Below are 56,930 nucleotides of genomic sequence, written 5' to 3'. Positions count from 1 at the left end.
AACAGATACAAACAGTACCATCTGCACTCAATCTATACTATAAACAAAAAATTAAACGTTACTTTGACCAACTTAATGCAAAATAATATGCCACCAAACAGTGTTGAAGCAGGGGAACTGTACACACTTCAACTTCCGTCAACGTATGAGAGCATCACACTGCTCGAAAATTTGATAGAAGACATTGCTGATAAGTTTAAGATAAGCGAAGATAGCTTTGCTAACATGATGACCTGCCTTAATGAGGCTGCTATCAATGCTATTGTGCATGGTAATAAACTCGATCCTAATAAAAGAGTAATTATTAATGCTGAAGTTGATACCAAACGCGCTGTTTGGACCATTACCGATGAAGGAGATGGTTTTGATTACAATCACCTGCCCGATCCAACCGCCGAAGAAAACCTGGAAAAACTGACCGGAAGGGGCGTATTTATTTTAAAACACCTTGCCGATCAGTGTATTTTCAATTCACGTGGTAACGAAGTAGAACTGCACTTTAAATATTAATGGCCGCAATTCATTTTTTTACTGAAGACACAAACTATAAATTTAAGAACAAACTGCAGCTTAAACGCTGGATAAAGAACGCTATTAAGGCCGAGGGCTACCGCTTAAATGAGCTAAACTATATTTTATGCTCAGATGCATACCTTCTTGAAATCAATAAGCAATATTTAGATCACGATACCTACACCGATATTGTTACCTTTGACAATTCGGAAAAACCCGGCACCATTACCGGCGATATATTTATTTCGGTAGAACGAACCCAGGAAAACGCCGTAACCTTTAATGTTGATGCCGATAATGAGCTTCACCGGGTGATGATCCATGGCGCTTTGCATTTACTGGGATACCCCGATAAAAAACCTGCTGATAAAAAACTGATGACAGCCAAAGAAAATGAGTATCTGGCTATAAAAAGTTTCTGATTAGTAATCCATTAGCTACATTTGCTTCGTATTTTAAATAAACTAAATTAATTATGAAAATATTAGCTTTAATGATGGTATTGCTGTTTACTGCACCCAGTACCATTTACGACTTCAAAGTAAAATCTATTGAAGGAAAAGACTTTAAACTATCAAAGTATAAAGGCAAAAAAGTGCTAATTGTAAACACAGCATCTAAATGCGGTTACACTAAGCAATATGCCGATCTGCAAAAACTTGCCGATCAGTACAAAGATAAGCTTGTGGTTATTGGATTTCCGGCCAATAACTTTAACGGCCAGGAGCCGGGCACTAATGCTGACATTAAAGAGTTTTGCACTAAAAACTTTGGCGTTACTTTTCCACTAACCGAAAAGGTTAGTGTTAAAGGTTTAGATATTGCACCTATATTTCAATACTTAACCACACAGGAAAATCCTGATTTTACCGGCGATATTAAATGGAACTTTGAGAAATTCCTTATAGACGAAAATGGTAAATTAATTCACCGTTATCGTTCGGCTACTACACCGCTATCAACTGAAATAACCAGCCAGTTATAAAACAAAAAGGTGCTGAAGTTAAACTCCAGCACCTTTTTTATTAATTCTTTTCAGCTTCTTCTCTTGCTTTTTTAGCTGCCTTTTCCTGTTGCTTTCTCAGCTTCTCCTGTTCGTCTTTGGCTTTATTAGCAGCTTTGTCACTTTCCTTTTTTATTTTCTCCTGTGCTTTACGCGCCGAGTCTATTTTTCGCTGCTTAGCTTTGTCCTTATTCTTAAAGAAACCCCTTAGCAAGAAATTGCTTTGTGCTGCTTTTAAATCTTCATTTAACGTTACGGTTGTTTTATTGGCATTACCAATGGTTGTTTTTGCCGATGATACTGTTGTGGCCAGATCGCGCGCTATCTGATCATTCTTCAATAATTTACCTAACGATCCTTTGCCCTGGTTAATATCACGTACAATATCGGTAAGGTTACTGGTCAATTCCTCGGCATTATCGGCCACCTTGGTTAACTTATTAATAATTTTATCAACATCTAAAGGGTTCACAGCCACTAACTTATCTCCACCCTCAACCTCAGTACGGCTGGTAGAACCACCCGGGCTTATAACAACCAGTTTATCGCCCATTAACCCGTCGCTTCCTATGCTTACTTTGGCATCTTTTTTAATAAACTTCCTTACGTTATTGTTCAAAGTAAGATCTACCCTAACGGCACTGTCCGATACGATGTTGATGCCTTCTACCACACCTACGTTAATGCCGGCAAAGCGTACATTATTACCCACCATCAGGCCGTTAACGTTTTTAAATACGCCATATACCCCAAAGGTAGAGTTGAACATGCTCTTTTGGCTACCAATAAGAAATATGCCCAAAAATATTACAACCAAGCCTACCAATACGAATATGCCTATCTTTAATTTTTGTCCCGATGTTGTTTTCATAATGTATCTAAAAAGAATGATTTTACAAATTGGTCTTCGGAGTGTTGCAACTCTTCAAACGTCCCTTCTGCTATATATTCGCCATCGTTCATAATTAGCACACGGTCTCCGGTTATGCGGGCGCATTCCATATCGTGTGTAATAATAATCGACGATGTTTTGTATTTTTTCTGCATCTCGAGTATCAGCTCACTAATCTCGCGCGAAGTAATCGGATCCAAACCCGTTGTTGGCTCATCGTAAAGCATAATTTCGGGCTTAACAATCAATGTACGTGCCAACCCAACCCGTTTACGCATACCTCCCGATAGGTCCGACGGCATTTTATCAATTGCTTCGGGAAGGCCAACACCTTCCAGTACTTCCTGTACGCGCTGATCTAACTCCTGTTGGTCGTTAATTTTAAGCACCCGTGTTAATGCAAACTCCAGGTTTTCTTTAACCGTCATAGAATCATATAGCGCTCCGCTCTGAAATAGAAAGCCAACCTTGGTACGAAGATCTTTAAGCTCGTTAGTACTCAACTCAGGTACATCCTTGCTAAATACCTTAACCGACCCTTCATCGGGTGTTAAAAGGCCTACAATGCACTGTATAGTAACCGATTTGCCCTGGCCTGAACGGCCCAGCACTATCAAGTTCTCCCCTTTGTGCAGAGTAAGATTTATATTCTTTAACACTTCTTTGCTGCCAAAACTCTTTTTAAGATTCTTGATCTCCACCATAATCTCATCTGTTTTACCAGACCGATGTTCGGCTTTTAAATCGTGTTGTTTTACATTTTCCATATTAGTAATACAACAAGTTAGTGATTTGTACAGCCAGCATATCAATAAAGAAGACCCACAACGATGCCGTTACCACAGCCGAATTAGCCGCCAGCCCTACGCTTTCGGTACCTTTATTTGAGTTGAAACCTTTATAGCAGCCCACAAAACCTATAGCAAAACCAAAAAAAAGTGTTTTAACAAGCGCGGGCAGGTAATCGCTAAAATCGAGCGATGCAAAACACTTGGTAAAATACAAGGTAAAGCTAACATCATCGGTAAAGTTGAGCGCAAAAAAACCTCCAATTAAGGATATGAAATCGCCCATCATAGTAAGTAAGGGGATCATTAATGTAGTGGCCAATATACGTGTTACCACCAGGTATTGCACCGGGTTTGCGCCCGATACTTCCATCGCATCAATTTGCTCGGTAACCTTCATGCTTCCCAATTCGGCTCCAATGCTGGATGCTATTTTACCTGCACAAATTATGGCAGTAATAATAGGCCCCATTTCTCGTATTATAGATACGGCCAGCGTTTGCGGTAACATACTTGCTGCACCAAATTCAACTAATGTTGGGCGCAGTTGTAAAATAAGTACCAAACCCATAATAAAAGAGGTGATACTAACCAACGTAAGCGATTTGTAGCCGATCTCGTAACACTGGCGAACAAATTCCGACCATTCAAATCCTCCTGAAAAAACATTACGGAAAAAATTTGTTAAAAATGCAGTTTGATCGCCAATGCTTTCTACCCATCTCCGCCAGCCAGAATTTAGAATTTGTTCTGCCATAATATTTTATTTAATGGTATAAAAATACGCGTATAAGTTGTATTATTTGTATAGCTCCATAGCATAATCAACACTAAATCATATTGCTTTTCTGTAAACAGCACATTCATACAAAGAAAGGTATGTTTATGATTGGTAATTAGCCAATAAACTATAGCCTGAACACCATTATAACGCAATTGTTTATACAGGCATCAGAAACATTATTGATAATAAATCTTTTTAGTGTTTAAACATGTAGTTTAAGAGATAAATTAACTTTATGTACCTTTACACACTTATTAAGTTATGGCAAGTAAAGCAATTGTGGCTGGCGCAAGTGGGTTAGTTGGAGGAGAACTATTACAAATATTATTAAAAGAACAATATTACGATGAAGTTTTAATATTGGTGCGTAAAGAATTGCCCTTGCAAAACAAAAAACTGGTGCAATTGGTGGTTGATTTTGAAAAATTAGACGATTTTAAATGCATTATTAAAGGATGTGCCCTATTTTGCTGTTTAGGTTCCACCAAAAGCAAAACACCAAGCCAACGTATGTACCGCAAAGTTGATCATGACTACCCCGTTAAATTGGCACATATTGCTAAAGAAAATCATATTCCCAATTACCAGCTGGTATCTGCGATAGGGGCAGATTTTAGATCCCTTGCTTTTTATAACAAACTCAAAGGGGAAACTGAAAACGATATCCAAGCAATTGATTTGCCAACCTTACATATTTACCGACCATCATTATTAACCGGTAGCCGTAAAGAATACAGGTTAATAGAAAAATTAGCTACCATGGTAATGGCTATAGTTAACCCCATATTGATGGGTGCGTTAAAAAGGTATCAAAGCATACCGGCTGCCACTGTTGCAAAGGCCATGTATAAACAATCATTAAATAAGGAAAAGGGTGTGTTTATACATCCGTCCGATCATATAAAAAAATTAGCGTGAGCACTTATCTATCAGCAGAAAATTTAGGTCATTCATTTCATGACAACTGGTTGTTTCGTAACCTGACTTTAGGAATTAATCGCGGACGTCGCGTGGCCTTAGTAGGGGTTAATGGTGCCGGTAAATCGACATTATTGAAATTATTATCGGGCAAAATCAACCCAACCGAAGGCAAGGTAGTAACCGCAAGAGACCTTCGCCCAGGCTACCTGGAGCAAGATCCCTTGTTTGAAAAAGGTCATACTATCAGCGATTATATTTTTCATAAGGATAACATTCAGCAGCAACTCATTTTAAAATATGAACAGTTGCTGGAAAACGACCCCAATAATGAAAAAGCTATTGAGCAAATTACGGAAGAACTTAGCGCAGTTAACGCTTGGGAATATGAATACCAGATCAAGAATATCTTAGGCCGCCTGGATATTCATCATTTAGATCAGCGGATAGATACCCTATCGGGCGGGCAAAAGAAACGTTTGGCTTTAGCTAAGCTGTTAATTGAAGACCCTGATGTTTATGTATTAGATGAGCCGACCAATCACCTGGACATTGACACCATTGAGTGGCTGGAAAAGTTACTGACCGATGGCTCTAAAACCATATTGATGGTTACGCACGATAGATATTTTTTAGATAACGTATGTAACGAGATTATAGAAATTGAACGCGGCAAGATCTTTAATTATAATGGCAACTACCAGTATTACCTGGAAAAGAAAGCCGAACGTGAAAGCACAAATGAGCTACAGTTTCAAAAGAATTCTAACTTGTTAAAAAAGGAATTAGAGTGGATGCGTCGCCAACCACAGGCGCGTGGTACAAAATCTAAAGCACGTATTGAAGCTTTTTATGACCTGGAAGATAAAACAAAAAACCATGGCCCTAATGGTAAGGTAGAATTAAGTACCAAAACTGCACGCCAGGGTAATAAAATTATGGAGGTGTATCACATCACCAAAACCTTTAGAGACCGTAAGGTAATAGATGACTTTAGCTACGTATTTAAAAAGGGCGACCGAGTAGGTATAGCCGGTAAAAACGGAAGCGGTAAATCAACTTTATTAAACATGTTTACCGGGTTATTACAACCTGATAGCGGCCACTTAGAAAAAGGGGAAACTACCGTGATCGGTTACTTTAACCAGGCAGGTATGACGTTTAAAGATGACGAACGTGTAATTGATGTGGTTAAAAACGTAGCTGAATTTATTACCATGGCCGATGGTAAAACCATATCGGCAGCGCAACTGCTTACTTTGTTTCTTTTTCCTCCTGCTCGTCAATATGGTTATATATCCTTATTAAGTGGTGGCGAAAAAAAACGCTTGCACCTGCTCAATATCCTGATGAAGAATCCGAATTTTTTGATTTTGGATGAGCCTACAAACGATTTGGATATTGATACCTTAAATGTTTTAGAGGAGTTTTTAACCAGCTATACCGGCATCTTGTTAATGGTATCGCACGATAGGTACCTGCTCGATAAGCTAACCGACCAGCTATTTGTTGTTGAAGGTAGCGGCCATGTAGACTTATATAATGGCAACTACTCATCGTACCGTTTAGAGCAGGAAGAAGCTAAGCAAGCTTTAAAAAACAAGCCTATTAACGTAGCTCCTATCCCGGCTGTAGCGGCAGCTAAAAAGAATAAACTATCCTTTAAAGAACAAAAGGAACTGGAAACATTAGAGGCCGATATTGAAAGTATTGAGAAAGAAATAAGTATTATAACAGATCAATTAAGCACAGTTGCCGATCATCAGCAACTGCTTCTGCTCTCTACCGAAATTGAAGATATGAAGATATTGCTTGACGAGAAAAGCTCACGTTGGATGGAATTAGTAGAGCTGAGAGAAGGTATATGAAGACGTCGGATATTATAGCATCTATAGGAGTGATCATATTACTCATTGGCTTTATGCTTAATTTGTTTAAGAAAATCAGTCCCGATAGTAAAGCGTATGCTTTAATGAATTTTGTAGGTGCGGGCATGTGCGGCTATTCATCGTACTTGATTAGCTTTTGGCCATTTGTAATATTAGAGAGCATTTGGGCGTTTGTAGCACTAATATCATTATTTAAAGTTCCACGTGGAACATGATCTAATGGGTAGTAATTTTGTAATTGTTCCACGTGGAACATTGGAGGTTTAAATGTTTAAAAAATACGATGTAATAGTTGCCGGAGCAGGCCATGCTGGCTGTGAAGCGGCGGCGGCGGCGGCCAACCTGGGCTCATCAGTTTTGCTCATAACCATGAATATGGGCACTATTGCACAGATGAGTTGCAACCCGGCAATGGGTGGTGTAGCTAAAGGGCAAATAGTGCGTGAAATAGATGCATTGGGCGGTTACTCCGGTATCATAGCCGACAAAACTACCATACAATTCCGCATGCTTAATTTAAGCAAAGGCCCTGCCATGTGGAGCCCTCGTGCTCAAAATGATCGCATGCGATTTGCCGAGGAGTGGCGGTTAGCTTTAGAACATACCGACAATGTGGACATGTGGCAAGACACCGTAACATCGCTTATAGTAAAGAACGATACTGTTTGTGGCGTACGTACATCTTTAGGTGTGGAGATAGAATGCAATGCTGTAGTGTTAACTAACGGTACCTTTTTAAATGGAGTAATACATATAGGCGAAAAACGTTTTGGCGGTGGCCGCACCGGTGAAAAATCAGCCACGGGTTTAACCGAGCAATTGGTTGAACTAGGCTTTGAAGCAGGCCGAATGAAGACAGGAACCCCGCCCCGTGTTGATGGCCGTAGTTTAAATTATAGCCTCATGGAAGAACAGTGGGGCGATGAAGATCCCGGTCGTTTTTCTTATGCCGATGTGGCACGTCCTACAGAAAAACGCTGCTGCTGGATTACTTATACCAACAACAAAGTACACGAAACCTTAAAAGAAGGCTTTGAAAAATCGCCCATGTTTACCGGTCGTATAAAGGGTTTAGGTCCTCGTTATTGCCCTTCCATAGAAGATAAGATAAACCGGTTTGCCGAACGGGACCGTCACCAGATTTTTGTGGAACCCGAAGGATTTAATACGGTAGAGATTTATGTAAATGGTTTCTCTACTTCGTTGCCTGAAGACGTACAGTACCGCGCCTTAACACAAATTCCAGGTTTTGAGAAAGCCAAAATGTTCCGACCAGGTTATGCTATTGAGTACGATTACTTCCCCCCTACCCAGTTATACCTAACACTGGAAACTAAAAAGATCCGTAACCTTTTCCTTGCCGGACAGATCAATGGTACTACAGGATATGAGGAAGCTGCCTCTCAAGGGTTCATAGCTGGTATTAACGCGCATCAAAAAGTACACGATTTGCATGAGCTGATTATGAAACGTTCGGAATCATATATTGGCGTACTGATAGATGACCTGGTAACTAAGGGTACTGAAGAACCTTACCGCATGTTTACCTCCAGGGCCGAGCATCGCTTACTGTTACGTCAGGATAATGCTGATATACGTCTTTCTCCAATTGGCCATGAATTGGGCTTAATCAGCGACGAGCGTTTAGACATTGTACAACAAAAGGTAAAAAACTCGGATGATATTGTAGCTTACACCCGTACCAAGTCGGTTGATGCTGCTAAGCTGAATTCATTATTGGAAGAATTAGGTACAAGTACCTTGAATCAAAATGTAAAGATGTTTTCCCTTTTAGGTCGCCCGCAGATTGGCTTTAATGATCTAAGAAAAGTTGATCCGTCACTGGATGTACTGCTATCAGCTTACGACAAAGAAACTGTAGAGCAAGCTGAAATAAAAATCAAATACGAGAGTTACTTTGATAAGGAATTGGAAATAGTAGAACGGATGCGAAAGATGGAGGATAAAGAGATCAACCCTGAATTTAATTATCAGCAATTGGTGTCATTATCAAAAGAAGCACGTGAAAAATTGATGCGTATTAAACCACGTACACTTGGACAAGCTTCCCGAATATCGGGTGTGTCTCCATCAGACATTTCTGTTTTAATGGTTCATATCTCCAGATAAAATTATTTAAAAAAATTGGTGATTTCGGGTGAAATATGGCTTTAATAAATATATGTTAAAGCCATTATTTTTTATTTTTAATATACCAGTTCCAAAATCGTTTAAAATTGCTTATAACGCTTAAAAATGCTTTTAAAATTAAGGCCTGGTTTTTTACCTCATGTTATTGCCATATTTTGCTTGTTGTTGATCATTGGATGTGCAAGTATGCAAAGGCCCCAAGGCGGCCCGCGAGATCGTACCCCACCCAAACTTTTAAAAGCTTTTCCTGAAAACAAGACTCGAAGATTTTCATCGAAGCAAATTCAACTCGATTTTGACGAGTACTTTAAATTAAGTAGCCCATATACCGAAGTAAGTATTAGTCCGGCTTTCGAGAAGCAACCCGAATACCTGACCAAAGGACGGAGCCTGTTTATCAAGCTTAATGATAGTCTCCAAAAAAACACAACCTACGTTTTTAATTTTGGTAAAGCTATTGCCGATGTCAATGAATCTAACCTGTTAAAAAACTTTACCTACGTTTTTTCTACAGGTGACCAAATAGACTCATTGAGCATTACTGGTAAAGTGAACAATACAATTACTGCTCAACCCGAAAAGGAAGCCACAGTAATGATCTTCCCGGCGAAGCAAGACTCCGCCCTATTTGGCAAAAAGAAGCCGGCCTATTATACCACTACAGATTCATCAGGAAACTTTGCGCTTAATAATTTGCACGATGGTGACTATACCATTTACGCGTTAAAAGAGCAATCGCCCGATAAAATATATAACAGCGATACCGAACTCATTGCCTTTTTAAAACAACCCGTTAAACTGCAAAATGATGTTACTGGAATTGAACTGAATTTATTTAAGCAAGTACCAGATAAATTTAGGGTTAGTTCAAAAAGATTTGATTCAGATGGTAAGGTTACTTTGATATTCAATAAACCATTGACCAGTCCTTCCATTAAAATCAATTATCCAAGTACATCTGACGAACAAAAATTTGTAGATTTTAGCAAAACTCGAGATACCGCGCTTATTTATTTAAAAAATATGGACTTTGACTCCTTAAGTGTAGCCATAGCCGATCAAAACAAGTTCATTGACACGGTAGCGCTAAGAAAAGGAAAGAACGAAAGTTTTAAACGAAACCTGGGTATAAGCTATAATATTAACATAGATAATAAATTAAGACCAGGAGCTGATCTGTTGCTCACCGCCAATTTTCCACTGGAAACTTTTGATATTAGTAAAATCAAACTATTGGAAGATTCAGTAGCGATTAATAATTTGGCAATTATTAAAGATGCAAATAACCCAAAAAAACTGAGTATTAAACATCGTTGGAAACAAGCTACACGTTACGAATTGTCATTTGCGGAAGACGCACTTACCGATATTTACGGAGATAAAAATAAAGAACTTAATAAACGTTTCCTGATAGATAAGACCGAGAACTATGGGACCCTTACACTGAAAATTACCGTGCCAGATACCAGCAAAAATTATATTGTAGAAATTCAGGACGGTAAAAAAGTGACTCTACAAACTGATGTTATAAAGGGTAATAAGTCCGTTGTTTACAAGAACTTCTTTACGGGCAAGTATAACATCAAAGTAACTTACGATACCAATAAGAACGGCAAAGGCGACAGTGGTAACGTACGTACCAAAGCTTACGCTGAAAAATCATGGTATAGCGACAAAGAAATAACTCTGCGCGCTAATTGGGAGATGGAAGAACCTTTAGTAATACCAAAAGAGGAAGCTACTCCATAAACCAGCTGGCGTATAAGTTATAATTGTGAGGTAATTTTTGAAGTAGTTTCAATTGCTCATCCGTTAACGGCTTAATTTTTTTGGCTGGCGTACCTGCATATAAATAACCCGATTCACAAATAGTTTTTTCCAGTACAACAGAACCAGCCGCTATAATAACGTTCGATTGTACCACAGCGTCGTCCATTACAATAGCACCCATACCTATTAATACGTAATCCTTTAATTTACAGCCATGTATGATAGCATTGTGACCTATAGATACGTAATTGCCAATAGCAGTAGATGCTTTTAAGTAAGTGGCGTGTATGCATACCCCATCTTGTATATTAGTATGGTGACCAATAATGATACTATTTACATCACCCCTGATCACAGCGTTAAACCATACTGAGCAATTGTCGCCCATAGAAACGTCGCCAACTATGGTAGAGTTTGGGGCAAGGAAACAATTTTCGCCCCATTGGGGAATTTTATTTTTTACAGGGAGTATAAGAGGCATGTATAAAAATTAATTTAAATAAACCTTTTAACATTAGCAATAAGTTGCTCGTATGTATTAACAAATGGCTTTAATGGCTTATACTGACGGACTTGAGGGTAACATTTTTTTAAGTAGAATTTTGACGTATCATAATGCAAATAATTAATGCTCCCATTTTTATATTCAATAAGATGATCAGTTCCGGCATCATAAATAGAAAACTGACACTTACCAATAGTGGAGTCTAACTCCTGTTGGCTATAAATAAAAGTTGATTCTGGCTTAATTACATTGATTGCTGAATTTGCTTTTTTGTTTATAATAGGAGACTAATATAATTTTACACGCTTGTTATTCTCCAACATAGATCCATAAACAATAATTTTTATTACATACCATTTTCCAGTTTGACAAACTAATACTTCTATGCTGTTTTCATCCTCGCTCCAGTTAGATGTAGTCCAACAGAATAAAGCATAATCAAACTTATTATTATTTAAAAACTGTTTTACTGAAACCCCATAATCAGCGCTTAACTTTGAAGTAGAATCAATTTTAAGTTGCGAATAACAGTATTGGGGGAAAAAGCAAATATGATAATTAAACAGACGCGATTGAACATATAATTTTATTACATATAAAATTTCCAAACTGAAGGTAGCGAATTAGAACCTGGTTATACCGCTCTAATTAAAAAACCGTATCCTCCAATACATCCGCATGCTCCGGGTAGTCTGTAGTATAATGCAATCCCCTGCTCTCTTTACGAGCCATTGCCGATTTTACAACAATATATGATACCTGGATCAAATTACGTAGTTCACACAATTTAACAGATAACTTCGTTTTCTTATAAAAATCTTCTGTTTCCTCGTACAATAAGTGTAACCGCCGCATGGCACGCTCTAAACGGAAATCGGATCGTACTATACCTACATAATCGTTCATCAGTTTCTGCATTTCGCGGATATTGTGAGTAACCAGGATATCTTCGTTAGAAAGCTGCACCCCTTTTTCGTCCCAATCGGGTATGTTTTCGGGTATAGAGTAAGTGTTAAATTTCGTAATGGCATCTTCATAAATACGGTGCGCAAACACCAATGCTTCCAGTAATGAATTGGAAGCCAAACGGTTAGCACCATGCAAGCCGGTTGAAGCACACTCACCGCATGAGTAAAGCTGTTTAATAGATGATTGGCCAACACGATCTACCAGCACACCGCCACACATATAATGGCAAGCCGGCGAAACCGGGATCATATCCTTGGTCATGTCAATACCAATATCTAAACACTTGGCATATATATTAGGGAAATGATGTAATATATCGGCCTTACTTTTATGGCGTACATCCAGGTACACATAATCTTCTCCCGATTTTTTTATCTCAGCATCAATGGCACGCGCCACAATATCGCGCGGCGCTAATGATTTACGCGGATCATATTCCTGCATGAATTCTTCACCATTGGTACGTTTGAGGATACCGCCAAAACCACGCACCGCTTCAGATATTAAAAAGGATGGATATTCACCAGGATTATATAATGCTGTTGGATGAAACTGTATAAATTCCATATTGCGTACTTTCCCTTTAGCCCGGTACACCATTGCCACGCCATCGCCCGTAGCAATAACCGGGTTGGTAGTTATAGCATATATATGCCCCGCACCACCCGATGCCATTACCGTTACCTTAGAAAGTATGGTTTCTACCTCCTTGGTCTGCGTATTAAATGCATAGATACCATAGCACGTAATGTCATCACTCGATTTATCCACAAACTGGCCTAAATGGTGCTGGGTAATCAGGTCTACCGCAAAATGATGAGTAATGATCTCAATATTCGGGTTGTTATGGATTTGCTCTAACAAAGAACGCTCCATTTCAAAGCCGGTAATATCCTTATAATGCAATACCCGATATTCGGAGTGTCCGCCTTCTTTAGCCAGGTCGTACACGCCTTCATTAGTTTTATCGAAGTTTGTACCGTAATCTATAATCTCACGGATACGCTCCGGGCCTTCCTCTACTACAATACGTACAACTTCTTCATCACAAAGACCGTCGCCGGCTATCAAAGTATCTTCGATATGTTTATCAAACGAGTCTTCTTTTTTATCCACAACTACGGCAACGCCGCCTTGCGCATATTTGGTATTCGATTCGTCTTCACTGGCTTTGGTAACTATCAGTACCTTACCGTGTTTAGCGGCTTTAAGTGCAAAACTTAAACCCGCAATACCCGACCCAATTACCAGGAAATCCACATTTCTTGTCATAAATTCTTTCTAATATGTGTAAAAGTAATACTTGTGTTAACAACACCACCAAAAGATGTTAATTTTGCGTAAGTAAAAAGCTAACAAGTTTATTATTTATATAAAAGTGTGCTAAAAACTAAAGTTACCCCCAAATGGTTACTTACTTTAAGGAGATTTTACAATGGTAATGCACACTCACTAAACAAGCATTTAATTCACACATTTGTTTATTAACATGAGTGTGAATTAAATGCTATTACTGATAATCAATTGTTTAAGGTTTACCACGTGTTAATAACGTGTGGAAACAAGTAGAACAAGTTTGTTTGACAATAAAACAAGCATTCAATTGTTCACACAATTCACATCTTAATAACAATAGGTTTATATATTTAATTTAAATTACTTGTATTTATTGTAATGTTGGGAATGGATATTTTAGAAGAAATTAATATAAAAGGATTTGCAGAGGAAGAGGTAGACCCTACGCTTGACCTGTATGCCGAGATAGAAAAGTTGAAGAAGCAAAAGAACGCCGTGATACTGGCGCACTACTACCAGGAAGGCGAGATACAGGATATAGCCGATTATATTGGCGATAGCCTAGGCCTATCGCAACAAGCGGCAAAAACCGATGCTGATATCATTGTATTTGCCGGTGTTCACTTTATGGCCGAAACTGCAAAGATCCTATCCCCAACCAAAAAGGTATTGCTGCCCGATATTAAAGCCGGATGCTCATTAGCCGACAGCTGCCCGCCACACCTGTTTAAAAAGTTTAAAGAATCGTACCCCGATCATTTGGTGATTACCTATGTGAACTGTACGGCCGAACTGAAAGCCATGAGTGATATTGTATGTACCTCCAGCAATGCAATACAAATTGTGGAAAGCCTGCCTCCCGATCAAAAAATCATATTTGGACCCGACCGTAACCTGGGCGCTTATGTGGCTAAAAAGACTGGTCGCGACCTGGTATTATGGAACGGGGCTTGTATGGTGCACGAGATCTTCAGCCGAGAAAAAATAACTAAGCTGAAAGAGCGGTACCCTAATGCTAAACTGCTGGCTCACCCCGAGTGTGAGGAACATATACTGCAACTGGCAGATTATATTGGATCTACCACCGGTATATTGAAATATGCTACGAATGACAGCGCTACAGAGTTTATTGTGGCTACCGAAGCAGGTATAATACACCAGATGGAAAAGGATAATCCCGGAAAGACCTTTATACCCGCTCCACCGAACAATACTTGCGCCTGCAATGATTGCCCCCACATGAAAAGAAACACGCTGGAAAAGCTTTATTTGTGCCTTAAAAATGAGATGCCGGAAATAAATATACCGGCCGATATAATTACCAAAGCCGTAAAGCCTATTGAAAGGATGCTGGCTATATCGGCGCAATTAGGTTTATAATTTTAGGAATATTACCCGACTGTAAGTCAAAAGAAAAATCCCAGTTACGAGTGTGGCTGGGATTTTTCTTTTGTAAACTCTTATTTTGGTGCAGCTGATAGTGTAGAGTTATTAAATGGTTGGACCACCGCCACCTGGAGGGCCTCCCTGGCCACCACGGCCGAAGCCGCCACGATTGCCACGCTCGTTATTGTTTTGTGCCGGTGCACGGCCTGCAAATTTTTGTAAACGGTAAGTAAATGTTAATAAAAAGTAGCGGGCCAAACGGTTAACCTGTGTTTGGGTTGTACTTAATCCATTTTGGGCGAAAGAAAAACCTGTATTCTGGTTAAATAAATCGAACCCTTGCAAGCGTATGGATGCTGCATTTTGCTTTAGGAAACGGCGCTCAAGATAAACATTAAGAATATTTGGATTTGGAACATCAAAGTTGTAACCATAGTTAACCTGGCGACTAAAGTCATAGCTAAATGTCCAATCCTTTAAAATATAGTTTTTACCGTTTAACCCCAAAGCCAGTGTACGTATGTTAGTATTTGAATTACCGAACTGTGCTGTTTGTAGGGTGTTGGTAGTTTTATTAATAGTGTAGTTAACGCTGGTTTCCAGATCAATTTTGTCTAATATATTTATCCTAAAACGCGTACCTGGTGTAAAGGCCAGATTTTTCGCAACATTTTCGAACAACGGAGATCTCACATTGTCGCGGCTTATACTGTCGGTATATGCAATGTTATTAGTGTAAGTAATATTACCATTAAATATTAAAGTAAACTTACGAGCAGCCCATGGTTTGGCAAATAAAACGTTGGCACTACCCGTATAATAACCCTTAGCATTTAAGTAATTAGTAAAAGTTGTATTTTCAAAAGTAGATAAACCAGGATTTACTGCCAATTGAGTAGGACTAAAGCGAATAGGGTAAATAGTAGTTTTATTTACAATTTTGTTGTTGGTTTGGGTAAAGCTAAAGTTGGTGAAGAAAATATTACCAGTTTCGAAGCTAAATTTATTGTAACGCAGGTTAAAATTGTTTGTAAATTCTGGTTTTAAATCGGGGTTACCTTGTACCGGATATAATGCATTCGAAACGTTAATTACGGGTACCAACTGATTATAGCTGGGCTGGTTGTTGCTGGCATTGTAATTAAAGTTCAGATTTTGGCTCCTCGAAAAGTTGTAAGTAAAACGTGCGGTTGGTGCAAAATTAAATGTATTTTTCTTAGTAACTGGATTTACTTGTGCTTGTTTACCAGCGTCAAACGCTAACCCCGATCCATCCAACTGGCTCGGTAATACCGCCACACCTAACGTGGCATTATATTTATTTTCTACCAGGCGGTAATTTAAACCAACCCTGTGTGATGTAAATGTATAATCATATTTACTTGTACCAACCGGGTAATTGTTAAATAAGTTGTTAGAAAACAAGGTGTCGGTACGATTATCGTTTTTGTTAGTAGTATGGTTAAAAGCATAATTAAGCTCTAAAAACGATACTTTACTCAAAGGTTCAATATATGAAAAACTTAAATTTGATGTAGTGGAGCGATAGTAAGTATTTACTAATTGATTTAGCGGAACTTTTAAACGATTAATGGTTGTAGCATCATAAGCATAAACTGGGTTATCGAAATTAAAATTACGAGAAGAGTTGATACTGGCATTGATGCTCAAGTTGCGGCCGACCCCATTAAAGCGATGATTGTAAAGTAATATAGCGCCATAGTTTGGAGAAGATGCAGTACTGTTAGTGGTAGTGTTGTATGCCAGGTTAGGCGTACCATTACGGGTTGAGGAAAGCATCTCATAGCTGGCTACATCAGAGCTGGTATATGAAAAAGTAGGAGTTAGTTTAAAGTAGTTAACCGTATCGGGCTTGAACTCCATGTTCCAAGTTATACGGTGATTGGTAGAGTTAGTAGTCTCGCTACTTGTTTGGTCGCTGGTAGTGGGTGCCGTTGCGTTATTTTTTTGAAAATTACGGCTATCTGTAAATACAGTTTTGTCTTCAAAGCTATAGCTGCCGTACACAGCCATTTTACCCCATTGATCGCGGAAATTTGTACCAATAGTCCGTACCGTATTTATGCCGTTTTGATTACTTGTTTGACCGCCGCCGCCACGGCCAGCATTACCACGGCCACCGCCGCCGCCGCCAAAACCGCCACCACGATTACCGCCGCCGCCCTGACCGCCGGCTCCACCTGTAGCACTTCCAAAAGAAAACGTGTTTACGTTGGTGTTGTTTAAATTACCTAACACTGCAATTTGCTGGTCATTATTGAATTTAAATATATTTACTAAACCAACATAACGGTTGTTGTTAGATCCCTGATCCTTTGGTAGAGCATCGGTACCATCGCCAGCGGTAACCTGACCAAAATACCCGTAGTTTTTGTCTTTACGTATGGTAATGTTCAGTATTTTATTAGGTTCGCCGGTTTTAATACCAGTAGCATTTGCCTGGTCGCCGTAATCATCCACAATCTGGTAACTGTCTACCAAATCGGCCGGCAGGTTTTTAGTTGCCGTTTGCACATCGCCACCAAAAAAGTCTTTCCCGTTAATACGCACCTTAGTAATTTGCTTTCCCTGTGCGCTTACATTACCCTGTGCATCAACATCTACACCCGGTATTCTTTTAAGCTGATCTTCAACCGGCGAATTGGCTCTAACCTTATATGCACTTGCTCTATACTCTACTGTATCTTCTTTTAATGTTACAGGGTTGGTACCAACTACGGTAACTGCGTTTAACTGCCTGGCTTCAGGTTTAAGTATAATACTGCCCACGTCGGCGGCACTGCCATCATTTTCTAAAGTATAATGTTTAATTAATCCCTCAAAACCTATAGATGTTATGGTTAAGGTAAGCTTAATGCCTTTTACCGCTCCAAATGAAAATTTACCATCGGGGCTGGCGATAGTTGTAGCATTATCATTGAGGTCGGATGTGAGTTTTATAGTACTACCCGGTATGGCTTGTTTAGTTGAATCAACCACAATACCATGTACCTCGCGGGCTGTTTGTGCTTGTGTGTAAGTTGCCAGGCTAAAAAGCAGGGCTAAGAGAGCGTAAAAACGTTTCATATAAAATTGCAGGATTTGTTCAGTGTTAATTACCTATTACAGTATTCGACTACAAAAGTTCAATTTCTTTTAGTTAAATAGTTAACAATCATAGGATTGTTACAAGAATGTATCGTTAAGGTTACGATACAGTTCTTTTTTCATTTATATGATCAGTCTTATTAATCATCACGTGTTAACTCCTGCTTAATTTCATTGCGCCGTGATTTATAGGCTATTTTATAAATTATTGTTTAAAAGTGTAATTTTATACACTGATTGATGATGAATTATTTATTGTAGTTTTTATGGTATAGGTAATTGTACAAAAATGAAAATAATAAACACATAACAAATCCAAAACACTTCACATAACTATGTTATTGATTGCCAATGCGTTTCAAACCTAAAGGGCATCAAAAAAAGTGTGTATTTAATTATAAAACACAAACTACTGTAAGGTTTACCTATCAATTATACTCAAATTAAAAACAACTTATTTTTGAACACAATGCGTGCAAAGATGCACAATTGGATGGATGGAATGGAGTTCAAGCCCAACTCGTCTCAAACTAACCAAAAAGCCAGTAAGGCATTATTTTTTTATATTCGCCGCTTCAGGGTTAAAACAACAGTTTCGAACTTTTTGTCGCGGTATACTTCTACTAATACGTTTCTGTTATTTCGTGATTTAAAAAGGTTATCTATATCAACTATACTCATCTTAGCAACATCCTTAAAGTTAACAGTTATTATTTCATCATCTGTTGTTAAACCTGCTTCATCTGCTGCCGAACCGGGTTCAACCCTGCTTATTAAAATGCGTTTAAGATCATTACCGGTAGCGTAATATTCTATACCGCTCATATCATGTTCAAAGGGTTCTTTAAACCGGTAATTAGGTTTCATATACATCAGGCCGTTTTGATAATCTAATATTAAAAAAAACTTTTTTAATATTCCCATCCCAATATTCCCATCGCGGGATACAAAATAGGAACGGTGGGTATTGGTATCTGGAAAAGAAGTAATAACATTATTAAACGTATATTTACCTATTTTAAATTCGTTAATGCGGCTAATGTATCCGTTAATGGGGCCGGTTATGCCTACACCCAAATTTGCAACAATAGCCTTTTGTGTATCATTTTTGTGTTGCTTTAAATTATCGAGCGACAGCGGGTGCCCTGCACCTAAATCAATAATAAACTTATTTTCAACAGGGCAACCATCGGGGAGAATAATAGTTGTATTAAGATATGGTTTATGTTCTTCTATACTTATGGGCACTTTGATACCTTTTCTAAAAGGTTTAAACTTTCCAGGTCGGGCGGCAATTAATGTACTATCCATAAAATTGATCTTTACCGACAATTGTGAAAAGAATTCATATCCCAGCAAGCCATGTATGGGCATACCGGCGTAGTTTGACAAGCCAAAATGATCTTTTTTGAGTATGGCCGCATGCACCAAGTTGCTTTTTATTCCATCGGCTACTTTAACATCTAATTCTGAAGTTGTGTAGGCTTCAAAACTTTCGGCATTGCCGCTACCATAAATTTTTATAGTGCGCCTGGTAATTAAATCAATTGAATCTACCAATTGAGGATCGGTAATGATCATGAGGCCAACGCCCGTATCGAGCACGAAGTTAAACGGACCCTTTTTATTAATATATACTGGTACCACAATCATATCACGCACCAGGCGGAAATGGAGTTTTACCTGTTTTAATTTATCGTTGATACTAAAATGCTGGGCTTGCGCTAACACAGCCAGGCACAATAACAATAGAGGTAAAAACAGATACTTGCTGCTATGTAGTATGCGGAACAAAGTATGTTTTAATTGGTAGTATAAAGCTACAACAAAACACTGGTATTTAGCACATAACCTTATAGTTGTTAAATATTGGCAGCAAATTAAAAATAATGCATAAAAAAGCAGGTGATAATAGCCTGCTTAAATCTTATCATGCAAATACTTTTTAGCTATCTGTTTTCAACTCCCCTTTTATTTCAGGGTTTTGTGGAGGAAGCTTATCTACTTCTCGCTCGGTTTCAGTTTGCTGCACATGTACGGCATAGTCGGCGGGTTCTATATGACTACAATTAGCCTCGGCATAAACTTGCGTAAATTCGGCGCCTATGTATAAAATAGCGGCAGTGTAATAAATCCATACCAGCAAAACAATAACAGATCCGGCTGCGCCATAAGCCGAACCCTGGGCTGAATATTTTAAATACAGGCTAATTACAAACTGACCTAACATAAATAACATGGCGGTAAAGAAGGCACCAGAGCGAACATCTTTCCATTTGATCTTAACATCGGGCAAAAATTTGAATATTATACCAAACAAGGTAGCAATTACTAAAAACGAAATGCCAAGGTTCACCAGTTCTATCAGGCGTTCGGTAATGGAAGGTAAAAAGTGACTTATTTTGCTGCTTATTGCATTTACAATAATATTAACTAGCAGCGAAACCAGTAATAAGAAACCTAAGCTAACAATTAGCGAAAACGACAAAAACCGGTTTTGTAGCATTTTAAGCCATCCTTTTTTAGGCTTAGCCTTTACCCGCCAAATGGTGTTAAGCGAATCTTGTATCTCCATAAATATACTGCTGGCGCCAATTAATAATGTTGCAATGCCCGATATAAGGGCGATACCGCTCTTGCCAGAAAACTGGAGGTTTTTAATGATATCCTGAATCTGCTTTGCTGCTTCTGATCCAACATACTGGTCAATTTGACTGTATAATTTATTGCTGGCTGAATCGGGGCCTAAAAATATGCCGGCTAACGATAAAATAAGGATGAGTAAGGGGGCAATAGAAAATATAGTGTAGTACGCTAATGAAGCACTCAATTTTAATCCGTTATCGTTGGAGAACCCCGAAAACGTAGCCATCAGAACTTTCCATAAGCTTTTAAAATAATCTTTACTAAATACTTTCATAAAAGAAACCCGTTGTTTGTTTAGATAATTGGTTTTACACGCATTTGTTTTAGCATAAGTATTACCTTTAGGTAAACTTAAATTGCATGGTGAATAAAACGCTCATTATTCTGTTTTTTACTGCTTTTACGCTAAGCAAATTTAATGCCTTAGCACAAAGCACAACTATATATTTGGTAAGGCACGCCGAAAAACTAACCGTAAACCCTGCCGAACGGGATCCGAATTTATCTGATAAAGGTTTTCAAAGAGCAGCTGATTTAGCCAAAGTACTGCAAAAAAAGAAAATTAACACGATATACAGCACTAATTATAAACGTACCTTGGCTACAGCGATGCCATTGGCAACGTATTTACAACTTGCCCCGGTTATTTACAATGTTAAAGACCCAAGTACAATTGCCATTAAAGCCTCACAGGATAACAAAGGAAAGACTGCCTTAATTGTAGGACATTCTAATACGTTAATACCCGTTATTAAAGCGCTGAATTGCAGTGTGCCTTTTGAGGGACTAACAGACGATGATTACGATATGCTTTTTAAGGTAGTTATTGATGAAAATGGTAAGGCAAACCTTACTGTTACCAACTACGGCGAAGTGCATCACACTACCGATTCTAAAAACAAGAAAGTAATGACTGCCCCAATAATGAATTAAGCAGGAAGTTTACCTATTAGCTACAATAAGCAAATCCAGGTCTTTACATGGAATATTAAAACGCTCGCTTAAATATTTGTTAGTCAATTGCCCATGGTATATATATACAGCATTGCGAATACCCGTTTTTTGCCAAATGACATTGTTAATGCCACCTTTTTCGCCAATATCTAACAATATAGGGGTGAAAATATTGGTTAGCGCATAAGTGGCCGTACGGGCTACGCGCGATGCAATGTTGGGTACACAATAATGGATCACCTCATGTTTACGAAAAACTGGGTGGGTATGATTGGTTACTTCGGAAGTTTCAAAACACCCTCCTTGGTCTATACTCACATCTATAATAACAGAGTTAGGTTTCATTCGGCTTACGGTTTCTTCGCTAATTATACAAGGGCTGCGGCCGTCTTCGGTGCGAAGGGCGCCTATCACTACATCGCAGGTAATAACAGCTTTTTCGAGCACAATGGGCTGTATAACCGAGGTAAATACCCGGCTGCCAATGTTGTTTTGCAACCGTCGTAGTTTATAAATGGAAGGATCGAAAACCTTTACATCGGCACCCAATGATATGGCGGTGCGCGCGGCGTATTCACCAACGGTACCTGCCCCTAAAATCACAATTTCGGTAGGAGGCACACCGGTAATACCACCCAGCATCAGTCCTTTGCCACCGAAGGTGTTGCTCAGGTACTCAGCGGCTATGGAAATAGATGTGGCACCAACAATTTCGCTCATGGCACGTACTACACTTAAAACATTGCCTTCGTCACGTAAATGCTCAAATGAAAGTGCGGTTATCCGTTTATTAATGAGCGCATGCAGGCAATCAGCCTTTAGGGTAGAAATTTGCAAGGTTGAAATGAGGATCTGGCCAGGTTTCATCAGTTCAATTTCGGCCATGGTGGGCGGAGCAACCTTGATAATAATATCCGCCTCGTAAACTTTTTTAACATCATATACAATTTGTGCGCCCTGCTCGCTGTAATGATTATCTAAAAAGTTGGCGGCTGTACCAGCATTGGTTTCCAGCAGCACCTCATGACCGTTGTTAACCAGCAATGCTACAGATAGCGGCGTTAAGGTGATCCGGTTTTCCTGGAACGATATTTCGCGCGGAATACCTATATAAAGCGTATTCTTTTTACTTTTCGTTTCCAGCATCGACTCCTGTGGCTGCATCATGGCCTGCTTGGCCACGTCCGAAAATCCACTATATAATCCTGAACCCATATCTTAGTATTTTACGGCTTTACCGGTAGTAGCTGTAAAGGCCAATGAAGATAAGCAAATTTTGTGAATGGATATTTAAATTATTTTAAAGCTAAAATTCCGCGTTTGTTGGTCGGTAACACTTATGGCAATGCTGATGAAATTCGAAGGCAACAGGTTGGGGATGTTTTCGGGCCATTCTATCAGGCAATAGTCACCCGAATAAAAATATTCTTCGTAACCCATATCCAAAGCCTCTTCCTGGTTTTTAAGGCGGTAAAAATCAAAGTGATAAACACGTACATTGGTGCCGGCGTATTCGTTCACAATAGAAAAAGTAGGACTGGTTACCTCGTCGGTAATACCTAACTCCTGGCACAGGGCTTTAATAAATGTAGTTTTACCCGCACCCATATCCCCATAAAACAAAAAGATCTTTTGAATGCCTGCAAAATTGATAAGCGATTGTGCGGTAGCAGGGAGTTCGGCAAGGGAATTGATGGAATGGTTAGATACTGGCGGGGTCATATAATACAATATCTAATTCAGATAATTTCCTAAATCCTTTATCGGCTGTAATAAAAGAAAGGTTTTCAATAAGTGCAGATGCTGCGATAATGCTGTCGGGTAGTTTGAGTTTATAATCGCGTCTTATCTCAATAGTTTTTTTTTTATAGGGATGTTAATATTTACAACATTAACATCCTCTATAAATTCATCAAGTATTTGTTTAGCCAAGGGATTGCGGCTATGATAGGCATACAACTCAATTTCGGTAATGAACGAAATATATATAGAATAACCATCAAGCAAATCAGCCACAACATGGTCATTGTTCAATAAGTAGATACAAATATTGGTATCTACAAAAAGCTTACTCCCATTCATTTCTTAATTGTTGCTGAATCTTCTGTGGGTCTTCGTTGACTTTTAAAGCACCGCAAAATTTGTATGCATCAAACTTTTTTTCTGGCATACGATCGGCAATAGCTTTTTTGGCTTTGCTTACATCTTTTTCGTTTTTAACAACAACTACCATACTCAAATATACACAATTACTTACTACCGTAAGTAATCACTGGTATAATCATCTCCTCTAAAGAAATACCTCCGTGCTGAAACGTTTCGTTATAAAAGTTCATAAAGTGGTTATAGTTGTTAGGGTACACAAAGTAGCTATCGCCTTTGGCAAATACAAAACTGCTGCTTACATGTAGTTTAGGCAGCATGGCATCGTGCGGGTTGCGGATGTGCAAAACGTCTTTGGCATTAAAGTTTAAGTTTTTACCTTGTTTGTAACGCAGGTTGGTATTGGTGTTTTTATCGCCAATGATCTTGCTTGGGTTCTTTACCCGTATGGTACCATGGTCGGTAGTAATGATAACCTTTACCTGCTTGGTAGCCAAAAACTTCAGCAGATCGAATAACGGCGAGTGCTCAAACCACGATAGCGTTAACGAACGGTAAGCGGCATCATCGCTGGCCAGCTCACGAATCATCTGCATATCGGTACGGGCATGCGAGAGCATATCTACAAAGTTATATACCACCACATTCAGCTCGTTCTTCATGAGGTTATTAACCGAATCGTTCAGGGCGCGGCCTTCATCAATATTAAGGATCTTATGGTATGAGAACTTACAGTCTTTACGCAGGCTACGTTTAATGTTATCGGCTAAAAAGGCTTCTTCGTGCAAGTTTTTTCCACCCTCGTCCTCATCGTTCTGCCACATGCCGGGGAAACGTTTTTCCATATCCAGCGGCATTAAACCGGCGAAAATGGAATTACGGGCGTATTGGGTAGCGGTAGGTAAAATACTGTAATAGGTATCTTCTTCTTCCAGTCTGAAATATTCGGAAATGATCGGGTTAATGATCTTAAACTGATCGTACCGTAAATTGTCAATCAAAATAAAAAATACCGGGGTGCTGTCCATACGGTTAAAAACCTTGTTTTTAAATAATTGGTGCGATAATGCTGGCGCTTCTGCGGGGTTTTTCAACCAATCTATATAATTACGTTCTACAAACTTGCAGAATTGAACATTGGCCTCTGCTTTTTGCATGGTAAGTATCTCGTGCATACCAGCATCCTCCAGCTTTTCTAACTCCAATTCCCAGTAAATTAGTTTTTTATAAACATCAACCCATTCCTGGTGACTCAGGTTGTCGTTAAGGGTCATACCTAATTGCCTGAAATCCTGCTGGTAGGCCATGGTGGTTTTTTCGGTAACCAGGCGTTTATTTTCAGTAAGCTTTTTTATGGTAAGCAGTATTTGCTTGGGGTTAACCGGCTTAATCAGGTAATCATCAATTTTCGAACCTATGGCATCTTCCATCATTGGTTCCTCTTCATTTTTAGTAATAAGCACTATAGGTACATCGGCATTAATAGCCTTAATTAGGGTCAGTGTTTCCAGTCCGGTTAAGCCGGGCATGTTCTCATCTAAAAAAACAAGATCGAAATAACCGTTGCGAAACTCTTCCAGGGCATCCGAACCGTTAGTTACTGTTTTAACCTTATAACCTTTTTCGTTTAAAAAAAGCACGTGTGGTCTTAAAAGATCTATCTCGTCGTCGGCCCAAAGTATGGTAGTTTCTTGCATGGTATCTTAAATATGTATATCGGGTATAACTTCTAACCTACCCTTTTGTTGTTGAATTTAGTGTGTGTTTAACAAAAAATAACAAAAATATGCTTTGGGGTATATGTTAAATTAACACTTTTGCACAGAACATAAGTAGTTTGAACAAGAAAAAAATAATTAACGATCCGGTTTACGGATTTATCAGCATACCAACCGAACTGGTTTTCGACCTGATAGAGCACCCGTATTTTCAACGGCTTCGCTATATTAAACAATTGGGCATGACGCACCTGGTATATCCTGGCGCATTACACTCCCGTTTTCATCATGCACTTGGGGCTATGCACCTTATGGGTTTGGCTATAAAAACGCTTTGCGATAAAGGCCAGCAAATAACCCCGCAAGAAGAAGAAGGCGTAATGATAGCCATTTTACTACACGATATCGGCCACGGCCCGTTCTCACACGCACTGGAGAAACATATTGTACAGGGAATAGATCATGAAGATATTTCAACGCTGCTCATGAACCGCTTAAACAGCGTTTTTAACGGCAGCTTAACTATTGCAATTGAAATTTTTAATGACCAGTACCACAAAAAATTTCTTCATCAGTTAGTATCCAGCCAGTTAGATATGGACAGGTTAGATTACCTCAACCGCGATAGCTTTTACACCGGTGTGTCCGAAGGGGTGATCAGTTCTGAGCGTATCATTAAAATGCTTAATGTAGTGGATGATGCCATTGTGGTTGAAGAAAAAGGAATTTATTCGATAGAAAAGTTTTTGGTGGCCCGCCGTTTAATGTATTGGCAGGTATATTTACACAAAACCGTAACCTCGGGCGAGCAAATGTTGGGTAAAATTTTAATGCGTGCCAGGCAGCTATCTTTAAAGGGTGTGCAATTATTTTCTACACCGGCATTAAACCATTTCCTGCAAAACAACATCTCAAAGGAACAGTTCATATACGATGACCATCATATTGAAACGTTTACTTGTTTAGATGATACCGATATTATGGCCGCAGTAAAAGTATGGATAAGACATACCGATAAAGTATTGGCACTATTATGCGAAAACTTTATACAGCGAAAACTTTACCATGTAGATATTACCAACATAAAGCCTGATGCGGTTAAAGTGGAGGAGTTAAGGCAAAAGGCCATGAAAAAATATGACCTTTGTTTCGAAGACGCAGGTTATTTCGTATTTACAGATGTAATAAGCAATAACGCTTACAAAGTTGGCGACGCTAATATTAAGATATTGATGAAAGGCGGCACAGTAAATGATATTACAACTGCAAGTGATAACTCAAATTTGGAAGCACTAGCCAAAACGGTAGAAAAATACATATTTTGTTATACCAAAGATTTATTATAAAGGTTAACACTATGTTTATAATTTGTTGCTTAACTTTTAACCTTTAAATTTGCCCGATGCAATTTACTGCGCATGAAATAAGCTTATTGTTAAATGGAACGGTTGAAGGCGATCTTAACGCTTCCATTAGCACGTTGGCTAAAATCGAAGAAGCCATGGACGGGTCGTTGTCATTTTTGGCAAACCCTAAATATGAGCAGTTTTTGTATCATACCAAAGCCTCTATTGTAATTGTTAATAAAACTTTAATTATTACAGAAAAGATTGACTGTACGCTTATACGGGTTGAAGATGCCTATGGAGCATTTTCGGTACTGCTCGAAAAATACAATACCTTAAAGCTTAACAAAACAGGCATAGAGCAGCCCAGTTATATACACCCATCGGCTATTGTGGGTCAAAATGTTTACCTTGGTGCTTTTGCTTACCTTGGTGCCGAAGCTCAATTAGGAAACAGTTGTAAAATTTACCCGAACTGTTATGTGGGCGATAACGTAACTTTGGGCAATAATGTAACGCTGTTTGCCGGCGTAAAAATTTATGCCGATTGTGTTGTTGGCAACAACGTAATAATACATGCCGGTGCTGTAATTGGCAGCGATGGTTTTGGCTTTGCACCAACCAATAGTGGAAATTACAACAAAATAAGCCAGATTGGTAACGTTGTAATTGAAGATAATGTAGAAATTGGTGCCAATACAACGATAGACAGGGCAACTATGGGTTCAACTGTAATACGAAAAGGTGTAAAGCTGGATAACTTGATACAGATAGCGCATAATGCCGAAGTTGGTGCCAACACAGTTATTGCAGCGCAAAGCGGAATATCTGGCAGTACCAAAATTGGAGAAAATGTGATAATTGGTGGACAGGTTGGTATAGTTGGCCATATCAGCATAGCTAAAGGCTCGCAAATACAGGCACAAACCGGTGTTAATAAGAGTATTGAAGAAGAGGGTAAGAAATGGGGCGGGGTAATACTGCAGCCTTACCAGGGCTTTTTACGATCGCATTTAATTGTACATCAGCTGCCAGAGCTAAAAAAACGAATAGAAGAATTAGAAAAAATAATTGCTGAGCTGCGCAATAAACAGGAAATTATCCACTGATGCAGCTGACCAAGTATATGAATGTAAAGCAAAGAACTATTAAAGCACCAGTAGCTGTATCGGGCACCGGGCTGCATACCGGCGAACGGGTAACCATGACATTTAATCCTGCACCAGAAAACCACGGATTTAAATTTAGAAGGACAGATCTGGAAGGTAGCCCTATTGTTGATGCCGATGTTGACAATGTGACCGATACTTCACGCGGCACCACTATTACGCAAAACGGGGCCAGCGTTAGCACCGTCGAACACGTATTGGCCGCACTGGTAGGCTTAGAGATGGATAATATTCTGATTGACTTGGACGGCCCCGAAACACCCATAATGGATGGTAGTTCTATTTCTTTTGTAGACGCGTTACTTGAGGCGGGTGCGCAAGATCAGGACGCCGACCGCGAGTATTATCACATTCCATACAATATCCACTATTCGGAAACCGACCGTAAGGTAGAAATGGTGGCTATGCCTTTGGATGATGATTACCGCTTTACCTGTATGGTAGATTATAATTCGCCGGTATTAGGTACGCAGCATGCCAGCATATCAACTATTTCGGAGTTTAAAAAGGAAATTGCCAGTTGCCGCACTTTTTGCTTTTTACATGAGCTGGAAATGCTGATGAAGCACAACCTTATTAAAGGTGGCGATATAAATAACGCCATTGTGGTGGTTGATAAGCATGTAGATGCCGAAGAACTTGCCCACTTGGCCAAGCTCTTTAACCGCGAGGATATTGATGTTGCACCGCAAGGCATATTAAATAATATTGAGCTTCGCCACCAAAACGAGCCTGCGCGCCATAAACTGCTGGACATGATAGGCGACCTGGCCCTGGTGGGCGTACCGTTGCGTGGTCACATTATGGCAGCACGTCCGGGTCATGCTGCTAACGTAGCTTTCGCCAAAAAAATTAAAGCCTTAATTAAAAAGGAACGAAGCCGTAAGCACGTAAAGGTATATAACCCCAATGCTAAGCCGGTTTACGATACCGTTCAGATCATGAATATTTTGCCGCACCGCCCGCCTATGCTGCTGGTAGACAAAATATTGGAACTTACCAAAACTCATGTGGTTGGCCTTAAAGCCGTTACCATGAATGAGCCTTTCTTTGTAGGGCATTTTCCAGGCGCACCGGTTATGCCGGGTGTGTTACAAATAGAGGCCATGGCGCAAACAGGGGGTATATTGGTATTAAATACCGTACCCGATCCCGAAAACTGGCTTACGTTGTTCCTCAAGATAGAGAACGCGCGGTTTAAAGACAAGGTTTTACCAGGCGATACGTTGATATTCAGGTGCGACCTGATAGCACCTATACGCCGTGGCATCGCTCAAATGAAGGGTATTGGTATGGTTGGCGAAAAAATTGTTGTAGAGGCCGAACTAATGGCGCAAATTGTAAAATATAAGTAAACATGATCCAGCCATTAGCCTATATACATCCGCAAGCTAAAATAGCGGATAATGTTGTGATAGAGCCTTTCGTTACCATCCATAAAGATGTGGAAATTGGAGAGGGGTCGTGGATCGGCTCTAACGTTACTATTATGGATGGTGCGCGTATAGGTAAAAACTGCCGTATATTTCCGGGTGCTGTTATATCAGCCATTCCGCAGGATCTGAAGTTCAAGGGCGAAAATACCCTGGCCACAATTGGCGATAATACGACCATCCGCGAATGCGTGACCATTAACCGCGGCACTAAAGACCATTGGAAAACCGAGATTGGCAGTAATTGCCTGATAATGGCCTATTGCCACGTAGCGCACGATTGCGTTATTGGCAATAATTGCATTTTCTCCAATAACACCACTATTGCCGGACACGTTACCGTGGGAGATTATGTGGTGCTGGCGGGCATGGTTGCCATACACCAGTTTTGCAATGTGGGTTCGCACGCGTTTGTAACCGGGGGTTCCTTAGTACGTAAAGATGTACCACCCTACGTAAAAGCCGCACGCGAACCGTTATCATACGCCGGTATAAACTCGGTAGGTTTACGCCGTCGGGGTTTTAACGAGGAAAAAATAAATGAGATACAGGACATTTACCGTACCCTTTTCGTAAAAAACAGCAATGTAACCAAAGCTATGGAGATCATCGAAGCCGATTTTCGCCCCACAGCCGAACGCGATGAGATCCTGAACTTTATACAAGGCTCGCAACGCGGTATTATGAAGGGGTTTGGGAATTCGTAAATAGTTCATAGTTGGTAGTTCATGGTTCATAGCTGAAATGCCTGCTATAACTATTAATAAGTATTTTGTACCATGAACTACTAACTATGAAGCATGAACTAAAAATTACCCTTAATAATGTAGGCCGCCGCTTTAACCGCGACTGGATTTTTAAAGGCATAGATCATACTTTTACTTTGGGCAATAGTTATGCAGTGCTGGGGCCAAATGGTTCGGGCAAATCTACCTTGCTGCAAATACTAAATGGCAGCTTATCGCCTTCAACTGGCACGGTCTCCTTCTTTCAAAACCAACAGCCGCTCGATATAGAAACGGTATTTAAACACGTTAGTCTTGCCGCACCCTACCTCGAACTTATTGAGGAGTTCAGCCTTCAGGAAGTGATCGATTTTCATTTTCATTTTAAGCCCTACATTGCCGGTATGGATAAAGCAGGCTTAATTACCTTACTGGGTATGCAAACCAGCAAGAACAAGCTTATCAAATACTTTTCATCGGGCATGAAGCAGCGTTTAAAACTGGCCCTTGCCTTTTGCTCACATACGGCCGTACTCATGCTGGATGAGCCGACCTCTAACCTGGATACACAAGGAGTAGAGTGGTACCATGAGTTGATAAAATTGCACACAGGCAACCGGCTCATCATCGTAGGATCGAACCAGGAACAGGAATACAGCTTTTGCACTAATATGCTGACCATTACCGATTATAAATAGTACAATCTCCCATTATTGCCTTACCAGCCTATTAGCAACTTGATTTTTTACTACTAAGTCCCTAATTTTGCTGCTCTAAAATTATTATGGCTAAAGCATCAGATATTAAGACTGGAAATATACTCCGCTTTAACGGAGAATTAGTACAGGTAGAAGAGTTTTTACATCGTACCCCGGGCAACTTACGTGCCTTTTACCAAGCCCGTATGCGCAACGTTAAAAGCGGCAAGCTGGTAGAATACCGTTTCCGTACCGATGAGGAAGTAAGCATTGCCCGGGTGGAAACCAGCGATTACCAGTATTTATATGAAGATGGTAACGATATGGTAGTAATGGATAACGCCACTTACGAGCAGTTTAACGTGCCCAAATTCTTATTCGGCAATGCTGTAAAGTTTTTGAAAGAAGGCGTGAATGTTGTAATTGCATTTGAAAGTGATGAACCCATTATGGCCCAGGCACCGGCTTCGGTTGAGTTAGAAATAACGTATTCAGAACCTGCCGTTAAGGGGGATACTTCAACCAACGCGTTAAAAGCAGCCACCGTGGAAACTGGTGCCGAAATACGTGTGCCACTTTTTATCAATCAGGGCGATAGGGTTAAAGTTGATACCGCTACCGGCACTTATGTGGAGCGGGTTAAAGCTTAATTTAGTTATAATATTGCTGAATTATGTGAAAGGCTTCCATTTTGGATGCCTTTTTTGTTTACCGTTAAAACAAGTATATTTGACTATGCAGGACCTAAAACACTACACACAAATTATTGTCCCTGTTTTAAAGCGCTATGCTATTAAACAGGCGGCTATATTTGGCTCATAATGGACTAACTGAGATTGATTTCAGTGCTAATTTAATGCTTCAGGATGCTGTAACCCGCAAAATTGAAATTATTGGTGAAGCATCAGGTAAAATATTAGCGTCTTTTAAATTAAGTCATTCTCAATGAGAAATGGAATTTAATGAAAGATATGTATAATAAATTAATATATGAATATTTCGGCGTATCTGCTCATACATTTTATCAAACCATTTAAACGGCACTACCTGAATTGCAGGAATATTTGTTTAACATAAAGTAATCCATTTGACCAAAGCTGAACTCCGTAAAATATACACTGCCAGGCGTAACCACCTTTCGCAAGCTGAATACGATGACCTGAACCAGAAGTTACTGCAGCAGTTCAAGCAGCTGGATTTAAGTGGCATTAATTGCATTCACCTGTTTCTACCTATTCATAAACGTAAGGAGCCGGATACTTTTTTGATTCGCAATTGGCTGGCAACCAACCATCCGAAAATTCAGCGTGTATTTCCCAAAGCCAACTTTGCCGATAGCACTATGCAAAACTTTATCGACGACGCCGATTTGGAACTTGTTATTAACGCCTTAGGTATCCCAGAGCCGGTCAACGGCAATGAAGTAGCCGCATTGCATATCGATTTAATGTTAGTACCTCTTTTAGCTTACGATAGGCAAGGCTACCGGGTAGGTTACGGTAAAGGCTTCTATGACTGGTTAATGATCCAGTGTCGTCCTGATACACGTTTTATAGGCCTTTCTTTTTTTGAGCCCGTAGAGATTATAGATGATGTAAATGAATGGGATAGAAAAATAGACTTCTGTTTACTACCGGGTGGCAGTTTTTAAATAAACCATGTCATTGAAGTTATCTTACACTTAAACATCCAGGTCCAGTAATACCGGGCAATGGTCGGAATGCCGTGCATCAGGTAATATAGCAGCTCTTTTTATGGCACTTTCCAGCTCTTTGGTTACCATGTTGTAATCGATGCGCCAACCCAGGTTCTTTGCGCGCGAGTTAGCGCGAAAGCTCCACCAGCTGTAATTATGTGGCTCTTTGTTGAGGTAACGAAAAGTATCTATAAACCCCGATTCGCAAAAATCATCCATCCAGGCTCGCTCTTCGGGCAAAAATCCTGAAGAATTAGCGTTCGATTTTGGGTTATGAATATCAATGGCTTTATGACAAATGTTATAATCGCCGCATACCACCAATTTAGGGTACGCCCATTTCAGTTGATTTAAATATTCACCAAACTCATTTAAAAAGCGATATTTAAATACCTGGCGTTCATCACCGCTACTTCCCGACGGAAAGTACGCGCTCATCACCGATATATCTTCAAAATCAACCCTAATGCAACGGCCTTCGCGATCAAAATCTTCAATGCCGCAGCCATACTCCACATGCTTGGGAGTGTGTTTAGTAAAAATGGCTGTGCCGCTGTAGCCCTTCTTTTCGGCAGGGAACCAGTAGTGCTGATAGCCCATTTGCTCTACCAGGATCAAATCGGTAAGCACATCAGGTGATGCTTTGATCTCCTGCAGGCAAACCACATCGGCATCGGTAGCTTGCAGCCAGCTTAACCAACCCTTGCTAATAGCCGAACGTATGCCGTTAACGTTGTATGTAATGATTTTCATTAGTATTATGACATCAATTTATTTCTTTACCTGCAACAGTTTATCCAACTGCTTGCACTCTTTTTTCTTTAGCAGTTCAATTGTCATAGGCACATCTTTCAGCGGACGATCCTTCTTATCCTTTTCTACGGCGGCTATTAAATCAACCATATCAATGCCGCTCACCACTTCGCCATACACCGTATAACCATGATCCAGTTGCGGGGTGCCGCCCACTGCTTTGTACACTACCCGCTGCCAGGCGGGTACTTTAAAGCCTTTAAGGCGGGTTTGTTCCAGCGTATCTAAACGTCCATCGGTTTGGCGCTTTCCTTCTACAAGATAGAACTGGCTACTGCTGGATGCCTTAGCGGGGTTATCGTCTCGTGCGGCAGCCAGTACACCACGTTTATGAAATAGGCTATCTTTAAATTCGGCAGGTACTGTGTACTTAGGGCCACCATCACCTAACTCCTGTCCGGGTTTAGCGCTTTTGGAATCCGGGTCACCGCCCTGGATCATAAAATTTTGTATTACTCTATAAAACAACGTGCCATTATAAAAACCTTGTTTGGCGAGCTTAATAAAATTATCACGGTGTTTGGGTGTTTCGTTATAAAGGCGAATAATTGCCTGCCCGTATGCCGTTTTAATACGCACATATTGGTTTTTAGGCGGTTTGGCCAACAGCATAGTTGCCGTAAGCAAAAAGCACAGGGTCAACAGTTTTTTCATGTTCAGGAATGAATATCAGCAAAATAAGTAACAATTAGCGATTTCATCATCATTTCCTGTTCTAACAATGTATAACCGGGAATAGGTTTTACCAGTTTCCAGTGCGGCCATCCATCCTGATCGGCGCCTTCCAGTTCGTAAAATCCCATTTGACTAAACAGTTTGCAATTGGCTATGTGCATCAGTTCTTCCTTTTGGCGCTTGGTAAATTTCTGAGGTCCTTGTCCCAGTTCCTGTACGCCAATTAAAAATAACATCACTTTTATATCGGGCAGGTCGGTATCAAAATCCTCGGCAATACGCTGCTGTAATTCTTTCCATTTTGCATTTATTTCAGCAGGTTTCATATAATAGAATCAAAAGTTAAGAATCAAGGAGTTCTTTGTTCACAATTAAATATGTAATAATATCTTGGGCCGATAGCTTTTGCTGTTCGCCTGTTTCCATATTTTTAAAGGTTAACAAGCCGCTTTGCATTTCATCGCTGCCAATTACCACCACGTAAGGAATATGCTTGTTGTTGGCGTAATCCAATTGTTTCTTGATCTTGGCACCGGCAGGGTATAGTTCGGCATTCAGGTTAGCGTTGCGTAATTGCTGTAACAGCGGCAGGGCATAGGTTTCGCCTGCGGCATCAAACGGACAGATCAGTACGCGGGTAGTTTGATTATTGGAAGCCGGGAAAAGTTGCAGTTCTTCCAATACATCATAAATACGGTCGGCACCAAAGGAGATACCGGCACCGGTTAAGCCTTTGAGTCCGAACATTCCGGTGAGGTCATCATAACGGCCGCCGCCGCCAATGCTGCCCATAGCAACTTCGTTGGTTTTAACCTCGAAAATGGCACCGGTGTAATAGTTTAATCCGCGGGCTAAGGTAATATCCAGTTCAACCGTTGCTTTTTGCAGGTTGAAGCTTTGGAGATAAATAAAAATAGTTTCCAGTTCGGTTATGCCCTTTAAGCCAACTACCGACGAAGCCAGGATGGTTTTTAAGCGTTCCATTTTTTCGGCATTAGTGCCTTGCAGCAAGATAACCGGGCGTAGCTGATCAATGTCTTCCTGGGTAAAACCTTTGGTGAGTAGTTCGGTCACCACACCATCCAGGCCTATCTTGTCCAACTTGTCAATGGCCACGGTCATGTCTACAATCAGTTCCGGCTTGCCAATAATTTCGGCAATGCCTGATAAAATCTTGCGGTTGTTGATCTTAATGTTGAAATCGGTTAAGCCTAAATTGCTCAGTGCTTCATCATAAATCAATATAAACTCGGCCTCATTCAATAACGAATCGGACCCTACCACATCAGCATCGCACTGGTAAAATTCCCGGTAACGCCCTTTTTGCGGCCTGTCGGCACGCCATACCGGCTGCACCTGAAAGCGCTTGAAGGGAAAAGCAATATCGTTTTGGTGCTGTACTACGTAGCGCGCAAAGGGTACGGTTAGGTCGTAACGGAGGGCTTTTTCGGAGATAGAAGAAGCTACTGCGTTAGAGTTACGGTTCGCCAATAGTTGCTCATTAGTTTTAGCTAAGTAATCGCCACTGTTCAGCACTTTAAATATCAACTTATCTCCCTCTTCACCATACTTTCCCAGTAGCGTAGCGGAGTTTTCCATGGTAGGCGTTTCTATCTGCTGATAGCCGTATTTGCGAAAAACTGATTTAATGGTGTCGAAAATATAGTTGCGTTTTACCATTTCCACGGGCGAAAAATCGCGCATGCCTTTAGGTACCGAGGGTTTAACAGAAGCCATGCCGCAAAGGTAATAAATTACCGCAGGCTATAAAGTGAAGCGTGAAACGGGATTTTTAGCGAACTACACGATAATTAGAAACGCCTAATTACAGTGTTATAGAAACGGATTAATTATGGTAAGCTGGTTTTCAACAACCATTTGATGTTGCATATCTTCGGAGTAAAGCGTGGTGCAATTGGCTTTTAGTGCCGATGCAATAATCAGCGCATCAAAATATTGAAAGTCATACTTTAATATCAGGCGATGACTTAATAAAACCTCTTCTTTACTTATTGGAGTAAGTAAGCAATTATTAAGTAGAAAAGTACTTATCCTTATAATGTTCTCTTTGCTAAATTTCCAACGTCTATTAAAAACATTAACTACTTCACTTAATACCTGTGAAGAGAATGTCGGACCGTGTTGAATAAGATGGAGAGCTATTTGATTTTTGTAACTCGTTTCGTCCTTATCAAAAGCGTACAAAACAATATTGCTATCTACAGCAACATTCTTATTCATAGTTATTTGCTTCGTTACGGTCAAATTTAAAATCCTTCATATCTACAGTTAATCCATCTAATTCGGTTCTTAACTCACTAATAGATTTCTTAGGATTTATAGCAATCTTTTCTTCAATCTCGAACGCAATTACCTCTACCGTTTTACCTATCATTTCATCGGGTAATTGCAATAAGTAGGTGTTTCCTTCGGGTTTTACAATTTCTCTGATCATCGTGTTTAGCACTAACTTTAATCAAGGTACAAATTATCTGCCGAAAATGTCTTAACGAGATGTATGCTCTTTGATGATGTCCTTGCAACCCTGTTCTACCATTAAGTAAACCGGCTCAAACTGGGTATGGTCAAAATAGGGATCGGGTACTTCCTGGTTGTTCAATAAGAGCCTTACTTTGGCGGCATCCTGCTTGTTACGGGCAAGAGATAAAACATTGCTCAAGTTGCTTCTATCCATCACCAGCAGCAGGTCGAAGTCGTCAAAATCATCAACAGAAAACTGGCGGCATACCTGCGTGCTGATATCCACCCCAAATTTGCGGGCTACGTTTACCGAGCCATAATGCGGCGGTTCGCCTACATGCCAGTTGCCGGTACCGGCCGAATCGACCGTCCAATCTAACCCTTGCTGCTTAACCTGGTGCTGCATAATCCCCTCCGCCAACGGCGAGCGGCAAATGTTGCCCAAGCAGATCATGAGAATTTTCATATCAGTAAATGTGCGGATGTGATAATATGCAGATGTGCAAATGAGAAGACGTTAATAGGAAACAATCTGCACATTCGCACATCTGAAATTTGCACAACAATTAATTATCCAAATATCTGGTTTAACAAACCGGCCAAATGCACACCAGCTTTAACCAGTTGTTTGTTAACCGTACCTATAAATTTAAAATTATACTTGTAGTTCAACGTTTCGTCGCGCCTGGTATTGGCATAAATTTCTTCAGATATGGCCTTACTGTCGAAAAGCCATTTACTCATGGGCTCTTGCTGCCAGGCTTTACGTTGGGCAGGGGTAGTAAAATTAATAGCATTGGCATACTCAGTATAGCTTAACCCCTGAAAATCTATCAGTTTACTGTCCCAAACCGAGTGCAGGTTACTCTCTTCTCTAAACCACATCACCTTATAATCATTACCGCCCTTGTCATCGGTACGGGCAGCATGCATAGGCTGATGAATGTCTTCTACAATGTGGATCACCATACGCAGGTAGAGCAGCTTTTTTTCTTGGGGCAAACTTTTTTTCTTGAGTTCACCAATCATAAATTGCAGCTTGGTATAAGCATTTACACTGGTGTCCTTTTTTAAATAACTTTGCATTTCGGGATAAGTGTAAGTTTTATCAAAGTCGATATAATGCCAGCTGGATAAATAGTTATAATTGGGGTCCGACTTAATAAAATCGGCCCAGGTACTGCTCATGGCAACCGATTCATTCCCCAAAATGGCTTTAATAGCGGCTCGGGTTTTAGGCGTTAAATAGCTTGAAGCAATTTGCCCGCTAATGCGATGACCTTCGGCACCCCAGGCCATTCCTTGCAGGGGAGCGTAGGTTACGGCTGCCCCGATTAAAAGTTTTTTCCAGAAAGTAGTTTTCATTGTTTTGTTTTTATAACGGTTTTGGAACACAATTAGTCCTTTTGATTAAATGTAAATTGAGTGGCAATACACTGGAAGTGCTGGTGAATTTGATCATTGAATCAGCCTGTTTAACGGTTTTAAAATAATCTTCATAAACCCCGGCACGCAGGCATCCGCCTAAATTTTTAAGGCTGTAATCGGCATTACAAAAAAAGCCTTTCATTACTACCGTATCCTGACGTTGTATGTATTTGCCTTTGGCATATTCGGTCCACTGGCCGCTGTTCATGCAGGTATCGGCACCATAGGTTACCTTACTGTGCGTTTGCATGCTCACAAAAAAAGAATCGCAGCTAAATTTAAAGTTGTAGATAGTATAGTTAACCAATTGCTTATCAATAGCGCCGGGTTGTTGCTGCCATTCGCCCTGTAAATAGCCCTCTCCTGGTGTTTGCATATTGGGATTGGAACTGCAAGATGCCAGAGCAAGGAATACAGAATATAGAATACAGACAAAGAGAATTTTAAGCATAAAAAAATGAAAAAGCCCTCCCCTTCCGGGGAGGGTTGGGAGGGGCTCTTTATTTTAAACTACCGATCATATCTTCGGGGCGTACCCATTGGTCAAACTGTTCGTTGGTTAACAACTCGAGTTTAACGGCAGCTTCGCGTAAGGACAGACCTTCTTTTAAAGCCGTTTTCGCAATTTTAGCAGCATTTTCGTAACCAATATGCGGGTTTAAGGCGGTTACGAGCATTAAGGAATTCTCTAAGTGTTTTTTAATGCCTTCGTAGTTAGGCTCAATGCCTACCGCACAATGATCATTGAACGATACGCAGGCATCACCAATTAAACGGGCCGATTGCAGGAAGTTAGCTGCCATAACCGGTTTAAACACGTTCAGTTCGTAATGACCGTTCGATCCGCCTATAGAGATAGCGACATCGTTACCCATCACCTGAGCAGCTACCATGGTAACGGCTTCATTTTGAGTAGGATTTACTTTACCCGGCATAATAGATGAACCCGGCTCGTTATCGGGGATATGGATCTCGCCAATACCCGAACGCGGACCCGAAGCCAGCATACGGATATCGTTAGCAATTTTCATTAACGATACCGCAATTTGTTTCAAGGCACCATGGCTTTCCACAATGGCGTCATGTGCCGCTAAAGCTTCAAACTTATTTTCGGCAGTAATAAAAGGTAAGCCTGTAAATTGGGCAATGTACTCAGCCACTTTAACATCGTAACCTTTAGGGGTATTAATACCGGTACCTACGGCCGTACCACCTAAGGCCAATTCCGACAGGTGATCGAACGTATTACGCAGGGCTTTTAAACCATGGTTTAATTGCGATACATAGCCCGAAAATTCCTGACCCAGGGTTAAAGGCGTAGCATCCATTAAGTGGGTACGACCAATTTTAACCACGCTTTTAAACGCTTCGGTTTTAGCTTGCAGGGTATCGCGCAGTTTTTCAATACCAGGGATAGTAACATCCATCAGGATCTTATAGGCCGCAATGTGCATTGCAGTTGGGTAAGTATCGTTTGATGATTGCGATTTGTTGACATCATCATTAGGGTGAATGAACGTTTTGCCTTCGCCCAGGGTGTTGCCTTGTAAAACATGTGAGCGGTTAGCTACCACCTCGTTCACGTTCATGTTACTTTGCGTGCCCGAACCGGTTTGCCAGATCACCAGTGGAAACTCGCTATCCAGTTTATTCTCTAAAATTTCGTCGCATACTTGTGCAATCAGGTCGCGTTTTTCGGCAGTTAATACACCTAAATCGGTATTAGTGTAGGCTGCTGCCTTTTTAAGGTAGGCAAAAGCCGCAATAATTTCTTTCGGCATCGAAGCTTCGGGGCCAATTTTAAAATTATTACGTGAACGCTCGGTTTGTGCGCCCCAGTACTTATCGGCCGGTACCTGTACCGCGCCCATGGTGTCGTATTCGGTTCTGAAACTCATCGTTTTGCTATAATTTTTGCAGCGCAAAGTTAGGGATTAGATGTAAGAATAATAGAAACAGCCAAATGAAATTATGATTGTTACATACAATCGCAAGCCACATCATTATTTGCGAAAATTAAAAAACACAGTCCGGATAAAAAACTAAAAATAATAGCAAAACTGTTTTTTATTTTTAAAAACTTTTTTTATGTTAGTGGCATAATTCTAAACACACAATGAAAAAAATCTTTACCTTATTATTTGCTGCAGGTTTGTTATCTTCTTGCGGATCTGGCGGATCTTCAAGTGGTTCAAAAGGCGACTCTACGGCGGCTGACACTTCTACAGCGACTGAAACTACAACCGATACCAAAAAGGAATCATCAGCGAACGAAACTAAATGGAGCTATGAAGAAAAGGTTGATAAAATGACCTCCGAAAAGACGCGTTTTGCTACAATTGATTCAGATAATCAACTACAATTTGAATTTCCATATGATGGCGGTTCTACAGCCACTTTATTAATAAGAAAAAATGGCAAAAGTAATGAAGTATTACTTAGTATTTCTAAAGGTCAATTTAATACCACTAGTGATGGAGCTTCTGTAAAAGTCAGATTTGATGATAACAAAGCTTCAACGTTTTCCTGCAGTACATCTTCTGATGGCAGTTCAGATTTATTGTTTATAAACAACGAAAACAAATTTATTACAAAACTGAAGAAAGCTAAAAAGCTAATCATACAAGCAGAATTTTACGAAGCCGGTTTGAAGGAAATGGAATTTAGTACTGCAGGTTTGAAATGGGATTTATAATTTGAACAATTTTTTTTGTAAAAAAGGGGTGGGCTTAGGTCTATCCCTTTTTTGCTTTTATAACAGTTGATTATTCGTTAGCGTAATTCATTCCAATTGATGACCTTAGCCGTATGACTATTAAAGACGCCCAAAAAGTGGTGGATCAATGGATAAATACCACCGGGATCCGCTATTTTAACGAATTGACCAATACGGCCATTTTAATGGAAGAAGTGGGCGAAGTGGCCCGCATTATGGCACGGCAGTACGGCGAGCAATCGTTCAAAAAATCGGACACGGAAGTTAACCTGGCCGATGAAATGGCTGATGTAATGTTTGTGCTCATTTGCCTGGCCAACCAAACCGGTATCGATTTAACCGAGGCATTGCAAAAGAATTTAGAGAAGAAAAGCATCAGGGATGCCGATAGGCATAAAAACAATGATAAACTTAAATCTTAAACCTATGAAGAAGTTTATTTTAGGGATGGCGCTCTGTATTGGCATCGCATCTTGTGGTAACAGGAATGGTGAAAAGTACAAGGTTCAGGAAGTTGCATTAGCCCCATCACCTAATGCAGAGCCGGCGATGGCTGCCGATGTAAAGGCTAATTCCACAGAAAGCGCACAAGCCGGGAATGCCGGTGGGCAGCCAGGAGCGGTGACTCCAACTGAAAAAAAGGTAGTTAAAGAAGGGGAGATTAGCTTAGAAACAGGTGATTTAAAAGCCTCCCGCAAAAGCTTAACCGATTCCTTAAAAAAACTGGGCGGTTATATTGATGAAGAAAGTGAGAATACGGATACTTACGAAGGGCGTAAAAATTATGTGTTTAAAGCGCGTATCCCGGTCCAAAATTTTGAAAGGTTTTTAAATACCGTATCGGCCTCGGCCGACCATGTTGAATCGAAAAGCATCCGCATTAAAGATGTAACTACCGAATACATTGACATTACTACCCGTCTCAACAATAAAAAACTACTGGAAAACCGGTACAAAGCGCTTTTAGCTAAAGCCGGCAAAATGTCGGACATACTGGAAGTAGAGAACAAGCTGAACGACATCCGTACGGATATTGAATCTTCACAGGGGCAGCTCAATTATTTAAACAAGCAAATAGCTTTTAGTACATTACAAATAACTTTTTTCACTAAAAATAGTGCGGGCAACAACAGCGGTAATAGCTTTGGTTATAAATTAAAAAATGCATTTGGTGAAAGCTTGCAAGTGCTACAAAGCATATTTTTTGGCGTAATAACATTTTGGCCCGTAATAGCGCTGGTAGCTATTATATATTTCATTTTCAGGCAATGGAGGAAACGCAAAAGCAGAAAGGCAACTCTATAGCAATATCTTAATTTACTTGCGAGTGGGGTAAGTCTGAAATCAAAAACGGGCAAATACTTAATTTGAGATAGTCACAATTTAATCTGACAGTTACAAAAAATTAAAACACGTAACAGAGATTAGCATTATGACGACCCAAGCAAAGATCATCAAAAACAAGATGGGCATATTGGAGCTTGCCCAGCATTTAGGAAACGTATCACAGGCCTGTAAAGTGATGGGCTATTCGCGAGATAGCTTTTACAGGTTCAAGGAACTTTACGATCAGGGCGGCGAACTCGCCTTTCAGGAAATCAGCCGGAGAAAGCCGATCTTAAAGAACCGGGTAGAAGAGCATGTAGAAAAAGCCGTTGTTGAGATGGCGGTAGACCAGCCGGCTTTAGGTCAGTTACGGGTATCCAATGAACTAAAAAAGCAAGGCATATTAGTATCTCCGGGAGGCGTAAGGAGCATATGGCTTCGCCACGACCTGCAAACCTTTAAGCTTCGTTTAAAGGCATTGGAGGCCAAGTCGGCACAGGAAGGATTGGTATTAACCGAAGCGCAGGTTGTGGCTTTGGAGAAGGCCAAAGAAGAAAAGAAAGCTCATGGTGAGATAGAAACGCACCATCCTGGTTACCTTGGTGCGCAGGACACTTACTACGTCGGTAACATCAAGGGCGTTGGTCATATTTACCAGCAAACAGTTATCGATACTTATGCTAAAGTGGCTTTTACAAAGTTGTATGACCGTAAGAATGCACTGGTAGCAGCAGAGATGCTCAATGATAAAGTGGTGCCGTTCTACGAACAGCATGACCTGCGTTTGCTGCGGATACTCACCGATAGAGGCACGGAGTACTGCGGATCAAGAGAACAACATGAGTTCCAGTTGTACCTGGCCATTGAAGATATAGATCATACCAAAACAAAGGCTAAAAGCCCACAAACCAATGGTATCTGCGAACGTTTCCACCGCACCATTCAGGATGAGTTCTATGCTATCGCCTTCCGTAAAAAGATCTATCGAAGCATAGCCGAACTGCAAGCTGATCTGGACAGATGGATGCATAATTACAACAACGAACGGACACATAGCGGAAAGTACTGCTTTGGTAAAACGCCTATGCAAACCTTTACTGACAGCATCCCATTGGCACAGGAAAAGTTATTGGAGAGACTCGCCGAAGACCAGATTCTTCAGAGCCCTCACAAAAAGGGCTCAGAAGAATCTGAGTCGATGCATTTAGACGAGAAAAAACTATATTCACAAATTCAATCTGACAACTTATAAAAACACCTAACTGTCAGATCAAGTAGTGGCTATTACACTTAATTTGTATTTGCCCGTTTTTCTTAAATAACTCTGCTTATAAAACGTCTGTTGTAAACGGTTTGATAAAATCAGGCTTCCAGGTGCCGTCTTCTTCCAAAGTGTATTTGGCTTCGTATCTTACCCCTTCTTCAGAAAACGGAAACTCAAATTCCACCGCGTTAGGGTGATTAGCAATTTGTTCTTGCAGGTAGCCTTCGGCTATGGGTTTTAATTCTTCAAAGCTTTTCATGAGTGCATAGATTGTTATATATATATAAGGGCAAAAGCTGTGCCTTTGTTTGGGAGATGATAGTTTTACTTACAACAAAAAACCGCCATGCTGAAATCAACATGGCGGTTTTAAAGTCTTGATTCCTGACTATATATTCTTACTTCTACAACCTACATCTTCGGCATACGGCGCATCATGTTGGCCATGGCTGCCGGGTTACTCACTTGTTTCATGATCTTACGCATATCTTCAAACTGCTTGATCAATCGGTTTACTTCCTGCAAATCGGTACCCGAGCCTTTGGCTATACGGCTACGGCGACTTTGATTTATGCTATCTGGATTTCCTTTTTCGTATGGAGTCATCGAAGAAATAATGGCCTCAATGTTTTTAAACGCATCGTCGCCAATTTCAACGTCCTTCATCATTTTGCCTACACCAGGTATCATACCCATCAGATCTTTCATGTTACCCATTTTCTTGATCTGTTGAATCTGGCTGTAAAAGTCGTTAAAGTCGAACTTGTTTTTGCGGATCTTCTTTTGCAGTTCGGCAGCTTCCTTTTCGTCAAATTGTTGCTGGGCACGTTCCACCAACGAAACCACATCACCCATGCCCAAAATACGCGAAGCCATCCGGTCGGGGTGGAAAACGTCCAGCGCTTCCATTTTTTCACCGGTACCTATAAATTTGATAGGCTTATTCACTACCGATTTTATAGACAGGGCAGCACCACCACGGGTATCACCATCTAACTTGGTTAACACGGCACCTGTAAAGTCTAAACGGTCGTTAAATACCTTGGCTGTGTTTACCGCATCCTGACCGGTCATGGCATCCACCACAAACAATATTTCATGCGGATTAACGGCGGCTTTGATCTTCTCGATCTCCACCATCATGGCCTCATCAATAGCTAAACGGCCGGCAGTATCAATAATAACCACATTATTGCCGTTTTGCTTAGCCTGGGCAATACCTTCTAAAGCAATAGCCACGGGGTCTTTACTTTCCAGGTTGGCATAAACCGGGATACCAATTTGTGCGCCTAAAACCTGTAACTGGGTTACGGCAGCGGGGCGGTAAATATCATCGGCCACTAAAAGCGGCTTTTTGTTTTTTTGTGTTTTAAGAAAGTTGGCCAGTTTACCGCTAAATGTAGTTTTACCGGCACCATTTAAACCAGCAATTAAGATAACCGTAGGCGTAGCAGGAAAAGTGATCTCAGCCGTGGTGCCACCCATTAATGCCGTAAGCTCATCGTTCATGATCTTGGTGAGCAACTGACCCGGCGAAATGGTAGTTAATACGTTGCCACCCAATGCTTTCTGCCTTACGTCGTCGGTAAAGGCTTTGGCGGTTTTATAGTTTACGTCGGCATCCAGTAAGGCTTTTCTAATTTCCTTCATGGTTTCGGCCACGTTTATTTCAGTAATGGTTCCTTGTCCTTTCAGAACTTTAAACGCCCTGTCGAGCTTATCGGAAAGATTTTCAAACATGCTTTTTCCTGCTTTATTTTGAGGTTACAAAGTTATTAATTTGAGACATATCCGTTTAGGTTTTTTTAGCCAAAACGAGAGATGCATTTTTTTAGGTTATCTCTGCTATGTTTAAAGGTTACGGAAACCGGTACAAAACGCCCAAAGCTAAGTTTTCGTTACTTTGTACATTGGGAGAGGTATCGTTATCGAACAGGGCCACACCAGTTATCGTTACCGAGATGAGCCGGTTAACACGGGCGGCAATAGTAGCATCCAAACGGTGATCTACATTTTTGAGCGACCTGCCGTAAGGTATAAACAGTTGGTACCTGCTGGTTAAACGCAGGTTTTGCATAATCTCTTTATCAAAAGCCGCCACTGCCTGAAAAGCCAGCTCGTTCTTAAAAGTACGATACTGGGTTACGCCGTAGTTAGGGCCTGTTTTGTTCGATATTACGGTATCTAACACAAAGGTTTGACGGGCTGTACCGGTACCTATGCGCAAATCGAAGTAGCCATTAGGCTTGTACTCAAAACCTAACGACTCGGTTACATAACCCGGTGCCATAAAGTTGGAAATACGCGTGCGGACTTCGTTTGCATCGTAGCTGAAACCCTTATCAAACTGCGACTCAAAACTTACCGACCCGAAAAAGAACCAGCTTTTAGACATTTGCGTAGCTATCTTATTATCCAGGAAAATACGGTCGTTACTCTTGCGCGATAACTGACCCCTGTTTTTAGAACGGCCATACAGCAGGATAAACTGCGTGGTATAAACAAACGGCTGCTTATTATATTCCAGCTTATAATTTAAATTACTGTTTAATGCAAAGGAGTTTACACCACCACCTGCCCAGTTATTACTAAAACCTGCCTGGTTAAAATTAATACCGAATATTACATACTTATGCCAATAGCTTACCTTATAATCTAACATGGTAACTGGTATTTGCTCAGGGAATATTTGTACAGGCCTCAGGTGCTGTGGCAACGCGTTACGGCGCGGATCAATACGGTAGCGGTTCACCATATTGGTGTCTATCTTAATACTATCGCGGCGCAAGCTGTCGGCCCGGCGCAAACTATCGGTTGTGCGCAGTAGGTTTATTGCAGCTACCCGGTTCAGGCTATCGGTAGCCCGGCGCAAGCTATCCGTTTGCTGGGCAACTGCGAATGTAGATATGATCAGTAAAAGAAATATTAACCCAAACCCCGTTCTTAACATATTACAACAAATTAAACAAAAATGCGCTTTTAATAAAAATCAGATTGCATTTAATATGCTTTATTACTAAAATAATGGCGCCAGGCCCATAGTTTACGCGTTTTTAAATAATCGATCCTACCTTCATTCTGATAAGCCTCCCGTTCAAATATAATCTCATAATATGCCCGATAATGGTCAGGGTACTTAAACCGGTTAATTATATAATTAAACAAATACAGTAGATAAAAAGGGATAACAAACAGTTCGGCGGCTTGCTTTAAATGAATGGTTTCGTGCCTTATTAGTAAAGCATCTTGTTTTAAAGTTTGATTTTTAACCAGCACAAATGGGTAAAACGCCATACCATCTACATTTAAAAAAGGGACAACAATAACCGGGTAATCCATAGTTACTCAGGCTTAAGTGCTTGTAAGGCCCGGCTGTTAGGGTTACGCAAAAAACGTTTCACGTTCGATTTGATGTAAACGGCAAACTCATAATCGGTAGCCGTGGTTACCATATAGTAACTTGGCCGGTAACGGGTCATAAAACTGGTGAGCTGTTCGTCTTTTAAACCAGTGATTTGTTGTACAAATGTTTTATTGAAGCGCTGGTCAATTACATTTATTTTATAGTCCTGCTCAATGATCTCGCGCAGGTGTTCTGCATTGCGGCCGCTCCTGCTCAGCATATTCCAAATAGCATCTATGCTGATGCCTGCACCAGCCCCCGGGGAAAGGCTTAGCAGATCGCGGTTGTTGAGCGATCCGTATATCTTGTTATAATCGCGTTTGGTTTGTTCCAGCTTTTTTTGAGCGGTTAATACCGTATCGCGCACGTTAACCTCTTTCAGCATAATACTACTGGCTTTAAGATAAACGGCCATATCACCATAACGCTGAACTTTCAGGGTATCGCTAAAATACCCTTGTTTGGTAAACACCAGGGCATCGCCCGGTTGGGCCTGAATATTAAACTCTGCTTTGAGGTTATTATAAACCGATTGGCCGTTGCGCAGGTTGCGCACATTAACCTTGGCTATCCGCTCTTTAGTGTTCTTATCAAAAACCAGCCCCACTACAGGCTTTTCCTGCGATAGTGCAATTAGAGCCGGCAGGCACAAAAGAAGTAGTAACCATATTCTCATTTAATATATCAGACTGTTATTTGTACTTAAGTTTAACCCTAAGTAAATGGAAGTTACAAAAATGCTGCAAAATTATAAGCCTGATTGGGTATTTAACCAATTTTAACAGCTGTGATAACGCGCTGTATTTTATCGTCCAACTATTAATTGCTGACCGATCCTTATATTGTTATCGGTCATATTGTTTAATGCCTTTAACTCATCAACTGTTAATCCATAACGTTTAGAAATGTTATAGAGTGTATCGCCGGTGGTCACGGTATGCAACCTATTGCCTTGTATAGTTCGGGTAATGGAGTCTTTAGTAGCTTTGGCAACATTTCGATTTATTTCTGTAAATACCCGGTCTTCCCGTTTGATCTTTTGAATCTCACCTTCTGGTCTGTCGTATTGATCGAGCGTGTATCTTTTAATAGTATTGATAATCAACTGCGGATATTGCGGATTAGTAGCATAACCTGCTGCTTTTAAACCATAAGCCCAGCCTACATAATCGTTCTTATCTAATTCGAAGAGTTTGGCATAGCGTTTACGTTTTAAAAATTCAGAATGGTCGCGGTAAGAGTCTTCAGGATTATTATATACCCGGAAACAATCATCGGGGCGGTCATCATCCTTATAATAGCTCCGGCCTTTCCAGTCGCTGGTACATTTAATACCAAAATGGTTATTTGCAATGCGGGCCAGTTCGCCATTACCAAAACCCGATTCGAGTAGTCCTTGTGATAAGGTTACGCTGGCAGGAATGCCATATAAGTTCATCTCTTTTATGGCAATACTTTTAAAGCGTTCAATATAGGAGGCTACAGTATAGGTTACCGGTGCGCTAATAACTTGCTGATTTTCCTTTTGTACACGCTCATTATTCCGCCGTGCTTCTATGTTAGGTTTGGGCTCATAACGTGGTTTCTCTGGCGTACGCGGCGGGGTTGCCAATGTTTTTTTGCGCGATGAACAGGCTGAAAACAGTGTAGCGATCAGCAACAGGGAGTAAGCTATTTTATTCATCAACAAAGCCGTTAATAATTGCTATAAAGCAAAAAGTCATTACAAATTACCATGAACCTCTGGGCAGGCATATAAGCCATGCATCATTCAAAAGTTGTTCGGTACCTCGCAATGACGGTATCTAAAAATTGGTTTTTCTTATTGGTGTTTGGCTTCCAACTTGGTGCTGTCGGGCTGCTCGTCATAAGCATGTAATTCATACTTACGAATTAAACTTAACACTTGCGATCCCCAGGTGCGGCTGCTTGCGTAACCACTGCGTTGTATGCCCTTAACCCAGCTTTTGTAATCGTAGTGCGAAAACTTAGTAGTTAAGTGGCTAAATTGCTTACGCTCGGTCATGATACGGGCAAAATCCTGAAAAGAATCCATGGCCGAATCGTATTGTTTGTAGGATGAGTGTGTAGCCTTGCGTCCTGTATAAGATACAGGGCTTTTGCCTTTTACCCCAAAATGATTGTTTTGGTTACGTGCTAATTTACTGTTTCCGTTAGCACTCTCGTGCATGGCAATAGCTAATATAATGCTGGCGGGCACACCACTCTCATGCATAATGCGAATGGCATTGTTTTTGAACTTATCAACGTAAGAAGAGGATGTGTTTTTTTGTGCGGAAGCAGCTAAAGTAGCAGAAAGCAAACAAGCAATCAGTAAGATTTTCTTCATAATTTATTTTTTTCTGATGACGAGTACGCCGTCTCGTACAGGTAGAATTAGTTTTTCAACCTGTGTGTTAACAGCTATGGCGTCATTTAGTTTTCTGAAAAGTTCGGTGTCGGCATCCTTTGCTTCGCCATACACTTTTCCTTTCCACAAAACATTATCAATTATTATTAAACCTCCAGGTCGTATTTTCTTAATTATCAACTCAAAATAAGCAAGATTGCTCTTCTTATCTGCGTCAATAAAACAAATATCAAAAATTTTATCGGTAAATCCAAATATAACGTCCTTAGCATCACCTATATGCAGTATAATACGGTCGCTATATCCACTCAAACGAAAGTTTTTTTCTAATGTTTCTTCCTGCTCTTTATTAACTTCAATGGTGTGTATTACGCCACCTTCGGCAAGCCCTTCGGCCAGGCAAATAGTGGCATAACCGGTAAATGCGCCTATTTCCAGTATTAATTTAGGCTGTACCAATTTACTCAACATACTTAGCAAACGACCCTGAAAATGGCCACTCAGCATGTTAGGCTTTAACTGCTTTAAATAGGTATCCCTATTTATTTTTTTAAGCGTCTCCGGCTCGGGGTCGCAGTGTGTTTCGAGGTACATTTGTAGTTGAGCGTCGAGTATATCCATCGTTTGACCGTTGATTTAAAGTGATTATTTGATTACGTTGATGATGGGCCGTTGATTTAAATCCTGCTAATTGTTTGACCGTTGATTGTTTTTGATTAAAATGATTATGTTGATGCCTGTACTCATTAGTATTTGACACTGATGAAAATTTGAAAATCATCGAAATCAAATAATCATTATAAATCAACGGTACTGACAAACAATCAACGGTCAAGCTTATATTCGTTCGTCACCCGCTTAACCTGCAAACTCCTGGAACCGAAATTTATTAACAAGCCGGTTTCCAGTTTATATACTTCGAGGTAATTAATGGCTTGCGCTAAATGAACATCTTCTAACTGACTAACGGCTTTAAGTTCCACCATAATTATGCCTTCCACTAAAAAATCAACTCTGCGTTTACCCACTTCAATACCATCATAATAAATGGTCATTTCCATTTCGCGTGCAAACAACAAATCTGTTTTAGCCATTTCTATAGCCAGGCACCGCTGATAAATCACCTCCTGAAAACCATTGCCCAATATGCTATGCACCTTCATAGCGCACCCTATAATTTTTCCTGTTAACTCAGAGTTTTTGTAACTGCTATTTACAATAGGTTTCATTTATTTTATATACAAAGTAAGACCGTTGATTTAGAGTGATTGAATGATTCCGTTAATTGATCATTTTAAAATCAATAGTTTAGACTACCAGCGAAATCATAAAATCATTTCAAATCAGCGGTCCAGACCATCAACGAAATCATTTAATCACTCTAAATCAACGGTTAAACGCTCTTCCCTCCATCCACGATTGCAGCAATATAACCGCCGATACCGTATCTACCAGCGCTTTATCCCGCCGTCCGGCTTTTTTAACACCGCCAGCCAGTATAGCAGCCGATGCCATTTTAGAAGTAAAGCGTTCATCCAGCATCTCTACAGGGATCTCTGGAAAGGTTCGTTTCAACATATTAACAAAACCTCTCACATGTATGGCCGATTGTGATGGCGTATTATCCATTTGCTTGGGTTCGCCTACTACAAAGGTTTCTACTTGCTCGGTTTGCAGGTACTTTTTTAAGTATTCTACAATAAGGTTAGGATGCACAGTTTCCAACCCGGTAGCTATCATTTGCATAGGGTCGGTAACAGCAATGCCAATGCGCTTGGTGCCATAATCAAAAGCCATTACTCTCATTTGTTATCTGTTTTCAGTAGCCGGTTGTCTGTACTTTGAGTGTAAACCGTTATGGCAAAGTTACCATTTAACGCATTGATAAGCTTAACAGAACTTAGTTAATCTAATTACAAGCAACAAGCAACAGGCACCGAAAACAGACAACTGATATCAGAAAACACACAACCGAAAAAATTCCTATCTTGCACCAATGCAGTTTAAAGAAATAGTAGGGCAACAAGCTGTTAAGCAACGTTTATTAAACACCGTAATGGAGAACCGGGTAAGCCATGCCCAGTTATTTTTAGGTCCCGAAGGATCGGGTAGTTTAGCTTTGGCTGTAGCTTATGCCCAATACTTATCGTGTGAAGACAAACAAGCCAATGATTCGTGCGGCGTATGTTCATCATGCCGTAAGTATGAAAAATACGTACACCCCGACCTGCACTTTTCTTACCCTTTTTTCGCATCCGATAAAAACGACACCGCACTAAGTTTTATAGAGCAATGGCGCGAAGCCTTGTTGGCTCACCCTTACCTGAGCCTGGATACCTGGCGTGGTTACCTGGAGGCCGAAAACAAACAGGCGAACATTAACATAGCCGAATGCCACCAGATCATTAAAAAACTAAGCCTTAAACCATTTGAATCGGCTTACAAAATTTTGATTTTATGGTTACCAGAGTACTTGGATAAAGCGGGCAATACGCTACTTAAAATTATAGAAGAACCGCAGCCAAACACTGTTTTTTTATTAGTAGCGCAAAATCAGGATCAAATACTCAATACCATACTTTCGCGTACGCAACTGGTTAAAATACCTGCGTTAGGGTATCAGGATGTACGCAATTATTTAATAGAAAAAGGGCAGCCCGTGCAAACAGCAGAAGAAGCAGCTTACCTAAGTAATGGCAACATGGCCGAAGCAATGAACATGCTGCAGCACGAAACCAAAAGCTATCATGAAGTTTTTTTAGACTGGTTACGTAAATGTTATAGCAACAAAGGGCTGGAGATGATGAAGTTTGTGGAAGCTTTGGCTAAATACGGCCGCGAAGGACAAAAGAACTTTATACGTTACGGCATTAGCTACATTCGCGAAATTTGTTTGATACTAAGCGGTGCCGAAAGCCTGGTGCATTTACCTGCCGCCGAAAAAGAAACCGCAAAGAAAATGGCCGGTGTAATGTCGCTTGATATGGCCGAAGCGATAGACGAAGTGCTGGAAAAAGCACATTACGCGGTTGAACGAAATGCAAATCCTAAAATTTTGTTTTTAGATGTATCTTTGCAAATTATAAAAATATTACATTTTAAAATTCTCCCGAAAGGGAATCAATATATATAACCTAATTATGGGATGTGGAAGTTGCTCAACCGGAGGCGGATGTACGCCTGCAGGCTGCAAAAGTAATGGTGCATGCATGACCAATGGGTGCAGCAAGTTGGATGTTTACGACTGGCTGGAACACATGGATATGCCGGCTAATTACAAGCCTTTTCAAGTTGTTGAGATTAAATTTAAAGGATCGCGTAAGGATTTTTATCTGAACGTTGACAATATATACCTAGAAAATGGCGAACTGGTAGCGGTTGAAACTACTACCGGCGGCTACGACATTGGCCATGTATCGCTCACGGGCGAACTGGTGCGCATGCAAATGGTAAAACGCCATGTTAAAGAAGCCGATGTAACCAAAAAAATTTATCGCCGGGCTTCACCGTCTGACGTGGATAAGTGGAAACTGGCAAAAGGTTTAGAGTGGGAAACCATGCATAAAGCCCGTACCTTGGCACTTGAGCTTAAATTATCGATGAAGATAAGTGATGTAGATTACCAGGGCGATAAAACCAAAGCAACCTTTTATTACACGGCCGAAGGCCGGGTAGATTTCAGGGAGCTGATCAAGAAAATGGCCGAATCGTTCCGCATTCGTATCGAAATGCGCCAGATTGGTATGCGTCAGGAAGCCAGCCGTTTAGGCGGCATAGGTTCGTGCGGGCGCGAATTGTGCTGCTCTACCTGGTTAACCGATTTTAAAACGGTTTCTACCTCAGCTGCCCGTTACCAAAACCTCTCGTTAAATACTTTAAAACTGGCCGGCCAATGCGGTAAATTAAAGTGTTGCTTAAATTATGAGTTAGATGGTTACATGGATGCCCTGAAACACATCCCCGATAATGTAAACTATCTGCGCACCGAAAAAGGCGATGCCCGTTTACAAAAAACAGATATTTTTAAACGCCTGATGTGGTTCAGTTATCCGGGTGCCGAAAACTGGATCCCTATAGAAATTACCCGTGTAAAAGAAATTCAGAAAATGAATAAGGAGGGCATTACTCCTGAAGATTTAGGAGAAGCAGCGGATATTTTGGTTCCAGAAGCTAAAAAACTGGATTACGAAAATGTGGTTGGTCAGGATAGCTTAACTCGTTTAGATGACCGTGGCAGCCGTAACAAAAACAATAATAACAGTCGTAATAACCGCAATAAAAAACCGGGCAACGGGCAACCACAAGCCGGCGGTGAGCGTGTAGAACGCAAACCACAGCAACAAGCCGGTGGCGAGCGTACAGAACGTAACGAACGTAAAGCGCAGCAACAGCCAGATGGTGAGCGCAAACCGCAGCAGCAAAACAGGCCCAAGCAAAATAACCGCCCAAAACCTGCGCCTAATGCCGACGCGCCTGAGGGTACAAATGCATCACCTTTAGCCGATGATAGCAATGCAGAAAGCAGTGGTAGTGATGTACCAAAACGCAATAATCGCAGGCACCGGCCAAACCGCAATAGAGGGAATAACAATAATAATCCAGGTAGTAACCAGCAACCCCAAGGCCCGCAGCCATGAAGTTAGTAGGTAAGTTATTAGGTTATGTGTGGTTGAGTTGTTTGGCTGTTACTGTTATAACCGGCTGTACCGATCCAAACAGGGTAATAGACGAAAATATATCTATTACTAACCACAACTGGAGTTACGGTAATAAGGTTAAGTTTAATGTAGACATTGAAGATCCATCAACCATTTATAACCTGTATTTGAATATACGCGTTACCTCCAACTACAAATATTCGAACATGTTTGTGCTGGTTTACCAAAGCGGTGGATCTGTAAAAAAGGCTGTCGCTACCCGCTACGAACTTAAACTGGCCAGCCCCACAGGCGAATGGTTAGGCAAAGGATCGGGCAGTATGTACAGCTACCAAATACCGTTTAAAACCAATTACAGTTTCCCGGCAAAAAGTAAATACCGTTTTGAAATTGAACAGAATATGCGCGATAATCCGTTACATTCGGTTAGCGATGTGGGTTTAAGGGTGGAAAAAGCAAAGTAGGTGCTTCCGGCATTATTAGGTGATATCTTTTATTAACAGCTTGAGCCTGTCGAATACCTGTATGCTATATTAAGTCTCAACAAGTTTATGCTGACAGTTATATTTACGCTGATTTAAAATCGTTTAAATACCACTAAAACCAACAGCCAACTTTCTTGTTACTATAATAAATTTACCCACATGAAAATACTGGCTTTTGTTTCTCTCCTTGGCATAGCAACGTTATTCTCGGCCTGTAAAGGATCAAACGGTAGTACCGGAGGCGCTGTGGCCGATTCGGGCAGTGCAGGTAGTTCTGGTCCGGCAGACAGCGTGGGCGTAGTAACATCTGATAGTCCAGCCGGAACTTCAAAAGGTAGAACTGATACCAGCACTACCGGTAGCGGACAAGGAACTGCCGATCCCGTTACTGATGGCATAAGGCCGTAACTTTATATTTAATTAGTATTTTTCGAAAATACTGCTTTCATTTGCTAAAGTTTTTATCAGATGGATGTAGTAATATTGGTTATTGCCGCGATAATTTTATTAGTGGCTGTATTCTTATTTTTAAACCGGCCTAAACAAATTACAGGACAGGTTTCTGTAGAAGAATTTGCTATGTTGAAAGCTGAAAATGAGCAGCTCCGAATTGGTTTAGGAATAGCTGAGGCTAAAATTAATAGTGCCTTTGCCGAAAAAGAAAGTATTACGCTACTACTCAAAGAAGAGAACCTCAAAATCACCAACTACCTCCAAGCCGAGCGCCGGGAACTGGCTGAAGCTAACCAGGCTTTGGAAAGCAGCCGTTCTTATTACCAGGCACAGCAGGAAAAGTTACGCGAACAAAAAGCCGATATAGATCAAACCCGTAAGCATTTTCAAAAAGAATTTGAGAACGTGGCCGAAAAGCTGCTAAAGGAAAAATCGCGCGAGTTTATGGATGTGAACAAGAGCCACATGGAACACATTTTAAACCCGCTGAAAGAAAACATCAAAGCTTTTGAGGATAAGGTTGATAAGGTTTACAACATGGAAGCGGCAGACCGTAATGCCCTGAAAGGGGTAATTACCCAGTTGATGGAACTGAATAAGCAGATTAGCAGCGAGGCACAAAATTTAACCAAAGCCCTCAAAGGCGATAATAAAAAGCAAGGCAACTGGGGTGAGTTCATCCTGGAAAAAGTATTGGAACGTTCCGGTTTAGTTAAAGACCGCGAATACCGTTTGCAAGCCAATCACCAAGCGGCCGATGGTACCCGCTTTCAGCCTGATGCCATTATAGACCTGCCCGATGATAAACACCTGATCATCGACTCTAAAGTATCGCTCATTGCTTACGAACGCCTGGTAAATGCTGAAACCGAGGAAGAACGTAAGTTGTTTGCCAAAGCGCACGTGGAATCGTTACGGAACCATGTGCATAGCTTATCTGCTAAAAATTACCACGATCTGCAAAAGATTAATTCGCCCGATTTTGTGATGCTGTTCATGCCTATCGAATCGTCGTTTAGTTTTGCCGTACAATTAGATGCCGACCTGTTTAATGATGCCTGGGATAAGCGGGTAGTAATAGTGAGTCCGAGTACGTTATTGGCCACCCTGCGCACTATAGCCAGCATGTGGAAACAGGAACGCCAAAACCGTAATGTACTGGAAATTGCCCGTTTGAGCGGCGATATGTACGATAAATTTGTAGGCTTTTTAACCGATATGGATGGCATTGGCCGCAACTTAAAAAGTAGCCAGGATGCTTATGATAAGGCTATAAATAAGCTAAGTGATGGCCGTGGTAATTTAACCAGTACCGCGCAAAGAATTAAGAATTTAGGAGCAAAAGCTAATAAACAGATTGATAATAAATACTCCCCATTGTGGCCAGAAGTAGACGATATGCAAAAATAGATTTTGTTAAGCACCACGCATTAGCTTAAACATTAGGCTCATTATCATGTTATAACCATCAACAAAATCTACAAACATGAAAAAAAGTACCTTATCATTAACCTTACTTGCCTTAGGCATGTCATTTAGTTTGCATACATCAGCGCAAATTAAAATCAATACTAAAAGCATCAGTGCTGCTGAAAAAGGGTTTAAAGCCGCTACATTTTCGGATGCAGAAGCGGCTAAACTGGCTTCAGATGCAGTAACCTGGATGGATGCACATAACCCAGTGGCATCAGCATCAGATCCTTACACCGTAAGACTGAACAAAATATTTGGTAAGCATCAAAACGAAGGCGGATTAAAACTGAATTATAAAGTTTATAAAGTAAAAGATATTAATGCCTTTGCTTGTGCAGATGGTAGTGTACGTGTGTTTTCATCATTAATGGATATTATGACAGATGATGAACTATTAGGTATTATAGGTCATGAAATTGGCCATGTGGCCAATAAAGACAGCCGTGATGCCGTTAGAAGCGTATATAAGAGAGAAGCCTTAACTGATGCTGCGTCCTCACAATCGGGCGTAGTTAATGCACTATCTGAAAGTCAGTTAGGAGCTTTTGCAGGTGCCTTGCTCGATAGCAAATACAGCCGTAAACAAGAAAGCCAGGCCGATGATTATTCTTACGATTTTATGAAAAAACACAGTTATAAAGTAACCGCTTTGGCCAGTGCTTTTAACAAATTGGCCGACATGGAAAAGGGTGCTACACGAAGCAAATCCGAAAAAATGATGAGCTCGCATCCTGACAGTGCTGAGCGCGCAGCTAAAGTGCTTGAAAAAGCCAAAAAGGATGGCCTTGCAGGTTAAATTATATTTAAAATATTCAATCCACAAAAAAGACCGGAGTACAACAACGAAAGGCCGGAAGATTTATGAAGTGACCCCCAAAAGTTAGACAAAAACTTTTGGGGTTTATTATTATGTCAAAGCACACA

General features: G+C 40.5%; 63 protein-coding genes (1 of these 63 running past the window's edge). 29 read left to right on the top strand and 34 right to left on the bottom strand.

Translation table 11 applies throughout. From position 1 onward, the window contains the following. The 4 genes in view from ACFQ3S_RS19380 to ACFQ3S_RS19365 are tightly spaced (at most 53 nt apart) and all read left to right on the top strand, a layout consistent with a single transcriptional unit that may run on beyond the window. A protein-coding gene (locus ACFQ3S_RS19380) for a DUF4175 family protein (protein ID WP_377167730.1) crosses the window boundary here: on the top strand, positions 1-86 show its final stretch. It extends 3,271 nt beyond the left edge of the window; the window shows 86 of its 3,357 coding nt (coding positions 3,272-3,357); its start codon lies off the left edge, out of view; the stop codon is at positions 84-86. Between the two features lies 1 nt (position 87). Continuing rightward, positions 88-510, top strand: a complete 423-nt coding sequence (locus tag ACFQ3S_RS19375) for an ATP-binding protein (RefSeq protein WP_377167727.1) — start codon at positions 88-90, stop codon at positions 508-510. Beyond that, complete coding sequence (gene ybeY, locus ACFQ3S_RS19370; protein WP_377167724.1) at positions 510-935, top strand: rRNA maturation RNase YbeY; 426 nt, start codon at positions 510-512, stop codon at positions 933-935. The genes ACFQ3S_RS19375 and ybeY overlap by 1 nt, the downstream gene beginning before the upstream one ends. Before the next feature lie 53 nt (positions 936-988). Further along, a complete protein-coding gene (locus ACFQ3S_RS19365; protein WP_377167721.1) occupies positions 989-1,498 on the top strand; it encodes a glutathione peroxidase in 510 nt (169 codons plus the stop codon). 40 nt (positions 1,499-1,538) lie between these two features. Here the strand turns inward: ACFQ3S_RS19365 and ACFQ3S_RS19360 are convergent, their stop codons facing one another. From ACFQ3S_RS19360 to ACFQ3S_RS19350, 3 genes are read right to left on the bottom strand one after another with little or no spacing between them, the layout of a single operon-like run. After that, complete coding sequence (locus ACFQ3S_RS19360) at positions 1,539-2,387, bottom strand: MlaD family protein (RefSeq protein WP_377167718.1); 849 nt, start codon at positions 2,385-2,387, stop codon at positions 1,539-1,541. After that, positions 2,384-3,175 (bottom strand): ABC transporter ATP-binding protein, encoded by a 792-nt coding sequence (locus ACFQ3S_RS19355; RefSeq protein ID WP_377167715.1) that lies wholly within the window; start codon positions 3,173-3,175, stop codon positions 2,384-2,386. Before ACFQ3S_RS19355 ends, ACFQ3S_RS19360 begins: the two co-directional genes overlap by 4 nt. 1 nt (position 3,176) lies before the next feature. After that, positions 3,177-3,953 (bottom strand): MlaE family ABC transporter permease, encoded by a 777-nt coding sequence (locus ACFQ3S_RS19350; protein ID WP_377167712.1) that lies wholly within the window; start codon positions 3,951-3,953, stop codon positions 3,177-3,179. Between the two features lie 288 nt (positions 3,954-4,241). Here ACFQ3S_RS19350 and ACFQ3S_RS19345 point away from each other — a divergent pair, with 288 nt between their 5' ends. The 5 genes from ACFQ3S_RS19345 to ACFQ3S_RS19325 all read left to right on the top strand — a co-directional run bounded on the left by ACFQ3S_RS19345 (position 4,242) and on the right by ACFQ3S_RS19325 (position 10,687). Beyond that, the gene (locus tag ACFQ3S_RS19345) at positions 4,242-4,898 is read left to right on the top strand and encodes an NAD(P)H-binding protein (protein WP_377167709.1); all 657 of its coding nucleotides are present in this window, start codon (positions 4,242-4,244) and stop codon (positions 4,896-4,898) included. Next, positions 4,895-6,766: an ABC-F family ATP-binding cassette domain-containing protein gene (locus ACFQ3S_RS19340; protein WP_377167706.1), complete on the top strand. Its 1,872-nt coding sequence runs from the start codon at positions 4,895-4,897 to the stop codon at positions 6,764-6,766. The genes ACFQ3S_RS19345 and ACFQ3S_RS19340 overlap by 4 nt, the downstream gene beginning before the upstream one ends. Next, positions 6,763-7,002: a CBU_0592 family membrane protein gene (locus ACFQ3S_RS19335; protein ID WP_377167703.1), complete on the top strand. Its 240-nt coding sequence runs from the start codon at positions 6,763-6,765 to the stop codon at positions 7,000-7,002. Before ACFQ3S_RS19340 ends, ACFQ3S_RS19335 begins: the two co-directional genes overlap by 4 nt. A 52-nt stretch (positions 7,003-7,054) precedes the next feature. Then, positions 7,055-8,917, top strand: a complete 1,863-nt coding sequence (gene mnmG, locus ACFQ3S_RS19330) for a tRNA uridine-5-carboxymethylaminomethyl(34) synthesis enzyme MnmG (protein ID WP_377167700.1) — start codon at positions 7,055-7,057, stop codon at positions 8,915-8,917. Positions 8,918-9,124: 207 nt separating this feature from the next. Then, on the top strand, positions 9,125-10,687 hold the full coding sequence (locus tag ACFQ3S_RS19325; RefSeq protein WP_377167697.1) for an Ig-like domain-containing protein: 1,563 nt from the start codon (positions 9,125-9,127) through the stop codon (positions 10,685-10,687). Here ACFQ3S_RS19325 and ACFQ3S_RS19320 read toward each other — a convergent pair. Continuing rightward, positions 10,677-11,189: a gamma carbonic anhydrase family protein gene (locus tag ACFQ3S_RS19320; protein WP_377167694.1), complete on the bottom strand. Its 513-nt coding sequence runs from the start codon at positions 11,187-11,189 to the stop codon at positions 10,677-10,679. The genes ACFQ3S_RS19325 and ACFQ3S_RS19320 overlap by 11 nt on opposite strands. Positions 11,190-11,861: 672 nt before the next feature. After that, positions 11,862-13,454 (bottom strand): L-aspartate oxidase, encoded by a 1,593-nt coding sequence (gene nadB, locus ACFQ3S_RS19315; protein ID WP_377167691.1) that lies wholly within the window; start codon positions 13,452-13,454, stop codon positions 11,862-11,864. Positions 13,455-13,865: 411 nt separating this feature from the next. Between nadB and nadA the strand changes: the two genes are divergently transcribed. Next, positions 13,866-14,858: a quinolinate synthase NadA gene (nadA, locus tag ACFQ3S_RS19310; protein ID WP_377167688.1), complete on the top strand. Its 993-nt coding sequence runs from the start codon at positions 13,866-13,868 to the stop codon at positions 14,856-14,858. Between the two features lie 111 nt (positions 14,859-14,969). Here nadA and ACFQ3S_RS19305 read toward each other — a convergent pair whose 3' ends face one another. The 3 genes from ACFQ3S_RS19305 to ACFQ3S_RS19295 all read right to left on the bottom strand — a co-directional run bounded on the left by ACFQ3S_RS19305 (position 14,970) and on the right by ACFQ3S_RS19295 (position 20,892). Continuing rightward, a complete protein-coding gene (locus ACFQ3S_RS19305) occupies positions 14,970-17,951 on the bottom strand; it encodes an outer membrane beta-barrel protein (RefSeq protein WP_377167685.1) in 2,982 nt (993 codons plus the stop codon). A 582-nt stretch (positions 17,952-18,533) separates the two neighbouring features. Further along, complete coding sequence (locus ACFQ3S_RS19300; RefSeq protein WP_377167682.1) at positions 18,534-19,766, bottom strand: aspartyl protease family protein; 1,233 nt, start codon at positions 19,764-19,766, stop codon at positions 18,534-18,536. Positions 19,767-19,917: 151 nt separating this feature from the next. Next, complete coding sequence (locus ACFQ3S_RS19295; RefSeq protein WP_377167679.1) at positions 19,918-20,892, bottom strand: YihY/virulence factor BrkB family protein; 975 nt, start codon at positions 20,890-20,892, stop codon at positions 19,918-19,920. An 86-nt stretch (positions 20,893-20,978) separates the two neighbouring features. Here ACFQ3S_RS19295 and ACFQ3S_RS19290 point away from each other — a divergent pair, with 86 nt between their 5' ends. Then, positions 20,979-21,551, top strand: coding sequence for a histidine phosphatase family protein (locus ACFQ3S_RS19290; protein ID WP_377167676.1), 573 nt, complete (start codon positions 20,979-20,981; stop codon positions 21,549-21,551). Between the two features lie 9 nt (positions 21,552-21,560). Here ACFQ3S_RS19290 and ACFQ3S_RS19285 read toward each other — a convergent pair whose 3' ends face one another. The 6 genes from ACFQ3S_RS19285 to porX all read right to left on the bottom strand — a co-directional run bounded on the left by ACFQ3S_RS19285 (position 21,561) and on the right by porX (position 25,372). Further along, a complete protein-coding gene (locus ACFQ3S_RS19285; RefSeq protein ID WP_377167673.1) occupies positions 21,561-22,787 on the bottom strand; it encodes an alanine dehydrogenase in 1,227 nt (408 codons plus the stop codon). A 75-nt stretch (positions 22,788-22,862) separates the two neighbouring features. Then, entirely contained in the window at positions 22,863-23,294 is a 432-nt protein-coding gene (gene tsaE / locus ACFQ3S_RS19280; RefSeq protein WP_377167670.1) for a tRNA (adenosine(37)-N6)-threonylcarbamoyltransferase complex ATPase subunit type 1 TsaE, read from the bottom strand. Next, entirely contained in the window at positions 23,275-23,382 is a 108-nt protein-coding gene (locus ACFQ3S_RS19275; RefSeq protein WP_377167766.1) for a hypothetical protein, read from the bottom strand. Before ACFQ3S_RS19275 ends, tsaE begins: the two co-directional genes overlap by 20 nt. Positions 23,383-23,417: 35 nt before the next feature. Continuing rightward, on the bottom strand, positions 23,418-23,654 hold the full coding sequence (locus tag ACFQ3S_RS19270) for a PIN domain-containing protein (RefSeq protein ID WP_377167667.1): 237 nt from the start codon (positions 23,652-23,654) through the stop codon (positions 23,418-23,420). After that, the gene (locus tag ACFQ3S_RS19265; RefSeq protein ID WP_377167664.1) at positions 23,641-23,805 is read right to left on the bottom strand and encodes a hypothetical protein; all 165 of its coding nucleotides are present in this window, start codon (positions 23,803-23,805) and stop codon (positions 23,641-23,643) included. The genes ACFQ3S_RS19270 and ACFQ3S_RS19265 overlap by 14 nt, the downstream gene beginning before the upstream one ends. Positions 23,806-23,821: 16 nt before the next feature. Beyond that, positions 23,822-25,372, bottom strand: coding sequence for a T9SS response regulator signal transducer PorX (gene porX / locus ACFQ3S_RS19260; protein WP_377167661.1), 1,551 nt, complete (start codon positions 25,370-25,372; stop codon positions 23,822-23,824). A 140-nt stretch (positions 25,373-25,512) separates the two neighbouring features. Between porX and ACFQ3S_RS19255 the strand changes: the two genes are divergently transcribed. The 8 genes from ACFQ3S_RS19255 (at position 25,513) to ACFQ3S_RS19220 (ending at position 32,415) form a co-directional block, all read left to right on the top strand. Next, the gene (locus ACFQ3S_RS19255; RefSeq protein WP_377167658.1) at positions 25,513-26,739 is read left to right on the top strand and encodes an HD domain-containing protein; all 1,227 of its coding nucleotides are present in this window, start codon (positions 25,513-25,515) and stop codon (positions 26,737-26,739) included. A gap of 56 nt (positions 26,740-26,795) precedes the next feature. After that, the gene (lpxD, locus tag ACFQ3S_RS19250) at positions 26,796-27,848 is read left to right on the top strand and encodes a UDP-3-O-(3-hydroxymyristoyl)glucosamine N-acyltransferase (RefSeq protein ID WP_377167654.1); all 1,053 of its coding nucleotides are present in this window, start codon (positions 26,796-26,798) and stop codon (positions 27,846-27,848) included. A 17-nt stretch (positions 27,849-27,865) separates the two neighbouring features. Beyond that, positions 27,866-29,263, top strand: a complete 1,398-nt coding sequence (locus tag ACFQ3S_RS19245; RefSeq protein WP_377167763.1) for a bifunctional UDP-3-O-[3-hydroxymyristoyl] N-acetylglucosamine deacetylase/3-hydroxyacyl-ACP dehydratase — start codon at positions 27,866-27,868, stop codon at positions 29,261-29,263. A gap of 2 nt (positions 29,264-29,265) precedes the next feature. Continuing rightward, on the top strand, positions 29,266-30,048 hold the full coding sequence (gene lpxA / locus ACFQ3S_RS19240) for an acyl-ACP--UDP-N-acetylglucosamine O-acyltransferase (protein WP_377167651.1): 783 nt from the start codon (positions 29,266-29,268) through the stop codon (positions 30,046-30,048). An 86-nt stretch (positions 30,049-30,134) separates the two neighbouring features. Beyond that, positions 30,135-30,764: an ABC transporter ATP-binding protein gene (locus tag ACFQ3S_RS19235; RefSeq protein WP_377167648.1), complete on the top strand. Its 630-nt coding sequence runs from the start codon at positions 30,135-30,137 to the stop codon at positions 30,762-30,764. 86 nt (positions 30,765-30,850) lie between these two features. Then, complete coding sequence (gene efp, locus ACFQ3S_RS19230) at positions 30,851-31,414, top strand: elongation factor P (RefSeq protein WP_377167645.1); 564 nt, start codon at positions 30,851-30,853, stop codon at positions 31,412-31,414. 137 nt (positions 31,415-31,551) lie between these two features. Next, positions 31,552-31,713, top strand: coding sequence for a HepT-like ribonuclease domain-containing protein (locus ACFQ3S_RS19225; protein WP_377167642.1), 162 nt, complete (start codon positions 31,552-31,554; stop codon positions 31,711-31,713). A 138-nt stretch (positions 31,714-31,851) separates the two neighbouring features. Continuing rightward, complete coding sequence (locus ACFQ3S_RS19220) at positions 31,852-32,415, top strand: 5-formyltetrahydrofolate cyclo-ligase (RefSeq protein WP_377167639.1); 564 nt, start codon at positions 31,852-31,854, stop codon at positions 32,413-32,415. A gap of 30 nt (positions 32,416-32,445) precedes the next feature. On the opposite strand, the gene ACFQ3S_RS19215 is transcribed toward ACFQ3S_RS19220, so the two are convergent. The 10 genes from ACFQ3S_RS19215 to fumC all read right to left on the bottom strand — a co-directional run bounded on the left by ACFQ3S_RS19215 (position 32,446) and on the right by fumC (position 39,755). Continuing rightward, complete coding sequence (locus ACFQ3S_RS19215; protein ID WP_377167636.1) at positions 32,446-33,213, bottom strand: exodeoxyribonuclease III; 768 nt, start codon at positions 33,211-33,213, stop codon at positions 32,446-32,448. A gap of 18 nt (positions 33,214-33,231) precedes the next feature. Then, positions 33,232-33,927, bottom strand: a complete 696-nt coding sequence (locus ACFQ3S_RS19210) for a peptidylprolyl isomerase (RefSeq protein WP_377167633.1) — start codon at positions 33,925-33,927, stop codon at positions 33,232-33,234. A 2-nt stretch (positions 33,928-33,929) separates the two neighbouring features. Continuing rightward, positions 33,930-34,274, bottom strand: coding sequence for a hypothetical protein (locus tag ACFQ3S_RS19205; RefSeq protein ID WP_377167630.1), 345 nt, complete (start codon positions 34,272-34,274; stop codon positions 33,930-33,932). A gap of 16 nt (positions 34,275-34,290) precedes the next feature. Further along, entirely contained in the window at positions 34,291-35,685 is a 1,395-nt protein-coding gene (gene hisS, locus ACFQ3S_RS19200; protein WP_377167627.1) for a histidine--tRNA ligase, read from the bottom strand. 96 nt (positions 35,686-35,781) lie between these two features. Next, complete coding sequence (locus ACFQ3S_RS19195) at positions 35,782-36,189, bottom strand: PIN domain-containing protein (protein ID WP_377167624.1); 408 nt, start codon at positions 36,187-36,189, stop codon at positions 35,782-35,784. Then, positions 36,182-36,403, bottom strand: a complete 222-nt coding sequence (locus ACFQ3S_RS19190) for a hypothetical protein (RefSeq protein ID WP_377167621.1) — start codon at positions 36,401-36,403, stop codon at positions 36,182-36,184. The genes ACFQ3S_RS19195 and ACFQ3S_RS19190 overlap by 8 nt, the downstream gene beginning before the upstream one ends. A gap of 51 nt (positions 36,404-36,454) precedes the next feature. Next, entirely contained in the window at positions 36,455-36,895 is a 441-nt protein-coding gene (locus tag ACFQ3S_RS19185) for a low molecular weight protein-tyrosine-phosphatase (protein ID WP_377167618.1), read from the bottom strand. Between the two features lie 104 nt (positions 36,896-36,999). Further along, positions 37,000-37,794 (bottom strand): S1/P1 nuclease, encoded by a 795-nt coding sequence (locus ACFQ3S_RS19180; protein ID WP_377167615.1) that lies wholly within the window; start codon positions 37,792-37,794, stop codon positions 37,000-37,002. 10 nt (positions 37,795-37,804) lie between these two features. After that, positions 37,805-38,233: a fumarate hydratase gene (locus tag ACFQ3S_RS19175; protein WP_377167612.1), complete on the bottom strand. Its 429-nt coding sequence runs from the start codon at positions 38,231-38,233 to the stop codon at positions 37,805-37,807. A 124-nt stretch (positions 38,234-38,357) separates the two neighbouring features. Then, positions 38,358-39,755 carry a class II fumarate hydratase gene (gene fumC / locus ACFQ3S_RS19170; RefSeq protein ID WP_377167609.1) on the bottom strand — a complete coding sequence of 466 codons (1,398 nt, stop codon included), beginning with the start codon at positions 39,753-39,755 and terminating at the stop codon, positions 38,358-38,360. A 218-nt stretch (positions 39,756-39,973) separates the two neighbouring features. Here fumC and ACFQ3S_RS19165 point away from each other — a divergent pair, with 218 nt between their 5' ends. The 4 genes from ACFQ3S_RS19165 (at position 39,974) to ACFQ3S_RS19150 (ending at position 43,151) form a co-directional block, all read left to right on the top strand. After that, positions 39,974-40,552 (top strand): hypothetical protein, encoded by a 579-nt coding sequence (locus ACFQ3S_RS19165; protein WP_377167606.1) that lies wholly within the window; start codon positions 39,974-39,976, stop codon positions 40,550-40,552. A 113-nt stretch (positions 40,553-40,665) separates the two neighbouring features. Further along, positions 40,666-40,995, top strand: coding sequence for a nucleotide pyrophosphohydrolase (locus ACFQ3S_RS19160; protein ID WP_377167603.1), 330 nt, complete (start codon positions 40,666-40,668; stop codon positions 40,993-40,995). Positions 40,996-40,999: 4 nt separating this feature from the next. After that, the gene (locus ACFQ3S_RS19155; RefSeq protein ID WP_377167600.1) at positions 41,000-41,878 is read left to right on the top strand and encodes a DUF4349 domain-containing protein; all 879 of its coding nucleotides are present in this window, start codon (positions 41,000-41,002) and stop codon (positions 41,876-41,878) included. Positions 41,879-42,005: 127 nt separating this feature from the next. After that, positions 42,006-43,151 (top strand): IS481 family transposase, encoded by a 1,146-nt coding sequence (locus tag ACFQ3S_RS19150; protein WP_377167597.1) that lies wholly within the window; start codon positions 42,006-42,008, stop codon positions 43,149-43,151. A gap of 76 nt (positions 43,152-43,227) precedes the next feature. On the opposite strand, the gene ACFQ3S_RS19145 is transcribed toward ACFQ3S_RS19150, so the two are convergent. The 10 genes from ACFQ3S_RS19145 to ruvX form a co-directional block, all read right to left on the bottom strand. Further along, entirely contained in the window at positions 43,228-43,422 is a 195-nt protein-coding gene (locus ACFQ3S_RS19145) for a hypothetical protein (protein ID WP_377167594.1), read from the bottom strand. Positions 43,423-43,574: 152 nt separating this feature from the next. Next, the gene (gene ffh, locus ACFQ3S_RS19140; protein WP_377167591.1) at positions 43,575-44,903 is read right to left on the bottom strand and encodes a signal recognition particle protein; all 1,329 of its coding nucleotides are present in this window, start codon (positions 44,901-44,903) and stop codon (positions 43,575-43,577) included. A 118-nt stretch (positions 44,904-45,021) separates the two neighbouring features. After that, a complete protein-coding gene (locus ACFQ3S_RS19135) occupies positions 45,022-46,113 on the bottom strand; it encodes a DUF3078 domain-containing protein (RefSeq protein WP_377167588.1) in 1,092 nt (363 codons plus the stop codon). A 50-nt stretch (positions 46,114-46,163) separates the two neighbouring features. Then, a complete protein-coding gene (locus tag ACFQ3S_RS19130; protein WP_377167585.1) occupies positions 46,164-46,502 on the bottom strand; it encodes a hypothetical protein in 339 nt (112 codons plus the stop codon). Positions 46,503-46,504: 2 nt separating this feature from the next. Then, complete coding sequence (locus ACFQ3S_RS19125; RefSeq protein ID WP_377167582.1) at positions 46,505-47,242, bottom strand: hypothetical protein; 738 nt, start codon at positions 47,240-47,242, stop codon at positions 46,505-46,507. A 129-nt stretch (positions 47,243-47,371) separates the two neighbouring features. Beyond that, positions 47,372-48,250, bottom strand: coding sequence for a glucosaminidase domain-containing protein (locus ACFQ3S_RS19120; RefSeq protein WP_377167579.1), 879 nt, complete (start codon positions 48,248-48,250; stop codon positions 47,372-47,374). Positions 48,251-48,388: 138 nt separating this feature from the next. After that, positions 48,389-48,916, bottom strand: coding sequence for a glucosaminidase domain-containing protein (locus ACFQ3S_RS19115; protein ID WP_377167576.1), 528 nt, complete (start codon positions 48,914-48,916; stop codon positions 48,389-48,391). Positions 48,917-48,919: 3 nt separating this feature from the next. Next, entirely contained in the window at positions 48,920-49,558 is a 639-nt protein-coding gene (locus ACFQ3S_RS19110) for an O-methyltransferase (RefSeq protein ID WP_377167573.1), read from the bottom strand. A 203-nt stretch (positions 49,559-49,761) separates the two neighbouring features. Then, positions 49,762-50,166, bottom strand: a complete 405-nt coding sequence (locus tag ACFQ3S_RS19105; RefSeq protein WP_377167570.1) for a GxxExxY protein — start codon at positions 50,164-50,166, stop codon at positions 49,762-49,764. 157 nt (positions 50,167-50,323) lie between these two features. Next, positions 50,324-50,743, bottom strand: coding sequence for a Holliday junction resolvase RuvX (gene ruvX / locus ACFQ3S_RS19100; RefSeq protein WP_377167567.1), 420 nt, complete (start codon positions 50,741-50,743; stop codon positions 50,324-50,326). A 190-nt stretch (positions 50,744-50,933) separates the two neighbouring features. On the opposite strand from ruvX, the gene ACFQ3S_RS19095 reads away from it, so the two are divergent. The 6 genes from ACFQ3S_RS19095 to ACFQ3S_RS19070 all read left to right on the top strand — a co-directional run bounded on the left by ACFQ3S_RS19095 (position 50,934) and on the right by ACFQ3S_RS19070 (position 56,802). Continuing rightward, entirely contained in the window at positions 50,934-52,070 is a 1,137-nt protein-coding gene (locus tag ACFQ3S_RS19095; RefSeq protein ID WP_377167564.1) for a DNA polymerase III subunit, read from the top strand. 7 nt (positions 52,071-52,077) lie between these two features. After that, complete coding sequence (locus ACFQ3S_RS19090; protein WP_377167561.1) at positions 52,078-53,574, top strand: PSP1 domain-containing protein; 1,497 nt, start codon at positions 52,078-52,080, stop codon at positions 53,572-53,574. Next, a complete protein-coding gene (locus tag ACFQ3S_RS19085; protein ID WP_377167558.1) occupies positions 53,571-54,059 on the top strand; it encodes a gliding motility lipoprotein GldH in 489 nt (162 codons plus the stop codon). Before ACFQ3S_RS19090 ends, ACFQ3S_RS19085 begins: the two co-directional genes overlap by 4 nt. A 180-nt stretch (positions 54,060-54,239) precedes the next feature. Further along, complete coding sequence (locus ACFQ3S_RS19080; protein ID WP_377167555.1) at positions 54,240-54,488, top strand: hypothetical protein; 249 nt, start codon at positions 54,240-54,242, stop codon at positions 54,486-54,488. A gap of 60 nt (positions 54,489-54,548) precedes the next feature. After that, positions 54,549-55,943, top strand: coding sequence for a DNA recombination protein RmuC (rmuC, locus tag ACFQ3S_RS19075; protein WP_377167552.1), 1,395 nt, complete (start codon positions 54,549-54,551; stop codon positions 55,941-55,943). Positions 55,944-56,019: 76 nt separating this feature from the next. After that, entirely contained in the window at positions 56,020-56,802 is a 783-nt protein-coding gene (locus tag ACFQ3S_RS19070; RefSeq protein ID WP_377167549.1) for a M48 family metallopeptidase, read from the top strand. Positions 56,803-56,930: the final 128 nt, after the last annotated feature.

The organism is Mucilaginibacter terrae (genome assembly GCF_042679325.1).
GTDB lineage: Bacteria > Bacteroidota > Bacteroidia > Sphingobacteriales > Sphingobacteriaceae > Mucilaginibacter > Mucilaginibacter terrae.
This window is presented reverse-complemented; position numbering and strand designations above follow the sequence as displayed.

Excerpts from the sequence above, each read along its gene's own strand:
- ACFQ3S_RS19355 (WP_377167715.1), bottom strand. The coding sequence starts at position 3,175 with ATGGAAAATGTAAAACAACACGATTTAAAAGCCGAACATCGGTCTGGT.
- tsaE (WP_377167670.1), bottom strand. The coding sequence starts at position 23,294 with ATGACCCCGCCAGTATCTAACCATTCCATCAATTCCCTTGCCGAACTC.
- ACFQ3S_RS19130 (WP_377167585.1), bottom strand. The coding sequence starts at position 46,502 with ATGGATTACCCGGTTATTGTTGTCCCTTTTTTAAATGTAGATGGTATG.
- ACFQ3S_RS19290 (WP_377167676.1), top strand. The coding sequence starts at position 20,979 with ATGGTGAATAAAACGCTCATTATTCTGTTTTTTACTGCTTTTACGCTA.
- ACFQ3S_RS19120 (WP_377167579.1), bottom strand. The coding sequence starts at position 48,250 with ATGAATAAAATAGCTTACTCCCTGTTGCTGATCGCTACACTGTTTTCA.
- ACFQ3S_RS19305 (WP_377167685.1), bottom strand. The coding sequence starts at position 17,951 with ATGAAACGTTTTTACGCTCTCTTAGCCCTGCTTTTTAGCCTGGCAACT.
- mnmG (WP_377167700.1), top strand. The coding sequence starts at position 7,055 with ATGTTTAAAAAATACGATGTAATAGTTGCCGGAGCAGGCCATGCTGGC.
- ACFQ3S_RS19205 (WP_377167630.1), bottom strand. The coding sequence starts at position 34,274 with ATGAAACCTGCTGAAATAAATGCAAAATGGAAAGAATTACAGCAGCGT.
- ACFQ3S_RS19110 (WP_377167573.1), bottom strand. The coding sequence starts at position 49,558 with ATGGATATACTCGACGCTCAACTACAAATGTACCTCGAAACACACTGC.
- ACFQ3S_RS19295 (WP_377167679.1), bottom strand. The coding sequence starts at position 20,892 with ATGAAAGTATTTAGTAAAGATTATTTTAAAAGCTTATGGAAAGTTCTG.
- ACFQ3S_RS19265 (WP_377167664.1), bottom strand. The coding sequence starts at position 23,805 with ATGGTAGTTGTTGTTAAAAACGAAAAAGATGTAAGCAAAGCCAAAAAA.
- ACFQ3S_RS19215 (WP_377167636.1), bottom strand. The coding sequence starts at position 33,213 with ATGAAAATCATTACATACAACGTTAACGGCATACGTTCGGCTATTAGC.
- ACFQ3S_RS19150 (WP_377167597.1), top strand. The coding sequence starts at position 42,006 with ATGACGACCCAAGCAAAGATCATCAAAAACAAGATGGGCATATTGGAG.
- ACFQ3S_RS19115 (WP_377167576.1), bottom strand. The coding sequence starts at position 48,916 with ATGAAGAAAATCTTACTGATTGCTTGTTTGCTTTCTGCTACTTTAGCT.
- ACFQ3S_RS19080 (WP_377167555.1), top strand. The coding sequence starts at position 54,240 with ATGAAAATACTGGCTTTTGTTTCTCTCCTTGGCATAGCAACGTTATTC.
- ybeY (WP_377167724.1), top strand. The coding sequence starts at position 510 with ATGGCCGCAATTCATTTTTTTACTGAAGACACAAACTATAAATTTAAG.
- efp (WP_377167645.1), top strand. The coding sequence starts at position 30,851 with ATGGCTAAAGCATCAGATATTAAGACTGGAAATATACTCCGCTTTAAC.
- ACFQ3S_RS19245 (WP_377167763.1), top strand. The coding sequence starts at position 27,866 with ATGAATGTAAAGCAAAGAACTATTAAAGCACCAGTAGCTGTATCGGGC.
- porX (WP_377167661.1), bottom strand. The coding sequence starts at position 25,372 with ATGCAAGAAACTACCATACTTTGGGCCGACGACGAGATAGATCTTTTA.
- ACFQ3S_RS19095 (WP_377167564.1), top strand. The coding sequence starts at position 50,934 with ATGCAGTTTAAAGAAATAGTAGGGCAACAAGCTGTTAAGCAACGTTTA.
- ACFQ3S_RS19235 (WP_377167648.1), top strand. The coding sequence starts at position 30,135 with ATGAAGCATGAACTAAAAATTACCCTTAATAATGTAGGCCGCCGCTTT.
- ACFQ3S_RS19325 (WP_377167697.1), top strand. The coding sequence starts at position 9,125 with ATGCAAAGGCCCCAAGGCGGCCCGCGAGATCGTACCCCACCCAAACTT.
- ACFQ3S_RS19175 (WP_377167612.1), bottom strand. The coding sequence starts at position 38,233 with ATGCAAACACCAGGAGAGGGCTATTTACAGGGCGAATGGCAGCAACAA.
- ACFQ3S_RS19180 (WP_377167615.1), bottom strand. The coding sequence starts at position 37,794 with ATGAAAACTACTTTCTGGAAAAAACTTTTAATCGGGGCAGCCGTAACC.
- ACFQ3S_RS19285 (WP_377167673.1), bottom strand. The coding sequence starts at position 22,787 with ATGGGTTCAGGATTATATAGTGGATTTTCGGACGTGGCCAAGCAGGCC.
- ACFQ3S_RS19270 (WP_377167667.1), bottom strand. The coding sequence starts at position 23,654 with ATGAATGGGAGTAAGCTTTTTGTAGATACCAATATTTGTATCTACTTA.
- ACFQ3S_RS19195 (WP_377167624.1), bottom strand. The coding sequence starts at position 36,189 with ATGAATAAGAATGTTGCTGTAGATAGCAATATTGTTTTGTACGCTTTT.
- ACFQ3S_RS19135 (WP_377167588.1), bottom strand. The coding sequence starts at position 46,113 with ATGTTAAGAACGGGGTTTGGGTTAATATTTCTTTTACTGATCATATCT.
- nadB (WP_377167691.1), bottom strand. The coding sequence starts at position 13,454 with ATGACAAGAAATGTGGATTTCCTGGTAATTGGGTCGGGTATTGCGGGT.
- ACFQ3S_RS19335 (WP_377167703.1), top strand. The coding sequence starts at position 6,763 with ATGAAGACGTCGGATATTATAGCATCTATAGGAGTGATCATATTACTC.
- ruvX (WP_377167567.1), bottom strand. The coding sequence starts at position 50,743 with ATGAGAGTAATGGCTTTTGATTATGGCACCAAGCGCATTGGCATTGCT.
- ACFQ3S_RS19145 (WP_377167594.1), bottom strand. The coding sequence starts at position 43,422 with ATGAAAAGCTTTGAAGAATTAAAACCCATAGCCGAAGGCTACCTGCAA.
- ACFQ3S_RS19225 (WP_377167642.1), top strand. The coding sequence starts at position 31,552 with ATGCTATTAAACAGGCGGCTATATTTGGCTCATAATGGACTAACTGAG.
- ACFQ3S_RS19125 (WP_377167582.1), bottom strand. The coding sequence starts at position 47,242 with ATGAGAATATGGTTACTACTTCTTTTGTGCCTGCCGGCTCTAATTGCA.
- ACFQ3S_RS19375 (WP_377167727.1), top strand. The coding sequence starts at position 88 with ATGCCACCAAACAGTGTTGAAGCAGGGGAACTGTACACACTTCAACTT.
- ACFQ3S_RS19345 (WP_377167709.1), top strand. The coding sequence starts at position 4,242 with ATGGCAAGTAAAGCAATTGTGGCTGGCGCAAGTGGGTTAGTTGGAGGA.
- ACFQ3S_RS19165 (WP_377167606.1), top strand. The coding sequence starts at position 39,974 with ATGAAAAAAATCTTTACCTTATTATTTGCTGCAGGTTTGTTATCTTCT.
- nadA (WP_377167688.1), top strand. The coding sequence starts at position 13,866 with ATGGATATTTTAGAAGAAATTAATATAAAAGGATTTGCAGAGGAAGAG.
- ACFQ3S_RS19090 (WP_377167561.1), top strand. The coding sequence starts at position 52,078 with ATGGGATGTGGAAGTTGCTCAACCGGAGGCGGATGTACGCCTGCAGGC.
- ACFQ3S_RS19160 (WP_377167603.1), top strand. The coding sequence starts at position 40,666 with ATGACTATTAAAGACGCCCAAAAAGTGGTGGATCAATGGATAAATACC.
- ACFQ3S_RS19155 (WP_377167600.1), top strand. The coding sequence starts at position 41,000 with ATGAAGAAGTTTATTTTAGGGATGGCGCTCTGTATTGGCATCGCATCT.
- ACFQ3S_RS19190 (WP_377167621.1), bottom strand. The coding sequence starts at position 36,403 with ATGATCAGAGAAATTGTAAAACCCGAAGGAAACACCTACTTATTGCAA.
- ACFQ3S_RS19320 (WP_377167694.1), bottom strand. The coding sequence starts at position 11,189 with ATGCCTCTTATACTCCCTGTAAAAAATAAAATTCCCCAATGGGGCGAA.
- lpxD (WP_377167654.1), top strand. The coding sequence starts at position 26,796 with ATGCAATTTACTGCGCATGAAATAAGCTTATTGTTAAATGGAACGGTT.
- hisS (WP_377167627.1), bottom strand. The coding sequence starts at position 35,685 with ATGGCTTCTGTTAAACCCTCGGTACCTAAAGGCATGCGCGATTTTTCG.
- ACFQ3S_RS19185 (WP_377167618.1), bottom strand. The coding sequence starts at position 36,895 with ATGAAAATTCTCATGATCTGCTTGGGCAACATTTGCCGCTCGCCGTTG.
- lpxA (WP_377167651.1), top strand. The coding sequence starts at position 29,266 with ATGATCCAGCCATTAGCCTATATACATCCGCAAGCTAAAATAGCGGAT.
- ACFQ3S_RS19085 (WP_377167558.1), top strand. The coding sequence starts at position 53,571 with ATGAAGTTAGTAGGTAAGTTATTAGGTTATGTGTGGTTGAGTTGTTTG.
- ACFQ3S_RS19365 (WP_377167721.1), top strand. The coding sequence starts at position 989 with ATGAAAATATTAGCTTTAATGATGGTATTGCTGTTTACTGCACCCAGT.
- ACFQ3S_RS19210 (WP_377167633.1), bottom strand. The coding sequence starts at position 33,927 with ATGAAAAAACTGTTGACCCTGTGCTTTTTGCTTACGGCAACTATGCTG.
- ACFQ3S_RS19360 (WP_377167718.1), bottom strand. The coding sequence starts at position 2,387 with ATGAAAACAACATCGGGACAAAAATTAAAGATAGGCATATTCGTATTG.
- ACFQ3S_RS19350 (WP_377167712.1), bottom strand. The coding sequence starts at position 3,953 with ATGGCAGAACAAATTCTAAATTCTGGCTGGCGGAGATGGGTAGAAAGC.
- ACFQ3S_RS19070 (WP_377167549.1), top strand. The coding sequence starts at position 56,020 with ATGAAAAAAAGTACCTTATCATTAACCTTACTTGCCTTAGGCATGTCA.
- ACFQ3S_RS19105 (WP_377167570.1), bottom strand. The coding sequence starts at position 50,166 with ATGAAACCTATTGTAAATAGCAGTTACAAAAACTCTGAGTTAACAGGA.
- fumC (WP_377167609.1), bottom strand. The coding sequence starts at position 39,755 with ATGAGTTTCAGAACCGAATACGACACCATGGGCGCGGTACAGGTACCG.
- rmuC (WP_377167552.1), top strand. The coding sequence starts at position 54,549 with ATGGATGTAGTAATATTGGTTATTGCCGCGATAATTTTATTAGTGGCT.
- ffh (WP_377167591.1), bottom strand. The coding sequence starts at position 44,903 with ATGTTTGAAAATCTTTCCGATAAGCTCGACAGGGCGTTTAAAGTTCTG.